At 46.2% G+C, this 57671-nt stretch carries 51 protein-coding genes, 1 tRNA gene and 1 pseudogene (1 of these 53 running past the window's edge); 34 read left to right on the forward strand and 19 right to left on the reverse strand.

The window, feature by feature from the left end; genetic code table 11:
- Positions 1–50: 50 nt before the first annotated feature.
- The 12 genes and pseudogenes from DXD78_RS16660 to DXD78_RS16715 form a co-directional block, all read left to right on the forward strand.
- Positions 51–815 (forward strand): annotated as a pseudogene (locus tag DXD78_RS16660) (helix-turn-helix domain-containing protein); the annotation flags it as partial.
- An 80-nt stretch (positions 816–895) separates the two neighbouring features.
- Positions 896–1519: a CatA-like O-acetyltransferase, family 2 gene (locus DXD78_RS16665; RefSeq protein WP_117652858.1), complete on the forward strand. Its 624-nt coding sequence runs from the start codon at positions 896–898 to the stop codon at positions 1517–1519.
- Between the two features lie 118 nt (positions 1520–1637).
- Positions 1638–2786: a GyrI-like domain-containing protein gene (locus DXD78_RS16670; protein WP_117652859.1), complete on the forward strand. Its 1149-nt coding sequence runs from the start codon at positions 1638–1640 to the stop codon at positions 2784–2786.
- Entirely contained in the window at positions 2783–3388 is a 606-nt protein-coding gene (locus tag DXD78_RS16675; RefSeq protein WP_117652860.1) for a hypothetical protein, read from the forward strand. The genes DXD78_RS16670 and DXD78_RS16675 overlap by 4 nt, the downstream gene beginning before the upstream one ends.
- A gap of 57 nt (positions 3389–3445) precedes the next feature.
- The gene (locus tag DXD78_RS16680) at positions 3446–4294 is read left to right on the forward strand and encodes an RteC domain-containing protein (RefSeq protein WP_117652861.1); all 849 of its coding nucleotides are present in this window, start codon (positions 3446–3448) and stop codon (positions 4292–4294) included.
- A 285-nt stretch (positions 4295–4579) separates the two neighbouring features.
- On the forward strand, positions 4580–5869 hold the full coding sequence (locus DXD78_RS16685) for an MATE family efflux transporter (protein WP_199600419.1): 1290 nt from the start codon (positions 4580–4582) through the stop codon (positions 5867–5869).
- A gap of 12 nt (positions 5870–5881) precedes the next feature.
- The gene (locus DXD78_RS16690; RefSeq protein WP_117652863.1) at positions 5882–6517 is read left to right on the forward strand and encodes a CatB-related O-acetyltransferase; all 636 of its coding nucleotides are present in this window, start codon (positions 5882–5884) and stop codon (positions 6515–6517) included.
- A 2-nt stretch (positions 6518–6519) separates the two neighbouring features.
- Positions 6520–7365 (forward strand): RteC domain-containing protein, encoded by an 846-nt coding sequence (locus DXD78_RS16695; RefSeq protein WP_117652864.1) that lies wholly within the window; start codon positions 6520–6522, stop codon positions 7363–7365.
- A gap of 215 nt (positions 7366–7580) precedes the next feature.
- Positions 7581–7940 carry a helix-turn-helix domain-containing protein gene (locus DXD78_RS16700; protein ID WP_022042900.1) on the forward strand — a complete coding sequence of 120 codons (360 nt, stop codon included), beginning with the start codon at positions 7581–7583 and terminating at the stop codon, positions 7938–7940.
- Positions 7903–9948, forward strand: coding sequence for a bifunctional DNA primase/helicase (locus DXD78_RS16705; RefSeq protein WP_117652865.1), 2046 nt, complete (start codon positions 7903–7905; stop codon positions 9946–9948). The genes DXD78_RS16700 and DXD78_RS16705 overlap by 38 nt, the downstream gene beginning before the upstream one ends.
- A 12-nt stretch (positions 9949–9960) precedes the next feature.
- Positions 9961–10239 carry a helix-turn-helix domain-containing protein gene (locus tag DXD78_RS16710; protein ID WP_016276694.1) on the forward strand — a complete coding sequence of 93 codons (279 nt, stop codon included), beginning with the start codon at positions 9961–9963 and terminating at the stop codon, positions 10237–10239.
- Positions 10240–10639: 400 nt separating this feature from the next.
- Positions 10640–11158, forward strand: a complete 519-nt coding sequence (locus DXD78_RS16715) for a dihydrofolate reductase family protein (RefSeq protein ID WP_117652866.1) — start codon at positions 10640–10642, stop codon at positions 11156–11158.
- 96 nt (positions 11159–11254) lie between these two features.
- Here the strand turns inward: DXD78_RS16715 and DXD78_RS16720 are convergent, their stop codons facing one another.
- The 3 genes from DXD78_RS16720 to DXD78_RS16730 are packed head-to-tail and all read right to left on the reverse strand — an operon-like array spanning position 11255 to position 14842.
- Positions 11255–13342 carry a type IA DNA topoisomerase gene (locus DXD78_RS16720; protein WP_117652867.1) on the reverse strand — a complete coding sequence of 696 codons (2088 nt, stop codon included), beginning with the start codon at positions 13340–13342 and terminating at the stop codon, positions 11255–11257.
- Positions 13339–13533, reverse strand: coding sequence for a hypothetical protein (locus DXD78_RS21390; protein WP_117652868.1), 195 nt, complete (start codon positions 13531–13533; stop codon positions 13339–13341). Before DXD78_RS21390 ends, DXD78_RS16720 begins: the two co-directional genes overlap by 4 nt.
- 4 nt (positions 13534–13537) lie before the next feature.
- Complete coding sequence (locus DXD78_RS16730; protein ID WP_117652869.1) at positions 13538–14842, reverse strand: DUF4099 domain-containing protein; 1305 nt, start codon at positions 14840–14842, stop codon at positions 13538–13540.
- Between the two features lie 248 nt (positions 14843–15090).
- On the opposite strand from DXD78_RS16730, the gene DXD78_RS16740 reads away from it, so the two are divergent.
- Positions 15091–15792, forward strand: a complete 702-nt coding sequence (locus DXD78_RS16740; protein ID WP_117652871.1) for a DUF6088 family protein — start codon at positions 15091–15093, stop codon at positions 15790–15792.
- Positions 15793–15801: 9 nt separating this feature from the next.
- On the forward strand, positions 15802–16818 hold the full coding sequence (locus DXD78_RS16745; RefSeq protein WP_117652872.1) for a nucleotidyl transferase AbiEii/AbiGii toxin family protein: 1017 nt from the start codon (positions 15802–15804) through the stop codon (positions 16816–16818).
- A gap of 47 nt (positions 16819–16865) precedes the next feature.
- Here DXD78_RS16745 and mobC read toward each other — a convergent pair whose 3' ends face one another.
- From mobC to mobA, 3 genes are read right to left on the reverse strand one after another with little or no spacing between them, the layout of a single operon-like run.
- Positions 16866–18875, reverse strand: a complete 2010-nt coding sequence (mobC, locus tag DXD78_RS16750) for a conjugal transfer protein MobC (RefSeq protein ID WP_117652873.1) — start codon at positions 18873–18875, stop codon at positions 16866–16868.
- Between the two features lie 18 nt (positions 18876–18893).
- Entirely contained in the window at positions 18894–20141 is a 1248-nt protein-coding gene (mobB, locus tag DXD78_RS16755) for a conjugal transfer protein MobB (RefSeq protein ID WP_117652874.1), read from the reverse strand.
- Positions 20126–20548 (reverse strand): conjugal transfer protein MobA, encoded by a 423-nt coding sequence (gene mobA, locus DXD78_RS16760; RefSeq protein ID WP_117652875.1) that lies wholly within the window; start codon positions 20546–20548, stop codon positions 20126–20128. The genes mobB and mobA overlap by 16 nt, the downstream gene beginning before the upstream one ends.
- Positions 20549–21105: 557 nt before the next feature.
- Between mobA and DXD78_RS16770 the strand changes: the two genes are divergently transcribed.
- The 16 genes from DXD78_RS16770 (at position 21106) to DXD78_RS16845 (ending at position 35766) form a co-directional block, all read left to right on the forward strand.
- Positions 21106–21888: a ParA family protein gene (locus DXD78_RS16770; protein ID WP_117652877.1), complete on the forward strand. Its 783-nt coding sequence runs from the start codon at positions 21106–21108 to the stop codon at positions 21886–21888.
- A gap of 1 nt (position 21889) precedes the next feature.
- Complete coding sequence (locus DXD78_RS16775) at positions 21890–22291, forward strand: DUF3408 domain-containing protein (protein ID WP_117652878.1); 402 nt, start codon at positions 21890–21892, stop codon at positions 22289–22291.
- A gap of 2 nt (positions 22292–22293) precedes the next feature.
- Positions 22294–22923, forward strand: coding sequence for a hypothetical protein (locus DXD78_RS16780; RefSeq protein ID WP_117652879.1), 630 nt, complete (start codon positions 22294–22296; stop codon positions 22921–22923).
- Positions 22924–23087: 164 nt separating this feature from the next.
- Positions 23088–23384: a DUF4134 domain-containing protein gene (locus tag DXD78_RS16785; RefSeq protein WP_100263229.1), complete on the forward strand. Its 297-nt coding sequence runs from the start codon at positions 23088–23090 to the stop codon at positions 23382–23384.
- A gap of 10 nt (positions 23385–23394) precedes the next feature.
- A complete protein-coding gene (locus DXD78_RS16790) occupies positions 23395–23730 on the forward strand; it encodes a DUF4133 domain-containing protein (RefSeq protein ID WP_034531223.1) in 336 nt (111 codons plus the stop codon).
- Complete coding sequence (locus tag DXD78_RS16795) at positions 23727–26240, forward strand: TraG family conjugative transposon ATPase (protein WP_117652880.1); 2514 nt, start codon at positions 23727–23729, stop codon at positions 26238–26240. Before DXD78_RS16790 ends, DXD78_RS16795 begins: the two co-directional genes overlap by 4 nt.
- 11 nt (positions 26241–26251) lie before the next feature.
- Complete coding sequence (locus tag DXD78_RS16800) at positions 26252–26878, forward strand: DUF4141 domain-containing protein (RefSeq protein ID WP_100263226.1); 627 nt, start codon at positions 26252–26254, stop codon at positions 26876–26878.
- A 19-nt stretch (positions 26879–26897) separates the two neighbouring features.
- Positions 26898–27893, forward strand: coding sequence for a conjugative transposon protein TraJ (gene traJ / locus DXD78_RS16805; protein WP_117652881.1), 996 nt, complete (start codon positions 26898–26900; stop codon positions 27891–27893).
- A gap of 20 nt (positions 27894–27913) precedes the next feature.
- Positions 27914–28537 (forward strand): conjugative transposon protein TraK, encoded by a 624-nt coding sequence (gene traK / locus DXD78_RS16810; protein ID WP_004309966.1) that lies wholly within the window; start codon positions 27914–27916, stop codon positions 28535–28537.
- 4 nt (positions 28538–28541) lie between these two features.
- A complete protein-coding gene (locus DXD78_RS16815; RefSeq protein ID WP_117652882.1) occupies positions 28542–28838 on the forward strand; it encodes a TraL conjugative transposon family protein in 297 nt (98 codons plus the stop codon).
- Positions 28816–30141 (forward strand): conjugative transposon protein TraM, encoded by a 1326-nt coding sequence (gene traM / locus DXD78_RS16820; protein ID WP_117652883.1) that lies wholly within the window; start codon positions 28816–28818, stop codon positions 30139–30141. Before DXD78_RS16815 ends, traM begins: the two co-directional genes overlap by 23 nt.
- 34 nt (positions 30142–30175) lie before the next feature.
- Entirely contained in the window at positions 30176–31111 is a 936-nt protein-coding gene (traN, locus tag DXD78_RS16825; RefSeq protein ID WP_117652884.1) for a conjugative transposon protein TraN, read from the forward strand.
- A gap of 3 nt (positions 31112–31114) precedes the next feature.
- Positions 31115–31699, forward strand: coding sequence for a conjugal transfer protein TraO (locus DXD78_RS16830; protein ID WP_117652885.1), 585 nt, complete (start codon positions 31115–31117; stop codon positions 31697–31699).
- Between the two features lie 13 nt (positions 31700–31712).
- On the forward strand, positions 31713–32153 hold the full coding sequence (locus DXD78_RS16835) for a DUF3872 domain-containing protein (RefSeq protein ID WP_117652886.1): 441 nt from the start codon (positions 31713–31715) through the stop codon (positions 32151–32153).
- Between the two features lie 110 nt (positions 32154–32263).
- Complete coding sequence (locus tag DXD78_RS16840) at positions 32264–33982, forward strand: ATP-dependent endonuclease (RefSeq protein ID WP_117652887.1); 1719 nt, start codon at positions 32264–32266, stop codon at positions 33980–33982.
- Entirely contained in the window at positions 33982–35766 is a 1785-nt protein-coding gene (locus tag DXD78_RS16845) for a UvrD-helicase domain-containing protein (protein WP_158560249.1), read from the forward strand. Before DXD78_RS16840 ends, DXD78_RS16845 begins: the two co-directional genes overlap by 1 nt.
- 157 nt (positions 35767–35923) lie before the next feature.
- Here DXD78_RS16845 and DXD78_RS16850 read toward each other — a convergent pair whose 3' ends face one another.
- The 8 genes from DXD78_RS16850 to DXD78_RS16895 form a co-directional block, all read right to left on the reverse strand.
- Positions 35924–36406: a hypothetical protein gene (locus DXD78_RS16850; protein WP_117652889.1), complete on the reverse strand. Its 483-nt coding sequence runs from the start codon at positions 36404–36406 to the stop codon at positions 35924–35926.
- 15 nt (positions 36407–36421) lie between these two features.
- Positions 36422–36640, reverse strand: coding sequence for a DUF3873 domain-containing protein (locus DXD78_RS16855; protein WP_117652890.1), 219 nt, complete (start codon positions 36638–36640; stop codon positions 36422–36424).
- A 20-nt stretch (positions 36641–36660) separates the two neighbouring features.
- Positions 36661–36873, reverse strand: a complete 213-nt coding sequence (locus DXD78_RS16860; protein WP_117652891.1) for a hypothetical protein — start codon at positions 36871–36873, stop codon at positions 36661–36663.
- 56 nt (positions 36874–36929) lie between these two features.
- Positions 36930–37463, reverse strand: a complete 534-nt coding sequence (locus DXD78_RS16865) for an antirestriction protein ArdA (protein WP_117652892.1) — start codon at positions 37461–37463, stop codon at positions 36930–36932.
- 637 nt (positions 37464–38100) lie between these two features.
- The gene (locus tag DXD78_RS16880; protein WP_117652903.1) at positions 38101–38673 is read right to left on the reverse strand and encodes a hypothetical protein; all 573 of its coding nucleotides are present in this window, start codon (positions 38671–38673) and stop codon (positions 38101–38103) included.
- A 119-nt stretch (positions 38674–38792) separates the two neighbouring features.
- Complete coding sequence (locus DXD78_RS16885) at positions 38793–39323, reverse strand: ORF6N domain-containing protein (RefSeq protein WP_117652894.1); 531 nt, start codon at positions 39321–39323, stop codon at positions 38793–38795.
- A gap of 84 nt (positions 39324–39407) precedes the next feature.
- Entirely contained in the window at positions 39408–40643 is a 1236-nt protein-coding gene (locus DXD78_RS16890) for a site-specific integrase (RefSeq protein WP_117652895.1), read from the reverse strand.
- Between the two features lie 272 nt (positions 40644–40915).
- Positions 40916–41000, reverse strand: a tRNA-Ser gene (locus tag DXD78_RS16895).
- Between the two features lie 554 nt (positions 41001–41554).
- On the opposite strand from DXD78_RS16895, the gene pflB reads away from it, so the two are divergent.
- Together pflB and pflA are read left to right on the forward strand one after the other, a co-directional pair.
- Positions 41555–43783 carry a formate C-acetyltransferase gene (pflB, locus tag DXD78_RS16900; protein WP_005831658.1) on the forward strand — a complete coding sequence of 743 codons (2229 nt, stop codon included), beginning with the start codon at positions 41555–41557 and terminating at the stop codon, positions 43781–43783.
- A gap of 1 nt (position 43784) precedes the next feature.
- Entirely contained in the window at positions 43785–44510 is a 726-nt protein-coding gene (pflA, locus tag DXD78_RS16905; protein ID WP_005831659.1) for a pyruvate formate-lyase-activating protein, read from the forward strand.
- Positions 44511–44578: 68 nt separating this feature from the next.
- Here pflA and bglX read toward each other — a convergent pair whose 3' ends face one another.
- The 4 genes from bglX to DXD78_RS16925 all read right to left on the reverse strand — a co-directional run bounded on the left by bglX (position 44579) and on the right by DXD78_RS16925 (position 51327).
- Positions 44579–46783, reverse strand: coding sequence for a beta-glucosidase BglX (gene bglX, locus DXD78_RS16910; RefSeq protein ID WP_005831660.1), 2205 nt, complete (start codon positions 46781–46783; stop codon positions 44579–44581).
- 30 nt (positions 46784–46813) lie between these two features.
- Positions 46814–49276, reverse strand: a complete 2463-nt coding sequence (locus DXD78_RS16915; protein WP_005832495.1) for a glycoside hydrolase family 3 protein — start codon at positions 49274–49276, stop codon at positions 46814–46816.
- Positions 49277–49452: 176 nt separating this feature from the next.
- A complete protein-coding gene (locus tag DXD78_RS16920; RefSeq protein WP_369739474.1) occupies positions 49453–50766 on the reverse strand; it encodes a porin family protein in 1314 nt (437 codons plus the stop codon).
- Positions 50767–50778: 12 nt separating this feature from the next.
- Complete coding sequence (locus DXD78_RS16925) at positions 50779–51327, reverse strand: RNA polymerase sigma factor (RefSeq protein WP_009038170.1); 549 nt, start codon at positions 51325–51327, stop codon at positions 50779–50781.
- Positions 51328–51508: 181 nt separating this feature from the next.
- On the opposite strand from DXD78_RS16925, the gene DXD78_RS16930 reads away from it, so the two are divergent.
- Positions 51509–52213, forward strand: a complete 705-nt coding sequence (locus DXD78_RS16930; RefSeq protein WP_005832500.1) for a NigD-like protein — start codon at positions 51509–51511, stop codon at positions 52211–52213.
- Between the two features lie 180 nt (positions 52214–52393).
- Positions 52394–55507 carry an ATP-binding protein gene (locus tag DXD78_RS16935; RefSeq protein WP_009038169.1) on the forward strand — a complete coding sequence of 1038 codons (3114 nt, stop codon included), beginning with the start codon at positions 52394–52396 and terminating at the stop codon, positions 55505–55507.
- A gap of 46 nt (positions 55508–55553) precedes the next feature.
- On the opposite strand, the gene DXD78_RS16940 is transcribed toward DXD78_RS16935, so the two are convergent.
- Positions 55554–57671: the 3' portion of a glycoside hydrolase family 2 protein gene (locus DXD78_RS16940; protein ID WP_009038168.1), read on the reverse strand. 420 nt of this gene lie beyond the right edge of the window; 2118 of the gene's 2538 nt are visible here — the last part of the coding sequence; the start codon falls outside the window, past its right edge — the gene reads right to left on this strand; its stop codon occupies positions 55554–55556.

A 57671-nucleotide genomic window follows, 5' to 3' on the forward strand; every position in this document is an offset into this window, starting at 1 on the left:
ATTGCTTATTATCCGCACCCAAAAAGTTGCATTTATAAGTTGAACTCAAGAGATATTATTGGGTATTCAAGAGCAATCGACCGCTGGATGCCTTTACTTATCCTATCGGTTGCCCTCAAATCATTTTCCATAAGCAAGCACCGTTATATATCCCTGAACTGAATGTTACACAAGACAAACTGACTATCAGCGGACAAGTTAATTTTTCATCCCATTTGTATGCTGACGGCAATACAGAAATGATAGTGGTTGTATTCCACCCTCACGCTATGAGTATGTTTCTGAACATACCGACTTCACTCTTTTATAATCAAGAAGTGTCCGGTTACAGCCTTGAAAACAAAAGTTTGAATGAACTGGCTACACGAATATTCGACTGTGAGAATAATTCTATTTGCATAAGCTATATAGAAAAATGGCTGGTGTCACAAATTGCCGATAATTTAGCTGATACCACATACAGAATTAAAAGAATAGATGCCGCCATACAGCGAATATATATCACTCCGCAAATCTCTGTAAACGAGTTATCTTCCATTGCCTGCCTGAGCAAAAAGCAGTTTGAGCGGTTGTTTCATTTATTTGTAGGCATCAATCCTAAAGAATATACCCGTATCGTCCGTTTCCAAAAGGCTTTGGCGCAGATGCAGCATCAAGCGGGCAAAGAAATCAATCAGGCACAAATAGCATACGCCAGCGGTTATGCCGACCAGTCGCACTTTATCCGGGAGTTCAAGAAGTTCTGCGGATATACGCCCATGTTTTTGCTGAAAGTATCAAATCCTTATTCCGATTTGTTCACCAATCCCGTATAAATGTCCCGTTTGTTCTATCCGGGGTCAAACGCTTCTCCTACTTTTGCTATCTGATTCATTAAATGAAAATAGCATTAAGTATGAAAGAAGTAAATCCCCAAGAAACCAGCCGGGCATACGCCTTTGAAATGTGGATGAACGCACCCATGCCAATGGTGACGTTCTTTAAGACACTCAACGTGTCACGCCTTGTGAAAATCAGCCGGAAATCGGGCATGAAGTTTAATATGTTGATGTGCTGGTGCATCGGCAAAGCCGCAAGGGACGTGAAAGAATTTTATACGCTGCCCGTTGGCGGTAAACTGATGCAGTACGATACCATTGCAGTAAACACCATTGTAGCTAACAGAAAAGGCGAGGTAAGTTCGTGTGATATTCCTTTCTGTGATGATGTATCTTTGTTTAACCAACACTATCTGCAACTTACCAAACAAGTGGCTGAAAGTTGCGTCAATCACGACTTGACGGAAAGCATGGTTATCGGAACTTCCGCATTGGCACAATATGAAATAGACGGTGCTGTCGGCATGTATAGCGGCATTTTTAATAATCCGTTTCTTATTTGGGGCAAATACAAACGTCGCCTGATGAAAACGACGCTCACCGTTTCTTTCCAGTTCCACCACACGCAAATGGACGGGGCGCACGCTTCCCGCTTTTTGGACGGGATTCAGAGAGCAATTGACAATTTGCAGTATAAGTAAGTTTGCTATAAATGATATACACAGGTTACGATTTTGCAGCTTATTTCAAAAATGACTATTTAGGGTAACTGATTTCGTAACAGATTGAGTAACTTTGCTCTCAATAATAGAAACAGCAATGGAAACAGACATAGAAACCAAATATTGCCAAAGTTGCGGTATGCCATTAGACATTGAGGATATTTCAGAATATGGAACAAATTCTGATGGTACACTCAATCAGGAATTTTGTTCTTGTTGTTTGAACTCCGGCAAATATCTTTTTAATTTCTCAATGGAGTACCTTATTTATCTTTGGGGACTTTTCCCCGATTCTTATAATCAAATTGCTGGTACGAATTACAAAAGCGAGGAATTGAGAAATGTGTTATCCGACAGGTTACCCAATCTAAAGCGGTGGAAGCAAAAGATAAACACTGCCCATATACACTATGACCTTATAATGAATGTTCAAGAATATATCAACAGGCATTTATTTGAGGACTTAAATTGTGACAATTTATCTCATGTAGCTTGTATGTCTATGTATCACTTCCGAAGAGTATTCAAAGATGTTGTTGGAGAGAATGTCGGTGATTATATTCAGCGGCTAAGGTTAGAATATATTGCTTTCAAACTTATTTCAACGAATACAAGGGTATCGGAACTACTTGAACAGATAAATTTTCAAAATAAACATACTTTATCAAGGGCATTTAAGAAGCATTTTCAGATGTCTATTCCTGCTTTCAGAAAAGCATATTCAAATGTTGCTTATGAAAACAAGATTATAAAACAACTGGAGTATTCAATAAAGAGGATTAAAGAAATTAAAGTTGCATATTTGAAATTTGAGCGAACACATAGAAATAAGCAAGCATATTCTACTTTATGGAAGCAAATAATGGAATTTGCCAAGAAATACAATCTGACAGATAAAGGCTTCAAATACGTTAGTATCAGTTTGGATAGCCTTGATATTACGGAAATAGATAAATGCCGATTTTTGATTGGTATAACTGTTCCCTATTCAATGGAAATTCCTAAAGGTTTCAGTGTTCTAAACATACAAACAGGTCTATATTCGGTATTCAATATAAAAGGAAGATACCATGAATTAAATAAAATTTATCGGGATATTTATCTTGATTGGTTGCCTAATAGCAAGTATCGTTTAAGAGAACAAATGACTTTTGAAATATATACCAATACTCCCGATAAAGCGAGCATGGAAGAATTGGTAACGGAAATCTATTTACCTATTGAAGTAAAACAAAAGATAAAATGAAAGACGAAATAATTCATTTTTTAAAAGAGAACATCATTGGTAAAACATTGCTTACTTGTGCAGTCTATAAATTAGAGAACGGAAATTTAGAAGGCGTATATAACGACAAAATGACATTCTCAAATTTGGTGACAACGGAAAACGGTTTCAAGTTCGACATGACAACTGTTACCCAAGAATTGGTTTACAATTTGGATGATAAAGGAGCAAGAACCACCATAGCCAAAGATTATACAGGAACGAGTGTGTTTTGCTATGAATTGGCAATGCGAAAAAGCACAAAGCAAATCACAGGTTATATGCGCTGTGTTTCAACAACAGTTCAAGATTCCACAATGGAAGCCGTAGTTTGTGGAATATTTGATGTGACTTTTGACGGGAAAGAACTGAAATGGCAAGAAAATCAGTTGTTATATAGAGATAATCCCATAGGAGAAGATAAATATAAACCTGTCGCTTTCAATTCTAAAGTTCGTTTTTATCTTGATAACGGGAAAGTCGTATTTGAATATTTGCCAACGCTTTGGGATATATCCCCTGACACATTGGAAAAAAGGTTGTCTAAAGATGATTATCCTCCTTATATATCAAAAGAACAGTGACTGAATGAAAAAGAAGTAAAATCGAATAATAGCATAATGAAATAAGCTACTTATACGATGAAAAAGGTAGTAGATAAGATATTAGAGCAAGTAGAGGCTGATATTTCTGAAATCGACCTCTACGGCTATGATATTATCGAAACCTCTCTTTCAATGGTACATAAGCTGCAAACGGTTCTTGATGAATTGAGGGGAAAAATACAAACCTATATATTTCCAACCAAAGAGGATGAAATCTTATTTTTCAAGACACAGAAACCGGAAATACTTGGTCGGTTGCTATTCTTCTATAAAATATATAAGATTGAAACACAATGCCCTAATGGTAGCGATGAAGTGATTAGAAATTATATCAATCGGGAACTGGATAATCTGACTTATTTCTTCAATCGTAATTTGGACTTTTACCAATATTACCGTTCACACTCCACTGTGTATGATGAATATTATTTTGTTCGTGGAAAAGCAGATTTGCGGTTATGTACCGATAGCGCACAGTTTGATAAAGACCCTAATTTCTCAACCGGATATGACTATAAAGTAGCAAAGATTATCGCCAATGAAATGCTGCGCATTTATTTGAATAAGCGATTGGTGAAACTGGTAACGAATAATCAGATAGAAGATAACCTACAAAGATGCTTCAAATACCCGTTTCGCTTCACAGGCAAAAAGTCATATCTTATCGAACTGGGATATTCTCTTGTATCTTCGGGTGACATAAACAATGGCAACGTGGAGATAAAAGAAATGATGAATTTCCTTAGCACGATATTCCACATTGATTTAGGGGATTATTACGCTTCATACATAGCCATGAAAGAGAGAAAAGACCGGACGGCATATCTTCATCATCTGATAGATAATCTTGTTAAGCGGATGAATGAGGATGATATGAAGTGTTAGTAAGAATTTAATTGATAATCCGATAGTATAAGTTCAGGGAAAAACGCTATCTTTGCAGAACTAACAGAAAAAGAAATAGTTGTTCAACAATATGAAATGGCAGTTGTGCATATAGCTACGCCCAACGAATAGCACTTCCAATTATTGCTATTCAGCAATAGACAGGCTTATGTTTTAAGTTTGCCTGTTATTGTCTTGTCATTATCATTATCCCTTATTATAATCTATAAGATTGTCGTGCTGCTTAAAGCGGCAGGATATATTGTATCATATTGGTTTGAACAAATGAATTATACCTATAAGAAAATCTGGCTCATCGTTTTTCCTGTAATGATGAGCATCCTTATCGAACAACTGATAAATATTACCGATGCTTTGTTTTTAGGGCATGTGGGTGATGTGGAACTGGGCGCATCTGCCCTTGCCGGAATATGGTTCTTGGCAATTTATATGCTCGGCTTCGGGTTCAGTTTGGGGTTGCAAGTGGTAATTGCCCGTCGTAACGGAGAACAGCGGTATGCAGAAACGGGAAAAACGTTCTTTCAGGGATTGCTTTTTTTGTTGATGCTGGCTGTACTCCTCTGTCTGCTGTCCAAGATATTTTCTCCCGTTCTGTTTAAACATCTGATAACTTCGGATGATGTTTATAATGCGGTTATCTGCTATTTGGATTGGCGTATTTGGGGATTGTTGTTCTCTTTCCCGTTCCTTGCCTTACGCTCGTTTTTGGTCGGTATCACACAGACAAAATCCCTGAACATGGCGGCTTTCACTGCCGTACTGGTGAATATTCCGCTGAACTGGCTCCTGATATTCGGCTTCGATATGGGTATATCGGGGGCGGCTATCGCATCTTCATTTGCCGAAATGTGTTCGCTGGCTGTATTGGCTGCATATATGTTTCGGCACATTGATAAAAAAGCGTATGGCTTATACTGGCGTATTGATATAACGATATTGAAAGAGGTATTTTCTATCTCGGTATGGAGTATGCTCCAGTTCTTTACAAGTGTAGCCATTTGGTTTCTGTTCTTCGTGGCTATCGAACGTTTGGGAGAAACGGAATTGGCTGTATCGAACATTGTAAGAAGTGTTTCCGCACTGTTTTCCGTTATCGTCAATGCATTGGCAGGTGTCACCGGTTCTTTGGTGAGTAATCTGATTGGAGCAGGTGAAAAGAAACAAGTTTTTCCGCTTTGCCATAAGATTATCCGTTTAGGATATGCGACAGGCATTCCATTAATTGCTTTTGCGTTGTTCTTTCACCAGCACATTATAGGGGCTTATACGGAAAATCCCGCTATCGTACAGCTTGCATGGCCGCCTTTTCTTGTCATGCTATTGAATTACTTCTTTGCACTACCCGGTTACGTCTATCTGAATGCAGCAACAGGAACGGGAGCAACACGGACGGTATTCATTTTTCAGGTGATAACTACGATTGCTTATCTGTTCTGCTTATGGGGATTAGATTATCGTAATGTCCCGTTAGCGGCATATTGGGCAGTGGAATACTTATATGTGATACTGCTTGGTACACAATCCGTCATTTATCTTAAATATAAACAATACTAAGAACTGAAAGTTATGATGAACAAGATATATCCCCGTAAAGGTGACACGCAAACCGTTTATTTGAACGCTGTCGTAAAAGACCCGTCTATCAAAATAGGCGACTATACCATTTACAATGATTTTGTTTCAGACCCGTGTCTGTTTGAGCAAAACAATGTGTTGTATCACTATCCGATTAACCACGAACGGCTGATAATCGGAAAGTTTTGTTCTATTGCCTGTGGAGCAAAATTTCTGTTCAACTGCGCCAATCATACCCTAAAATCTTTATCCACTTACACGTTTCCGCTATTTTATGAAGATTGGGAATTGGATAAGATAAATGTGGCTTCCGCTTGGGACAACAAAGGCGACATCGTAATAGGCAATGACGTATGGATAGGCTATGAAGCCGTTATTATGGCTGGTGTCCATATCGGTGACGGTGCTATTGTTGGTACAAGGGCGGTTGTGACGAAAGATGTTCCGCCCTATACCATTGTAGGTGGTATCCCCGCAAAGGAGATACGAAAACGGTTCAGTCCTGATATAATAGAACAGATGCAGACTTTGAAATGGTGGGACTGGTCGGTAGATAAGATACGAGAATTTTTACCTTATCTGATGAATGGCGATTTAGAAAAAATAGTGGCAATGAAAAATAGGTAGCTATGAGAACAATAGCGGAAGAAATGTTGTCCCGGATAAATGCTGAAATAAAATTGCTCAATTATGACAATGATATTACAGCAGATGATGCTTTGCACATGGTAAAGTTCATTACTCCGCTATACAGCCAATTAAGAAAACTTGTATCAGACTATGTATTTCCAACAAATGAAGACGAAATTCTCTTTTTCAAGGAAATCAAGCCTAATATCCTCGACAAATATCTGTATTTCAGTAAGGTTTACAGTATCGAAATGAAATGTCCCATTGGTAACAATGAGATTATCAAAGAATATTTGAACCAAGAATTAGAGGAATTAACTCGTTTCTTCCGTGACAATTTGGATTTTTACCAATACTATCGGTCAAAATCCACTTATATGGATAACTTGTATTTCGTTCGCAAGAAAACGGATATTCAGTTATTGCTTGACAGTTTCCAATATGACCGTGACCCGTTGTTTTCAACGGAATACGATTATAAGATTGCGAAGATATTATGTAACGAAATGTTGCGCATATATTTAAATCAACGGTTGGTAAAACTTGGGAATACGAATCAGTTAGAACACAAGCTGCAACAACTGGATAAGTATATTTTCCGCTTTACAGGCAAAAAGGCATATCTTATTGAATTGGGATATTCTCTTGTATCTTCGGGCGACATAAACAATGGCAATGTGGAGATAAAAGAAATGATGAATTTCCTTAGCACAATATTCCACATTGATTTAGGGGATTATTACGCTTCATATATAGCCATGAAAGAGAGAAAAGACCGGACGGCATACCTTCATCATCTGATAGAAAGCCTTGTTAAGCGGATGAATGAAAATGATATGAAATAAATTCCTGTATTCCAGTATGTAGAAGTACCATGTTCCCCCCAACATGGTACTTTCTTTTTATGGTGAAATCTACTTTGAAAAATGACATTTCGGGGAACTTTTACGCCAATATTCCCCTAAAATAGTCTGAAAAAAGTAATACCATGATAGATATAACCATGACTTTTAGGTTATTTCTTCTCCCGAACTTTGCGGCAAATCAATAAGTTAGCAATATGGAGATTATAACATTTGAGTCAAAAGCCTATAAGGAACTTGACAACAAGATTACCGCCATAGCAGACTACATTTTCAATCACTTGGACGAAAACAAGACTGATGAAGATGAAATTTGGGTGGATAGTTACGAAGTCTGCACGTTCCTGAAAATCAGTGACCGTACTTTACAACGCCTACGGGCGGCAGGAATGATTTCTTACTCCGACATCAAGGGGCATTACTTTTACAAGATTAAGGAAGTAAAGCGAATGTTGGAAGAACGCCTGATTAAGCGTGATAAGGAGTGTATAAATGAACTGATAAACAATCATCAGAAATATGTTAAGGAAAGAAGAAATTCTAAGCAGAACAAATAACGGTCTGCTTGTTTTCAAACATTACTTACCCGGTGACTGGCGTATTGGCAGGCACTTTCTTAATCCTCTTTATCAGGATAAGAAAGCATCCTGTAATATCTACTTCGACCGCCATAGCGGTATGTACAAGATGAAAGACTTCGGTAACGACAATTATAGCGGCGATTGTTTTTTCTTCGTGGGGCAGTTAAAGGGGCTGGACTGTAATCAGGCGGCTGACTTCGTGGAGATACTGGAAATCATCGACCGGGATTTGGGCTTGGGGCTGGCTTCCGGCACTCCGGTTTCCATGTCCCCGGCAACCGTCTGCCGGGGAGTGCCGGACAAAACCGAAGAAACACCCGAAAAGCCCGTCAAGCCCTATCAGTTCCGGGAACAGAAGTTTCCGCTTGCCGAACTGGTGTACTGGCAACAATATGGCATCACGTCCGAACTGCTGGAGCGTTACAAGGTCTGTTCGCTACGGGAGTACCACAGCGAAACGGCAGAGGGGAAACCGTACACCTACACTTCATCAATGGCAGAACCCATGTACGGCTATAAAGGCAAACAGCACATCAAGCTGTACCGCCCGTTCTCCACGCCCCGCTTCCTCTACGGCGGCAGTTTCGGCGAAAACTACTGTTTCGGACTGGAACAACTGCCCGCCAAAGGCGATACGCTCTTTATCACGGGTGGCGAGAAAGACGTACTTTCACTGGCGGCGCATGGTTTTCACGCTATCTGCTTCAACAGCGAAACGGTGACGATACCACCCACGCTGGTTTATAGGCTGACATTCCGCTTCAAACACATCGTCCTGCTCTTTGACATGGACAAGACGGGCAGGGAAAGCTCACGCAAGCAGGAAAAACTATTGGAAGAATTTGGCGTGAAACGCCTACTGCTCCCGCTTCCGGGAACGAAAGAGGAAAAGGACATATCCGACTACTTCAAAGCCGGGAACACCCGTGAAGATTTCCTGAAACTGTTTATCGAATTTTTAGACAACCTGTATAGCGACACATTGATTATGCTTAAATCGTGCGAGATAGATTTCAACAACCCGCCCGCCAAAGCGCAAGAGATTATTTCGGCGGGTGACGTTCCGTTAGGAACACAAGGCAACCTGTTCGGCATCACCGGGGGCGAGGGAACGGGAAAGAGCAATTATGTAGCCGCAATCGTGGCGGGCTGCATCTGCCCGACTGGTGCGGAAGTAGATACGCTGGGCATACAGATAACCGCCAACGGCAGGCACAAGGCGGTCTTGCTCTATGACACCGAACAGTCGGAAGTGCAACTGTTCAAGAATGTAAGCAACCTGCTGGCACGTGCCAAACAGCCGGACAAACCCGATGAACTGAAAGCGTTCTGCCTGACGGGTATGTCACGCAAGGAACGCCTGAACGCCATTGTGCAGAGCATGGACAAGTTCTACTACCAGTACGGCGGCATCCAGTTGGTCGTCATTGACGGCATCGCCGACCTTGTTAAGAGTGCCAACGATGAAGCGGAAAGCGTGGCGGTAATAGATGAACTTTATCGGCTGGCTGGCATCTACAACACCTGTATTCTTTGTGTGCTGCACTTCGTACCGAACGGTTTAAAGTTGCGGGGACATTTGGGCAGTGAGTTGCAGCGCAAGGCGGCTACTATTCTTTCGATAGAGAAAGACGAAGAACCTACCCAATCGGTCGTGAAAGCACTGAAAGTGCGTGACGGTAGCCCGCTGGACGTTCCTCTGATGCTCTTTGCATGGGACAAGAAAGCCGGGATGCACGTTTACAAGGGAGAGAAACCCCGTGAGGAAAAAGAGAAGCGCAAGGAAAGGGAACTGGTAGGCGTTGCCCGTGACATTTTCGGGCGACAGACACATATCACTTATATAGACCTTTGCGAACAGTTGCAGCAGGTCTTGGATGTCAAGGAACGCACCGCAAAGAGTTATATCCGCTTTATGCGTGAACGGGAGATTATCATTAAAGACCCGGTGAACCAAAGCTATTTTATGATAGGTCTTATTTAATCCGGTAGCCTTATGTATATAGATAAAGAAAATTTTGTGGCTTGGATGGAGCGTATCATGGATAGGCTCGATATGCAGGACAAAAAGATAGACCGTCTGTTAAGCGGTCACAATTACCTGAACGGTGAAAAACTCCTTGACAATCAGGATTTGTGCTTTATGCTGAAAGTGAGTACCAAAACCTTGCAACGTTACCGGAAGAAAGGAATACTGCCTTACTTGACGTTAGACGGAAAATATTTCTACCGTGCAAGTGACATACACAAGTTAATCCGTGAACGCATGGATTGAGTGATAATCAATATCATATATTTTCTTCTTTAAAATCCTGTCTTGTTATGATAATAAGGCAGGATTTCTATTATTTGCAAGGTTATTTCGGTGATTTTCGCTACTTTTGCAAAAGTAACATAAGAGAATAACGGCGATTGAACAGTTTCGGCTGCAATATCGTCATTATATATAACATATTCGTTCGCCGAATATCTCACTACGAAAACTGGCACTTTTCAAAAGAAACGGGATTTTCAGCGCAATGTCTATGCTATGCTTTGTCATAGCGTGGACTTGCCTGTTTCGTTTCTTTGGGTATGCCAGTACCTCGTAGTGGAGCAGTGTAAGTTCACGCTTCTTTTTTGAGGTATCAACGAATAGGTTGAAAAAGATTATCAACTGTTTAATACCTGATAGGATGAAACAAATTAAAGCGCATATCGCCGTATCTCTTGACGGACATACAGCCACCTTAGATAAGGAACTGGATTGGTTACCCGATGAAGTAAAAACTATCGTTGGCAAATACTATTTGGATGCAGATTGCCTGCTTATGGGGGCGAACACCTACAACTACATCTTTGAACACTGGGGCGGGTGGCCGCACAAAAGCAAACGGTCTTTTGTGGTGTCACACTACGACACCAACGTAACGCCGGACTGCGGCGTGGAGTTCCTGACCGAAGAACCGCTGCAAAGGGTCTATGAACTGAAACAGGAAACCGCCATGCTGGTGGTGGGCGGCGGCAAGCTGCTTACATCATTGATTAAAGCCGGGTTGCTGGACAGCCTGACAATATACACCGTCCCGGTCATGGCGGGCAAAGGCATCGGCTTTATCGGGGAAACATTCGGTTCACATTGGAAACTCTCGGAAAGCAGGGTGCTGGATAACGGGGTGGTCTGTTCGACCTACCTGTTTGGCGGGAGCGTATAAAAAATGCGCCCGGTTCCCGCCGGGCGCAACCACTAAAATTTCAATTATTATAAGTTGCAAAACCTATCACAATGAAATTTCAGCGGCAAAGATAGGCTATTTCTTCGGTTTCGCTTTCTTTTCGGGGAATGAAAAACCGACATTGAACTGTTCGTCCAGTACCAGCGAAGCATCGAAAGCCTTGCCGTTCTTGCCCTTGAAGCCCTTGATTAGCCCGGTCTTGCGTTTCGTCACCAGCTCGACAATCTGCTTGTCAGAAAGCTGCTTGTCGCACTTGTTGCGGAATATGGTTAGCGTGCAGTCCACGTTGGAACACTTCGCCACTTTCGGGTAGAACAGGATGCGCCCGTTATTGCATTTGGGGCAGGGACAGGTTTCACCAGTAGCGACAGATAGCTGCACCGATAGCAGTTCTGTGGTGATTTGCGTTGCGTACACCTCGATACCCTTTCGGAACGTGTCGGCATCCATACTGCCCGCTTCTATCTTGGAAAGGGCGGTTTCCCACATACCCGTCATTTCGACATCGGCAATCTTCTTGTCCCTGACTATCTTGTAAACGGCAAGCCCCTTGTCTGTAGGCACAAGGTTCTTCTTCTCACGCACGATGTACTGGCGGGTGAACAGCGTTTCGATAATCGCCGCACGGGTGGCGGGCGTGCCTATCCCGGCATCTTTCAGGCTGGCTTTCAGCTCGGCATCTTCCAGTTCCTTTCCGGCGTTCTCCATTGCGGCAAGCAGGCTGCTTTCAGTGTGCAGCGGTTTCGGCTTGGTCTGCTTCTCCAACAGTTCCACGTTGGAAATCGGCAGGCTTTCGCCCTCTTGAAGCGGCGGCAGGCTGGCGGCTTCTTCGTCCCCGCCCGTTTCCTGCTCGCCGAACACGGCACGCCAGCCTGCTACTTTCATCACAGACCCTTTCACCGTGAAGTCGGTATCTCCAGCCGACAATATGGCGGTGGTAACGTCTTTCACGCACTTGCCCGAAAAGGCTTCCAGCATACGCCCGGCTACCAGCTCGTAAACCGCCCGCTCGTCTTTGGAAAGTTCGCCGGGCAGGTTCTCGGTAACGATTAAGGCGTGGTGGTCGGTCACTTTGCCGTCATTCACGCTACGGCGGTTCAGGGGTGTGCCGTCCAGCCCGGCGGCATACCCGGCAAAGCGGGGGTATTGCCCTAACAGGGCGACACGCTCCGGCATTTCATCGAAAACGTCCTCCGATATATAGCGGCTTCCGGTTCTCGGATAGGACATCACTTTCTTTTCATACAGGCTTTGCGCTATGGAAAGCGTCTTGTCAGCCGAAAAGTTCAGTTTCGTGTTCGCTTCCTTTTGCAGCGTGGTAAGGTCGTACAGAAGCGGCGGTTCTTGGTTGGCTTCTTTCCTCTCAACGGATTTCACGGCAAGTTGTCCGGCATCCTTAACCCGTTGCAGGGCGGCTATGGCTTCGGGCTGCTGTTCCCACTTGGCGGTCGTTTGGGCGGTGAAACTTATTCCCCCGCTGGCGGTCGCCGCTTTGAGTTGCCAAAATTTGGCGGGTACGAAATGCTTGTTCTCCAAATAGCGGCTGCATATCATCATGAGCGTGGGTGTCTGTACCCTGCCCAGCGAGAACACGCCCTGCCCGGCGGCTACGCTCAACGCTTGGGTGGCGTTTATCCCTATCAGCCAGTCCGCTTCGCTGCGGGATTTGGCAGAGAGGTAGAGGTTATCGTAACATTCTCCCGGCTGCAAGTTATCCAGCCCCTCACGGATTGCCTTGTCGGTAAGGCTGCTTATCCACAGGCGCACAAATGGTTTTCGGCAGTTCAGGTAATGGAAGATGTAGCGGAAGATTAACTCACCCTCACGCCCGGCATCGGTGGCGACAATAATCCGGTCGCACTTGTCGAACACTTCCTTTATCACTTTCAACTGTTTCAGAACGCTGGGGTCTGCCTTATAACCTTTCTCTGCTTTCACCTGACGGGGGATTAATTGGAAATCGGGCGGCAGTATGGGCAGGCTCTCCCTGCGGAAGTTCGCCACGCCATAGGCTTCCGGCATGGCAAGCTGGATTAAGTGGCCGAACGCCCATGTCACCATATACCCGTTGCCGGAAAGATAACCGTCATTACGCTGGGTCGCACCGATGATGCGGGCGATGTCTTTTGCCACACTGGGCTTTTCTGCTATCAATGCAATCATATTGTTTCTTTTTTATGGTTTGTTATTGGCTTGATTTGCCGTAAAATTTTACGGTCATAATAAATATGGTAGCCGCCCACGTAATACTGGCGGTTGTGCCTGTCTATTTCTTTCCAATCAGTTTTTAAAGAAAGGACTATGAAGAAAATCAGGACGACAAGCGGAATAGCTATAATATAGATTAGCTGCATACCTTTATAATTTCATTCCTTTGGACTTCTTGGGCTTGTCCGCTTTCAGGCTATTGTCCTGCTTCTCTTTTTGCTTGGCGGTGGGCTTGTCCTGACCCTGTTTCAACGGTTCTTTGCCTTGTTTGGTGGCTTCGTTGGTCTTGCCCTCCGAATTGACCGCTACCTGCGTCCGGCTCTCGGCGGCGGGGGTAACGTCTTTCGGCTGTACCTTGTCGGGGGATTTGCCCTGTGCGCCAGGCTGCACATGACCGTTGAACTCAACGCCCTTGCCGTCCTTTAACCCGGCTACCTGCTGCGCTACGGGCTGTTGTCCCTGCTGCAAGAACTGGACGGCAGACCTCGGCAGGAACTCCAAGCCACGCTCCACCGCACTGACCTGTAAATAGGCACTGCGCTTCGTGCCGTCCCTGAATTGCAGGTTTTCCATTTTCACCGCTTGCCCGGTTTCAAAAGCGGCTTTCTGTTCCGGGCTGACTTGCACGTTACAGATTGTATCAGGGCATTTCCACTTGTCAGCCCGCATATACTCCAGTTCGTGCGTGTACCTGTCCCGACTGACGAACACGGGGATTTGCTCGCCGCTTTTCGGGTCTTTGATTTCAGCAATGCCGCCCAAGTTGCCCGTGCCTTGCAAGTTGCCCTGTTCCTGTTTGGTGAACTCGTGTTCATGGAAGGGACGTTGCAACAGTTTCTTGTCCTGTTGCACGCCGTGCAGCTTGGGTACTACCGTGCCGTCCTTAGCCTGATAGAAAGACAGCTTGACATCGGTAGGTTTGAGGTAAAAACCGCCCACCGTCCCCGAAACGGTGTAGGTGTTGCGGGACTTGTAGCCACGCATCACCCGGTCGAAGTCCTTTGTGTTTTTCAGTGTGTCGGCGGTAATACCGACTTTTTTCAGGTTCTCCCAGTCGATTTTTGCCGGGTCGAAGCGGTAGCCCTGCTTGAACTCGTGGAAGTCGGGCTTTGGAACTCGTAACATTTCAACCCGCTTGTCACCCTCCGGTGTAGGGTTGCGGTGGTTGTCCTCGATTGCCTTTGCGTTCTGCTCCACTTCGGAAGCCTTGACGTTGAAAAGGTCCAGCCCGGAAGTGTCCTGAAACTTGCGAAAGAAATTGGAAATGAAGTTGCTGAACACATCGCTGTTCTTGTCCACCTGCATGAACTCGCCGCCCTGTGTCGGCGGTACGGTCTGCAAATTGCCCTCCTTGTCGATACCCTTAACGGCACTCACCTTGCCCTGCTGTTTATCCAAGACCAGCAGCACGTCTTTTTCCTGCCCCTCTGCGGGCGGGGTCATTCTGTTTGCCATAAATAATTGGAATTTTAGTGGTTACGGGAATAGTCCCGCCCAAAGGTAGCGACTAAATATGCTATATTTGGACGGGCGACAAGGGCTGTCCGAATTTGTCCTGAACTGTCCCGATTTGTCCGGGTGGGATGAAAATATCCAACCAACAGTTGGAGAAATAAAAACATCTTCGGCAAAATATTTGTTATGTTTTTGCAGGTGATTACATAATATACTATCTTTGCAGTATAGAAACAAAGTACATAAATATGGCTTCATTCAGGAAAGAGATACTTGGGCAGATTGAACGGATAGATACCGGGCGTATATTCACGTTCCGGGATTTGTCGTTTGAAACGGAAAAGACCGCCAATGTTGCGGTGCTGCTCTCCGAACAGAGCCGCAAAGGGGTACTGGTACGGGTTGAAAAAGGTGCGTACTACCGCCCCAAGAAATCGGTCTTAGGATTGGGGAAGCTGCCCGTCTATCAGGATGAACAGTTTCGTTATCTTACCGAAAAACTGAACGGCTATATCACGGGGGCTTACGTCTATAATAAAATGGGGCTGACCGAACAGGTCGCCACAACCATAACGATAGCCACTCCAAAACCGGTTCGCCGTTTCCGTTTCAAGAACTTGGATATAGAGTGCGTGAAAGCCTACTGCATGGACTATCCGGATGAAAGCCTTGTCCCGTACTTGCGGCTGCTCGATGCGATAAAGGACATGAAGCGCATACCCGGAACAACCGGACAGGACATCTACAACCGGGTCAAAAGCCAATATTTCAACGGGTACAGCCTGCCGGAACTGGAAAAAATCGTATCTTTGGCGAAAAGTTACCCGCCACGTGTCAGAAAGGTGGTGGCAGACATACTGGGCGACATCAGACAAACCGTATTGCAAACGGAAATGGCAAAGACCATTCTTCCCACGACACGGTTCAACTTGGATTATAAAACGGCATAGGACAGAAATATGAATTTACATTCGGACAAGGAAGCGTTCAAGGAAATCATCGCACTGGCGGCTGAACATTTCGGCTACGAGCAGTCGCACGTGGAAAAGGATTACTGGGTATCGAAGATACTGCGGGATATTTCCATGTCCGAATATGCGGATAAGACCTACTTCAAAGGCGGAACTTCACTTTCCAAAGCCTACGGGCTGATAGAACGTTTCTCGGAAGATTTGGACTTGTTCGTGTTTACGGGTGACAAAGGTGCGTCCAAGCAGGCGGAAAAGACATTGAACAAGAAACTTTCCAAACACATAGCCGAACTCAATAGTGACATATACAAAGAAGATTTGTCGGAAACAGGCGGTAATTACCGCAAACTGTATTTCTCGTATGACAATGTATTTCAAGGCGTTGGGCTTAAAGAGCATTTGGAAGTAGAGATAAAATCTTGTGACCTGCCGGACAAAAAACTGATGTTCTATCCGGCGGACAAACGGGTTATCAAACCAATTGTGACCTCCTTTCTTGAAAGCATCGGGCAAGATGAACTGATAAGCACCTACGGGCTGGAAAGTTTTGAAACGCAGTGTATCAATCCCCGAAAGACTATCTGCGACAAGGTTTCAAGGCTGGTAAAGCTGTCTTACAATGAGGATGCAACCGCACTATTGGCAAAGCATATCCGTGATGTTTACGACTTGTCGGCACTCTACCACAATCAGGAATATAACGATTACCTACATTCGGAAGATTTCTTGGATGCCATGTACCGGGTGACGATAGAGGACGGACTAAATAAAAATTCCCGTTCGCACTTGTCGCTGGCTGATGCACCGATATTCAAGGATTCCGAAACGGTCATGGCGTTGCCCGAAGTAACTACGGCGTACACTACCGATTTGAAGAAACTGACTTTCGACAAAAGCAAGATGCCGCCGATAGGCAAGGCTGTGGAAGCATTGAAGAAGCTGCACGAAATATTAGTGCGTTTTGAAGCCTACCGCACCAAAAAGCAGAATGAAGAACAACCGTAAAGCTACATCGGCTGTTCTTCACTCCATACATTATTTATTATATACAGCTATTCTTCCTCCTTAATCAAGTGGCATAGCTCCGGGTCGTTCTTAATCCGGGTTATCTCGTCCTCGACAATCTGCCGGACTTCCTGACGGATGCGGTCATAGTTGGCTTGTATCTCCTCCTGCATCCGGTCGTTGCCGTCCATGTCGGTAAAGTCGATTATCTGCGGCAACTTCACGTAACGGGCGGTTTCCCGCTTCACCTTTTCATTGTCCACCACGATTTCACAGTGGAAAATCTTCTGCTCTATCCGTTCATCGAAGTTGTCCGCCACAGCACCCACGAACATACCTTGCGTGAGGTTGGATATTTTGCTGGCGGGTATCAGGCTGTCCATTTGGGTGCTTATCGAGGTGGATTTTTCCCGTTGGTTTATCGTCATGCTCTGCCGTTTCTGCAACACCTTACCGAAACGCTCGGAAAGGATTTTCGCCGTTTCACCGACCACCTGACCGCTGAACACGTTACCCACCGTATTTTGGATAACCCGGCTTTCCTTGTCCCCGTAATCACGGGTAAGCTGGCTGTAATCCTGAAAGCCTAACAGAACCGCAACCTTGTTGCTTCGGGCGGTGGCAATCAAATTATCCAACCCACGAAAATATATGGTCGGTAATTCATCTATTATCACCGAACTTTTAAGCTGTCCTTTCTTGTTTATCAGCTTCACGATACGGGAATTATATAGTCCCAGTGCCGCCGAGTAGATATTCTGACGGTCGGGATTGTTGCCGACAACCAGTATTTTAGGTTCTTTCGGGTTGTTGATGTCCAGCGAGAAATCATCGCCCGTCATTACCCAGTAAAGGGCGGGTGAAATCATCCTTGAAAGCGGGATTTTCGCACTGGCAATCTGCCCCTGCAACTGCTCTTGTGCATCTGATTCCCAAGCATCTACGAACGGTGAAAGGTAGTTTTCCAGTTCGGGATAGCTGCGCAAAATCGTGAACACATCGGCGTATTTCTTGTTCAACAGTTCTATGGCATGGGGGAACGTGCAATACCTGCCGCCTTGATAGATACGGAGATACCAAATTATAGCTGCCAAAAGAATAATCGGGCTTTCCACGAAGAAATCGCCCTGCTTGCTTATCCAAGAGCGATTGAGGTTAAGCATTATCGTGTAGCTGGCTTCATAGGCATCCGCAATGTCCGACATGAAGCTGGCGTTTATAGGGTTGCATCGGTGGCTCTTGCGGGGGTCGTCAAAATTGATAATGTAGAATTTAGGTTTTACCTTGTAACCGTCCAAGTTGGTAAGCAGATGATTATAAGCGATTTCCGACAAATCGGGGAACTTATAATCATAGCAGTAGAGCGCAAAGCCTTTCTCGATTTGCTGTTTTATGTAACTGTTTACCACTGCATACGACTTACCGCTGCCCGGCGTTCCCAATACAAGGCTGGCACGGAACGGGTTTACAACATTTATCCAGCCATTATTCCATTTCTTCTTATAGTAGAAACGGGTAGGCAGATTTACGGAATACTCGTTCTCGATAAGCCTTGTTTCCTGCTGGAAACTTTCGTTCTCCGTGTTAAAGACATCATCCATGAGGTTGTTCTTCAACAGCCGGGACATCCACGTACCCGCCATGAGCATACAGATATAGCCCGCTGACAACGTGGCGATATAAAACACGGCATCCGCCGTGTGTGGCAGCGGAAGTTCCAGCAGCCACCAGTTCAGGAAAAACAACACGACACCCGCCGCAAGGCTGCAATGTATCTTCGTCCACGTTATCTTTTCCTCTTTCACGCCCTTAGTGCCGATGCACGACAGGGCGAGGAACACCACCGCAAAAAGTTTCGTCCAAAGGACGGACGAGAACAGCCCGGTGGTGCGCTGGAAGTTCCACAGTATCTTGTCTATCACCTCAAACGTCACTCCCCATTCTTTCAGGGTGGAGTAACAGAACCAGTACACGTTTATTCCCACGAATAGAATACTGATTGCCCGCATAAAGTCCATGACCCTTGCAAGCCCTCTCAAATCATCTTCCTGTTGCATGATTGTAATGTTTTTTAGTTAGTCGATGCGCCTTGTGCGCTTCTTTTTCTTCTTTCTCTTTTGGCGGGCGGTGTCCTGCGGCTCGTCACCGCCTGATGCACCGCCGCCCAGCAAACCGCCGAAAGCTCCCAGCACGGAAGCCACACCCGGAACGATATCGGATTTCGGCGTAAAGCCCGGTTGTTCCTGATACGTGGATTGTTCCTGCCGTATATCCGCTTTTCTTTCATCGGAATACAAATCGTTGAACACGTTCGCCGAATACTCCTTGCCCAAGCGTGAACCGTTCAGCACCACCCGGCTGTCGTGGTCGATGAAAGTAACGCCATAGATGCGCCCGCTATCGTTCTGACGGAATACCACGTCAATGCCCTGTTTTCTTAGCTGCTGTTCCAGTTCCTTGCGGCTGCGGGCGGTCTGCATGGCAGTGGCGACAATCTTCCGGGTACGCTCTTTCAGCTTGCCGTTCTTGATTGCTTCGCCCGATTTTTCCATTCTGCGCTGCACCGCTTCATAACCTACCGACTTGCCGATGCGGGAAGCCTTTACCGGGTTGCCCGCCTTTTCGCCCTTGTCGTTCATGGCGGAATAGACTATGCCCTGATAGGGCTTGCCGTTTATCTCCCCTTTGACTTCCTCGGCGCACACGTTGTAAGCGGCAAGCAAAGCCTTGTACTCTCCGAACGACTGGAAGCGGTAGCCATAACAAGCCGCTTTCACGGTGTTGCCGACTTGGTGCTTCACGTCCCCGGCGGCATAGTCCACCTTTTTCAGTTCCGGACGTTCTGCACGTTCCTTTCGCTCTGCCGGGCGTAGCCCGTATTTCTTTTCCAGTTCACGGGTGATTTGCTTGCTGCGCCGATGCTCGAACCTGTCATTCAGCGGTCTGCCGTTCTCGTCCACCCGCAACCCCACGATGTGGATATGGTAGCGGTCGATGTCGGTATGCTTGTACACCAAATAAGGCTGGTCGCCATAGCCCAACTTCCGCATATACTCTTTGGCAATGTCGGAAAGCTGCTGGTCGGTCAGCACGTCTTCCGGGTGCGGGTTTATGGAAATATGAAGTATCGGCTTCTTGGTGGATAGCTGGACGGGCATCTGCATTTCAAAGCTGCGCATACACTCGCCGATAGAGAAATTTCCGTCCTCGCCCAACAGCATCCGGTTGGAGAAAAGCACCTTTGCTTCTTCGCTGTCCACCTTGTTTTGGTTGTAAGCCACTGCGCCGAACATATTGCTGCCCGTGCTTATTTTGGCAACCATAGTTCTTTACATTCATTAGTTAATGCTATAACTTGGCGGTTCAATGCCGACAATTCAGTAGTCGCTTTCTCCAGTTTATAGAGAAAAGCCAGTGCCTTTTTCTCCGAAAAGTTACTATTCAGAGCCTTTACCACTTGGTTGTAATTGACCGCTACCGCCCGGAACTGAGCATAAAATTCGGTCAGCCGGGCGCAATACTCGACCGCCGACTTGTCCACTTTCACTACCCGGAACGGCTCGCCGAACAGCCGGGCGGCGATGAACCGGGACTTGCTCGTAACGCCCGACTGCTCCCATTGCGAGAGGAAGCGGGCGTTCTCCCGATCGTTCAGGTAAAGGACATGGCGATGTTTCGCCGGGTCTGCGAGGGCGGGGCGACCGCCCTTGTTTGTTTTTCTTGTTTCCATGCTTCTTTGGATTAAAAAAATTACGACTTCGGAGTGATTTTTACCCCCGCAAGGGGCAAGGCGTTTTCAGGCACGGAAAACGGTTCTATGTGCCATAGAACACACCTTGCTATTTTCTGACGAAAATAGAAATCCGTCACGGACGGATTGGGGTTAGCGTGGAACGGTAAGCCCTGCGTTCACCAGCCCGGTTTTACACCTCTGCCCCCTGCGGTTCGTTACTCCGCTGCAAAGTAACGGTGATTTATAATGCTGTAAAATAGGCGGTTGGTGGACAAAACGGGACAGCACAGGACAAATCGGGACACATCTGAAAACGGACGTTTTTTCTCCTTTTATTTGCATCGGATTTCAAGATTGAAAGCAAGATTGAAAGAAATATTCCAACCAGGAAAGAATGATTGAAAGCATGATTTCAAGAAAACGTGATTGCAGGATTTCAATATTTCAAGAAAGGATGAAAGCAGGAAAACAAGATTGAAATAAAACAGTCTTTCAATATTTCAAGATTGCAATATAGAAAGGATGAAAGCAATAAATAAATCTATCAACCAATAATGAAAGAAAGCAATATGGAAAACGAGAAAACACCCCTTTATGTCGCCTTTTCCACCCAAAAGGGCGGGGTCGGCAAAACCACCTTTACCGTGCTGGCGGCAAGTTACCTCTATTACCTCAAAGGCTACGATGTGGCGGTGGTCGATTGCGACTACCCGCAACACTCCATTGCCGGGATGCGAAAGCGGGATGCCGAACAGGTCGGGGCTGATGAAGATTACAAGCGCATGGCGTATGAACAGTTTACCCGGTTGGGGAAGAAAGCCTACCCGGTATTGTGTAGTTCGCCTGAAAAGGCGATTGCAACGGCTGACGAATATATAGCCACCGGGCACGTGCCGGATATCGTGTTTTTCGACCTGCCCGGCACGGTGAACAGCGAGGGCGTGATAAACTCCCTTGCGGGCATGGACTACATCTTCACCCCCATTTCAGCCGACAAGGTGGTGCTGGAAAGCAGCCTGTCGTTTGCGGTGACTATCCAAAAGCTATTAGTGAAGAATGAAACTTGCCGACTTGCCGGGCTGTACCTCTTTTGGAACATGGTGGACGGGCGGGAGAAAACAGACCTTTACACCGCCTACGACAAGACGATTAAGGAACTGGAACTACCGCTGATGAAAACCTTTATCCCCGATACCAAACGCTACAAAAAGGAACTGGTAGCGGATAAAAAGGCGGTGTTCCGCTCCACGCTCTTTCCCGCCAGCCGCCTGCTGGTGAGGGGAAGCAACTTGGAAGAACTGATAACCGAAATAACGTACTACATCAAATTACAATGATATGGCAAAGCAAAGCGGCGGGATGCCGAAGATAGACGAGGATTTCATGAAAGAACTTATCTCGCAAGGTGTCCCCAGTAAACAAGATAATAATAAGACGAATGATGTACCGCAAGAAACACAAACAGAAACGGTGCAAGTAGAGAAACCGACACCCCGCAAGCGCAAGGGCGGTTCGGGTGACTACCGGGAAACCTATTTTCAGAAAGTGGAACTGGCAGACCGACAGCCCTTGTACGTGAGCCGTTCCACGCACGAGAAGCTGATGCGTATCGTGACGGTGATAGGCGGGCGCAAGGTAACGGTAAGCAGCTACGTGGAAAACATTCTGCTGCGCCACTTCGAGCAGTACCAAGACGAGATAAACACACTGTACGAAAGCAACTTCCAAAAGCCCTTTTAGCTATGGTAGTCTATTGCATATTAACCGGGCTTTTGGTGTACTACATCGCCCTGTGGCTGTGGTATCGCTACACGGACAGCCGGACATCACCGGGCAGAACGGATGATGCGCCGCTTCCACGAAACGGGGTTTCAGGCTACACGCTGATAGGTGAAAGCCGATACAAGGGCGGACTAATCGGGACAGCGCAGGACAAATCGGGACACCTCCCGAAAGCGGCTGAAAATGATACTATTTTTGCGCCGCAGGCTGACGGACTGTCGGAAGAAACACCCGGTTACGAGAATGACGAACCCGACTACGAGGACGAGGAAATAGCCGGGTACATGGACGGTGACGATGATACCGGGCGAGCTACGGGCGTGAGCTTTGACGAACTGGGCGAAGCGGTACGCACGGCGAACGCCGACAACTCCACCGAAGCTGAACAGCGGCAAGCCGCCGGGACACTGGCAAGCATTGAGGGAACGAACCTCTACGATGCGGTGGTGGAGAACATCAACGGGGGGCTGGCAAAGGTGGCTGAACTGCTGGGACGCAACGAAGCGGAACTGGCTACAGCTGCTGTTCCTGCCGAAGCTGGCGGTACAAGCAAGGAACATGAAGCGTTCGACATGAACGATTTCCTATAATATGATAATGTGTAACAATATGAAGCAACGTGACTACGGTTGATTGGCAACCTGAAAACCAAACAGACAAACGGGACTGCTCCCGACCACTAAAATTTCAAATTATTCACCAGCCGGGAAAGGCGGACTTCCCACCCGCCACCCGGCATTAAAAACAAATCACAATGAGAAAGAGAATCTTTTTGTCGGCGGCTATCCTTGCCGCTGCGGTAAGTGCCTACGCACAGGGCAACGGGCAGGCGGGCATCACCGAAGCCACGAACCTAATCACAGGGTATTTCGACCCCGGAACAAAACTGGTGTACGCAATCGGGGCGGTCTGCGGCTTGATTGGCGGGGTAAAAGTGTATAACAAATTTTCGAGCGGCGACCCCGACACCTCAAAGACCGCCGCCAGTTGGTTCGGGGCGTGCATCTTCCTGATTGTCGCCGCCACTATCCTGCGGTCGTTCTTCCTCTAAACCAGCGGCTATGTCTGAATATCCGGTAAACAGGGGTATCGGGAAGCCGGTGGAGTTCAAGGGGTTGAAAAGCCAGTACCTCTTTATCTTTTGCGGCGGCTTGCTTGCCGTCTTCGTGGTGTTCATCGTCCTGTTCATGGCAGGCGTGAACCAGTGGATATGTATCGGTTTCATCGTGTCGGCTTCGCTGCTGCTCGTGTGGCAGACGTTCCGGCTCAACGCACGGTACGGCACGCACGGGCTGATGAAAGCAGCCGCACGCAAAAGACACCCACGCTTCATTATCAGCCGAAAGGCGATACCCCGGCTGTTCAACTACAAAAGAAGAAAGGAAGAAAGAACATGAGGAATACATTAAAGGCTACCACGCTGGAAAGGAAATTTCCACTTTTGGCGGTGGAGAACGGCTGCATCATTTCAAAGGATGCGGACATAACGGTGGCTTTCAGGGTGGAACTGCCCGAACTGTTCACCGTCACCAGTGCCGAGTACGAAGCCATACATTCGGCGTGGTACAAGGCAATCAAGGTGCTGCCCGACTACTCCATAGTACACAAGCAGGACTTCTTCATCAAAGAGAACTACCAGCCCGACACGGAAAGGGACGAACTTAGTTTTTTAAGCCGCTCCTTTGAACGGCACTTCAATGAACGCCCGTTCCTGAACCATTACTGTTACCTGTTCCTGACGAAAACGACAAGGGAGAGAAGCCGCCGACAGAGCGACTTCTCCACCCTCTGCCGGGGCAGGATTCTCCCTCGGGAGATAGCCGACAAGGAAGCGGCGGCAAAGTTCATCGAAGCGGTCGGGCAGTTTGAAAGGATTATGAACGACAGCGGCTTTGTCACGCTTACCCGGCTGGCGGCATCGGAAATCACCGGGCAGGACGGAAAGGCGGGCATCATCGAGAAATACTTCTCGCTCTCGCAAACCGACACTACTTGCCTGAAAGACATCGGGCTGTACCCGGAAGAAATGCGTGTCGGGGACGACATACTGTGCCTGCACACGCTCTCGGACGTGGAAGATTTGCCCGGAAAGGTCGGGACGGACTGCCGATTTGAGAAGCTGTCCACTGACCGGAGCGACTGCCGACTGTCATTCGCCGCCCCGGTGGGCGTGCTGTTGTCGTGTAACCACGTCTATAACCAGTTCATCTTCATAGACGACCACGCCGAAAACCTGAAGAACTTCGAGCAGACCGCCCGGAATATGCAATCGCTCTCCCGCTATTCTCGTGCCAACCAAGTGAACAAGGAGTGGATAGACGAGTACCTGAACGAAGCCCACAGCAAGGGGCTTATCTCGGTGCGCTGCCACTGCAACGTCATGGCATGGAGTGACGACAGGGACGAACTCAAACGCATACGCAACGATGTGGGAAGCCAGCTTGCACTAATGGAGTGCAAGCCACGCCACAACACCACCGACACGCCCACGCTCTTTTGGGCGGGCATACCCGGCAACGAAGCCGACTTCCCCGCAGAGGAAAGTTTCTACACGTTCTTGGGGCAGGCTCTCTGCCTGTTCGTGGAAGAAACGAACTACAAGAGTTCGCTTTCCCCGTTCGGCATTAAAATGGTGGACAGGGTAAGCGGTCGCCCGCTGCACATCGACATATCGGATTTGCCCATGAAGAAAGGCATCACCACAAACCGCAACAAGTTCATACTTGGGCCGAGTGGTAGCGGGAAGTCTTTCTTCACCAACCACATGGTGCGCCAGTATTACGAGCAGGGGGCGCACGTGCTGCTGGTAGATACGGGTAACAGTTACTTGGGGCTGTCCCAGCTTATCCACAACCGCACGCACGGCGAGGACGGGATTTATTTCACCTATACCAACGAGAACCCGATAGCGTTCAACCCGTTCTATGTCGAAGACGGGGTATTTGACATAGAGAAGAAAGAGAGTATCAAGACGCTTATCCTTACTTTATGGAAGCGGGACGATGAAGCCCCGAAGCGGTCGGAAGAAGTGGCGTTGTCCAATGCGGTAAGTGCCTATATCGAACGTATCACGGGCGACAGGTCGGTAACGCCCTGTTTCAACACGTTCTACGAGTTTGTCCGGGATGATTACCGCCGACAGCTTGAACAGAAGAACGTCAGGGAAAAGGATTTTGACATCGACAACTTCCTGAACGTGCTTGAACCGTACTATCGTGGTGGTGAGTACGACTACCTGCTGAACTCCGACAAGGAGCTGGATTTGCTGCATAAACGCTTCATAGTCTTTGAGTTGGATAACATCAAAGACCACAAGATTTTGTTCCCGATAACGACTATCATTATTATGGAAGCCTTTATAAACAAGATGCGCAAGTTAAAGGGGATAAGGAAGTTAATACTAATCGAGGAAGCGTGGAAAGCGATTGCGTCAGCGAACATGGCGGACTACATAAAATATTTGTACAAAACTGTCCGAAAGTATTTTGGGGAAGCGATTGTGGTAACGCAGGAAGTGGAAGATATTATTTCCTCGCCCATAGTGAAAGAGAGTATCATCAATAACTCGGACTGCAAGATTTTGTTAGACCAGCGAAAATATCTCAACAAGTTTGACAGCATACAAAACCTGCTCGGACTGACCGACAAGGAGCGTTCGCAGATATTGTCTATCAACATGGCGAACCACCCCGGACGGAAGTACAAGGAAGTTTTCTTCTCGCTGGGCGGCACGCAGTCGGCGGTGTACGCCACAGAAGTTTCGTTGGACGAATACTACACGTACACTACAGAGGAAAGCGAGAAAATGGAACTGTTCGCCCTCGCCGAGAAGCTGGGCGGCAACCTTGAACTGGCTATCAAGCGGCTTGCGGAAAGCAAACGCAATCCCCAATCATCAACAACTTAAAAATTAGGAACATGAAGAAAACAATTCTCCTTATGGCGGTGTGCCTTTGCTTCATCGGCAACGCATCCGCACAGTGGGTGGTGTCAGACCCCGGCAACTTGGCACAGGGTATCATCAACACCACTAAGCAGATAGTGCAGACTTCCACCACAGCCAAGAACACGCTGGACGGCTTCATGGAAGCGCAGAAGATTTTCCAGCAGGGTAAAAAATATTACGATGCGCTCAAAGCGGTGCATGACGTGGTTAAGGGCGGTGTCAAGGTGAAGAAGTCCATTGAACTGGTGGCGGAAATATCCGAAATCTACGTGCGCAACTTCCAAAGTATGCTGGCAGACCCGAATTTCACGCCTGACGAACTGTCGGCAATATCGTTCGGCTATGCCAAACTGATGTCGGAAAGCTCGGACGTGTTGCAGGACTTGAAGAATGTAGTGAACATCACGGGTATGTCGCTGACGGATGCCGAACGGCTGGCAATCATCGACAACGCTTATCGAAGCCTGCTCAACTACCGCAACCTCGTGAACTACTACACCCGCAAGAACATATCCGTGTCCTACCTGCGGGCAAAGAAGAAGAACGACACCGACCGGGTGCTGGCTCTCTACGGCTCGGCGGATGAACGCTACTGGTAACATATAAATCGGTATGCCTATGTTATTAGCAGCGGTGGATTTTGACAACCTGCACCAAGTGTTGCGGGTGCTTTACGATGAAATGATGCCCTTGTGCAGCAACATGACGGGGGTAGCGAAAGGTATTGCCGGGCTGGGTGCGCTGTTCTATGTAGCCGCCAAAGTGTGGCAGTCGCTCGCACGTGCCGAACCCATAGACGTGTACCCGCTCCTGCGTCCCTTTGCGCTGGGGCTGTGCATCATGTTCTTTCCCACGTTCGTGCTGGGGACTATCAACACGGTGCTGTCGCCAGTGGTGAAAGGGTGCTACCAGCTTATGGAAACGCAGACTTTCGACATGAACGAGTACCGGGCGCAAAAAGACCGACTGGAATATGAAGCCCTGATGCGAAGCCCCGAAACGGCTTACCTCGCATCGGACGAGGAATTTGACAGACAACTGGAAGAACTGGGCTGGTCGCCCTCCGACATGGTGACTGTGACGGGTATGTACATGGACAGGGCGGCGTACAATATAAAGAAGTCCGTCCGGGACTGGTTCAGGGAACTGTTGGAAATGCTCTTTCAGGCGGCGGGGCTGATTATAGACACGCTGCGCACGTTCTTCCTGATTGTGCTTTCGATACTGGGTCCGCTGGCGTTTGCGATTTCCGTCTATGACGGTTTCCAAAGCACGCTGACCCAGTGGATTTCACGCTATATCTCCATTTACCTGTGGTTGCCCGTGTCCGACTTGTTCAGCAGCGTGCTGGCACGCATACAAACGCTGATGCTCCAAAAGGACATTCAGGAACTTTCAGACCCGAATTTCATCCCGGACGGGAGCAGCACCGTGTATGTAATCTTTATGATTATCGGTATCGTGGGCTACTTCACCATTCCTACGGTGGCAAGCTGGATTGTCTCGGCTGGCGGCACGTCTGCCTATAACCGCAACGTGGCACGGGCTGGGTCAATCGCCGGGGCTGCGGTCGGTGCGGCAAGCGGGAAAGTAACCGGGAAACTACTCAAATAACCAACATCAAAATTTAGTATATGGAATTTAAATCATTAACGAACATCGAAACGAGTTTCCGGCAAATCCGGCTCTTTGCGCTGGTATTCATCTGCCTGTGCGCACTGGTGACGGGCTTTGCCGTGTGGAACTCGTACAGCTTCGCCGAAAAGCAGCGGCAGAAGATTTACGTCCTCGACAACGGCAAAAGCCTGATGCTGGCACTCTCGCAGGACATGGCACAGAACAGACCCGTGGAAGCCAAATCGCACGTGCGGCGTTTCCACGAGCTTTTCTTCACGCTCTCGCCCGACAAGGGGGCTATCGAAAGCAACATCAAACGCTCGCTGTTCCTCGCCGACAAGACCGCTTTCAACTATTACAAGGACTTGGCGGAAAAGGGCTACTACAACCGGGTGATTTCCGGAAACGTCACGCAGACGGTGGAGATTGACAGCGTGAAATGCGACTTCGACCAGTACCCCTACAAGGTGAACACGTATGCCCGCCAGTTGATTGTCCGGGAAAGCAGCCTGACGGTGCGAAGCCTTGTGACCTCGTGCCGCCTGCTCAACGCCACACGGAGCGACAACAACCCGCACGGCTTCATCATCGAAGCGTTCACCATTACCGAGAACAAGGATTTGCAAACCGTTAAAAGATAGCCGTATGGAAAGGAAACGAAACTATATCGAAAAGGTGCAGGACTGGGCGGACGACCGCCTGCGCCGAATGTGCGGACGGATTACGCCGGGCAAAAGGCTGGCGGTTATCCTCGTGATGTTCTTCTTTTTCGGCGGCTTGTCTATCTACATCACCGTTTCATCAATCTACAATATCGGGAAACGGGACGGCAGGCGGCTGCAAATAGAACATATCAAACAACTGCCATTGCAGGGCAATGACACAATCAACAGTATCAACCCCTTAAACAGACCGGAATATGGAAGAAGTACAGAAGAATGAGAACGGCACGACCGTACCGCAGGCGGACGGGAAGCCGAAAAAGGAAGATAAACCCAAACGGGAACTTACCCCGCAGCAGGTGCAGCAGCGCAGGAAAATGATAGTCTTCCCGCTGATGTTCCTTGCCTTTGCCGGGTGTATGTACCTGATATTCGCCCCCTCCGGCAAAGAGGACGTGAACATGGAGAGCGTGGGCGGCTTCAATGCCGACATCCCCCTCCCCGCAGAGGACGGGATTATAGCCGACAAGCAAAAGGCTTACGAACAAGCGATGCTGAACCGCAAACAGCAGGACAAGATACAATCCTTGCAGGACTTCGGTTTCACGGGGGACGATGAAACGGAAGAACCGCAAGCGGAAATCGACCTGATGCCGGAAGAAGATGTGCAGCCCCAAAGGGGCGGCGGTGCTTCTTATTCGGCAAACGCTTACCGGGACATCAACCGCCAGTTAAGCACGTTCTACGAAACCCCGGCGGTGGACGAGGAAAAAGAGGACTTGAAGCGGCAGGTGGAGGAACTGACTGACAGACTGCAACAGCAGCAGAACGCCACGCCTACCACTGACGACCAAATGGCACTCTTGGAAAAGTCCTACGAGCTGGCGGCAAAGTACATGAATGACGGCGGGCAGTACGGACAAACGGCACAAGTGCCTGTTGCCGGGACTGTCGCCCAAAAGCCGCAAGCCCAGCCCGTGCAGGCAATCCGGGAAACAACCGTATCGGGATTACAGCAGCCCATGAGCGATGCCGACTTCATCCGGGCTTACAGCCAGCCACGAAACTACGGCTTCAACACGGCGGTAGGCACGGGCTACGCTATGGGCAGGAACACGATAGCCGCCTGCATCCACCAAGACCAAACGCTGACGGACGGGCAGGCGGTGAAACTACGGCTGCTTGAACCCATGCAGGCGGGGAACATAGTCGTACCGAAGAATACCCTTGTGGCGGGTACGGCAAAGGTGCAGGGCGAACGGCTCGACATACTGGTGTCTTCGATTGAGTACGCTGGCAACATCATCCCGGTGGAGCTTGCCGTGTTCGACACGGACGGGCAAAAGGGATTATCTGTGCCGTCCTCTATGGAGCAGGAAGCGTTCAATGAGGCTATGGCGAATATCGGCAGCGGGCTGGGTACAAGCATTTCCTTTGCACGGAGTGCCGGGCAGCAGGTGGCTATGGACATGACAAGGGGATTGCTGCAAGGAACGTCCGGCTACCTCGCCAAGAAGTTCCGAACCGTGAAAGTAAAGCTGAAAGCCGGGTACAAGGTGATGCTTTACGCCAAACAGCAATAATCATTTGACAAACCACTAAAATTTCCAATTAACAATGAAACAGATTTTTGTAATGTGCGCCCTCCTGCTGGGCGTGTGTGCGGCAAACGCACAGGAAACCGACACGGTGAAGTATGCGGCAGGCAACGACTTGTACCGGGGTATCACCCGAAAGCTGCCTTACCGACAAATGGTAACGCCCTACGGCGTGGAAGTGACTTTCGCCAAGACGGTGCATATCATTTTCCCCTCCGCCGTCCACTATGTAGATTTGGGGAGCAACCACATCATAGCGGGCAAGGCTGACGGTGCGGAAAACGTAATCAGGGTGAAAGCCACGACAGAGGGCTTTCCGGGAGAAACGAACTTCTCCGTCATCTGTGAGGACGGTAGCTTCTATTCATTCAACGCCAAGTATGCCCGTGAGCCGGAAATGCTCAACATCGAAATGAAGGACTTCTTGGAAAATGAAGATACGTCCGACTTTTCGCATACCCGCATGAACATCTATTTCCGGGAACTGGGAAATGAAAGCCCGCTGCTGGTAAAACTGATAATGCAGAGCATTTACAAGAACAATGACCGTAAAGTGCGACACTTGGGCAGCAAGCGTTTCGGCATACAGTTCTTAATCAAGGGGATTTACACCTATAACGGGATGCTTTACGTGCATACGCAGACGAAGAACAGTTCCAACGTGCCTTTCGATACGGACTTCATCAAGTTTAAGATTGTCGATAAGAAAGTGCCCAAACGCACGGCTATTCAGGAAACGGTACTGGATGCGGTACGCAGCTACAACGAGGTGATAGAGATTGCCGGGAAAAGCAACGTCCGAACGGTGTACGCCCTGCCGAAGTTCACCATCCCGGACGACAAGCTGCTGCTGGTGGAGCTTTACGAGAAGAACGGCGGTCGGCATCAGACCATACGGGTGGAGAATGCCGACATCGTGAACGCCGAAGTGATAAACGAACTGAAAATAAAGTAGGGAATGAAGAAACACATCTTTTTTATAATGACACTCTTTGCGCTGTGCCTGAATTTGAACCAGGCACACGCGCAAAGATACCTTCCGGGCATGAAAGCCTTGCAGGTAACGGCGGGCATGGCGGACGGGGTACATTGGAACTCCGACACGGATTTTGCCTGCCATTTCGGGGCGGCATACAGCGTCTATACCAAGAACGCCAACCGCTGGGTGATTGGCGGGGAATACCTGCATAAGAAGTATGACTACAAAGATATGCAGATACCTGTCGAACAGTTCACCGCAGAGGGCGGCTATTACCTGAAATTCCTATCGGACAGGCGTAAGACCTTTTTCCTGTCGCTGGGACTGTCGGCACTCGCCGGGTATGAAGTGAGCAACCGAAGCGAAAAGCTGTTGCCGGACGGCTCTACTTTGCTGGATAAGGACTGCTTCGTTTACGGCGGGGCTTTAACGCTGGAACTGGAAGCCTACCTGACCGACCGGGTGGCTCTGCTACTGAACGCAAGGGAACGGGCGTTGTTCGGCTCGGACATAGGCAAGTTCCACACGCAGGTATCTGTGGGACTGAAATTCATTATCAACTGACCGCTATATAATAATGTATATGAAGAATGTAATGTATAAAATCATCATGGGCTGCTACATCGTGGCCGCCCTCGTGCTTGTCACTGCCTGTAATGACAACTTGGATATTCAGCAGGCATACCCGTTCAGCATCGAAACGCTGCCAGTACCCAAAAGGCTGAAAGTCGGGGAAACCGCCGAAATACGCTGCCAACTGGTGCGTGGCGGCTATTACCAGCCGACTACCTATCAAATCAGGTACTTCCAGCCGGACGGCAAAGGGAAGCTGGAAATGGATAACGGCACGGTGTTCCTGCCCAATGACCTATACCCGCTGGAGAAAGAAACGTTCAGGCTCTACTACACCTCGGCATCGACAGACCAGCAGACGATTGACATTTACGTGATTGACAGCTTCGGACAGGTGCAGCAACTTTCGTTTAGTTTCAATAATGACAGCAGCGAAGAAGAATAAATCTTTTGGAATTAGTATGTTGATAAACACCCAGTGTTTTATTGCTGGGTGTTTATTTTGTGATTACCTTTGTTCCTTGTAAATAGCTTATAAAAAAATAACAGCACATTATGAGAATAAAGGATATTTCCGTTGAAAATTATCGAAATTTAAATTCTGCAACAATTACATTTGACGAATCGTGCAATTTTATTGTTGGAGAAAATAATTTAGGGAAATCAAATATATTAAACCTGTTAAATATCATTTTCACACGAAGAGGATTTGTTTATGATGATTTTAATGATGCAAATTTACCAATAACAGTTAATATACGAATAAAACTCACAAATGATGAAATAGGGCATTTTGAAGACTTGTTTGATATAGATGATTACACCTATATCAATATTATCTGTAAACAAGTATCACCTGATGATAATATGGAATTTTATCATTTAGAAACAGAAACATACATATCTCCAACCCTTATTAAATGCTTAAACTTTATATACTATGATTCTTTGAGAAATCCCATTTCTGAAATTAATTTTGACAGCAGTAAAGGCGTAGGGCGTTTTTTATCAAGAATGATTAAGGATTACGTATCGAATAAAGATATAAATACTAATAATTTAGTTGATATTGAATTTACAAATGATTTACTAACTAATGTAAATACTAAATTAGAAAAAATAAAATCTTTTAAAGATCACACAATTAAAGCTGTTTTGGAGGGGGATATTTCATTGTTATTCCCAAAGTTAATCTCTTTACAAGATGCCAGAGGAGGGGCATTGTCAAAATGTGGATATGGAATTCAATTTTTATTACTAGTTACTTTATCTATTTTGAATAAACTTCAAGCAATTTCCGACCAACGTGGAGAAACAGGAGTATTTGTTAATGAGGATACAGGAGAAAGGTCTATTTCTGTTGTATTAGGACTTGACGAGCCAGAGATACATTTACATCCTTATATGCAACGTTCTCTTATTAAATATCTCAATAAAGTTATCAATAATGAAGATTCTGACTTGAAATTATTAATAAAAGAATTATTTGGAATTGATAAATTGGATGGTCAAATCATCATCGCAACACATTCACCAAGTATTATTCTTAATGATTTTAAGCAGATTATTCGACTTTATAAAAAAGGAACAAGCACTAAAATAGTTTCAGGAACAAATCTATCTCTCGGCGAACAACTTGAAAAACATCTTTTACTTCATTTTCCTTTTATCAAAGAAGCATTCTTTGCTCGCTGTGCTATTTTTGTCGAAGGGGATTCTGAATATGGAAGTTTTCCCTTGTTTGCCAAAAAATGTGACATAGATTTAGATGATTGCGGAATATGTGTCATTCAAGCAGGTGGAGATTCCGTTCTACAACTGATACAGTTAGCAGAAAAATTTGGTATACCTTGTATTGGGATTAGAGATAGTGATGGAGATAATACCCCGACAAGTATTCCTAATTTATGGAAAACAACAGAACGGGATTTTGAGGCTGAATTAATGAAATTGATTGATATAGGAAGAGAGGAAGTATTATGCGATATACTTTGTGAATATGATTCGGAAAAGCAAGAGCGAATTCTGAATGCACAAGCATTAAATAAACGAGCGTATAAAAAATATGGCTATTTAACAGCACCTATCAGTACAGACCTCAAATTATCAGATATAGACAAAACAAATATCACAAACCTAAAAGCCTATTATTCTACATGGTTTGGAATCAATAAGTCTCAACCATTGGGACTTTTAATAGGAATGAAACTATCTAAAAGCGAAATCCCTCAAATATATGTCAATCTAATTGAACATGCTAAAAGTTTATGCTGATGTATCAAAACGAAATAGAAATTATAAAATCTCGGATTGAGAACAAACACCAAGGGGATGAAAAACAATTAGAAATTATTTTTTCTCCCAACAAACGATTATTAGTTGAAGCACCTGCTGGCTATGGTAAAACACATACAATGGTAAGCCGGATAGCCTATTTAATATCTATCGGCAAGCTACCTGTTCCAAAAAAACTTTTAGCATTAACTTTTAGCGTAAATGCTGCATATAAAATTAAAAAAGATGTAAGTAAGAATATTCCGGAACTATTGCAGGATTTAGGCAAGCAAATTAATATTAAAGAAAAAATATATGTATCTAATTATCATGGTTTCTGTCGAAGCATTTTAAAAAAATACGGTCATAGACTACATCCTGCATTGTCGAATTTAGATACTCTACAATCCGTTGATGATAGCCGAAGTGATAGTATAATGCGAATATTTAATAATATTTCAATAGATGAAGCGAATGTTTTATCAGAATTCAACGCCGGAGTTAAAAACATAAAAGGAAAGTATTTAAAAGAAAATATTGATAAATATAATTCTATTGTCATCTCCAAACTATTAATAAAGAATGCCATTCCATATAATGCAATTATTACTTTAACAATTAAATTGTTTAAAGAACAATTTGGAATATTAGAATTTTACCGAAATTATTATACATCAATTCTCGTAGATGAATTTCAAGATACCAATCTACTAAGTTATTGGCTATTGAATTTCTTAATTACAGATAAAACAAATATATTGCTATTAGGAGATTCGTTACAGCGAATTTATGGATTTATAGGAGCCGTACCCAATTTACTTTCACATGCACAAAATACATTCAATTTACAGCTTATTTCATTGGAGAAGAATTATCGTTTTGCATCCAATGAGAATATGCTTCAATTGGATAAAATAATACGGCAAAATGCTATTACTCCTTTTGATAATCCTAATAACTTAAAATCTAAGGTGGAATTTAATATCTATGATAACCAAGAAGAAGAAGCTTTACAAGTTGTAATTAAGTCACAAAAAATATTACAAAACGATTCCTTTGCTAAAGTTGCCATACTTGCAAAGCAAAGAGGACCTAATATTGAGCATATTATAAAAACTTTCAATCACAATAAGATACCATTCTTTTATGGATTATTTACAGATGAAGACGCTGAATATATAATATTCAACAGAAAATGTCTGTATGAATTTATTGAATTACTAAAATCAAATTCAAAGATTACTAAAAAGATAGGGAAAAAACATATTGATAAAATACGAGAAATATATATTAACAATGATTCCGTACTTGTTAAAGCTCTTTTAGAATTACTCGAAATTTTTTGGGTTCGGCTTTTTGTCGATTATTCGTTTTTATCTAATGAAGATAAAATTAATCTAATTAAAGATACCTTTGAACATAATGGTATAAAACAATATATGGAATTCTTAAATACGTCTATAATAATCTCTACGGTACATGCAGCAAAAGGTTTAGAATGGGATTATGTAATACTTCCTGATATGGAAAAAGATTCATTTCCTAACTGGTATGGATTATGCGGTAAATGTAAAAATGGGAATGACTGTAATTTTGTGATGACTAAAGATATAGAAAAATCATTCTTTGAGGAATTAAGTGTATTTTATGTAGCAGTTACTCGGGCTAAAAAGCAAGTTTTTTTTACGGCAAGTCATAAACAACTCACCAATAGGGGCATTTTTGAAAAAAATTATAGTTGTTTTATGAAATTGCCAGGTATTGAATATATACAAACAGTATAGAGAGACAGAAAGTATTATTGGCTAATCAACAGCTAGTCAGAAGGCATTGGTTGCTAATAATTTTTTGGGGAATATAGGCGGGCTTCTTTGTTACTTTCTTCACCCGCTGGCAGGCTCACGGAAGAAAGTAACGGCGGCAAACAGCCGCCGTTCTCTATCAACTGGTTTTAAGGCTTTTTATGGACGTGTATTTTTCTAACCACACCTTTACCTGTTCCATATTGTATTCGCCCGTAATGATTGCCGTATGGTCGTTTATGGCTACAAACCGGACACTTTCATAACTGTTTACCCAGCCTTGCAGGGAACAGACACCCCACGTTTCCACATCTTCAAAAACACTGCGGTCTATCCGGCTGATTGGCTCGCTGAAAACTACCGTCATTATTTGAAAGTCCGGTTTATCCACCAGCAGGTGCAAATGATGCAGCGTGCCGAACTCGTCAATTTTGCGCCCCCACGCCCACACATCATTATACAAATCATCGCCCCACTGGTGCGGGTGGTCGAAACGGACTTTGACCGCTGCCGAATGTTCGCTGTCCTCTATATCCTCGATAACGCCCGTTACCATTAAACCCGTAAAAATACACTCGCAACGCTTGCCGATAAGCTCCTTGTTTACTTCTGTCGTTTTCATATCCCTAAATTTTACTTATTTATTACTCCGTTCTTTTTTCGCTATCCACTCGTCACGCCTACGGCGGCACTCGTCCAGCGTTTTGGCTACCGTGCTGAATAGTTCGCCGTCCGTGTGGCGGTAGTCATATTGAAAATAAGCCTGTCCCCTGAAAGCCCCTAAACAGCATTTCACGAACTTTTCTTCTCCCGGTGTTTGGGTGATGCTTACCCCGTTTTTGTTAAGTGACTGCATGATGTTCTATTTTTTTATGGTTATAATATCAGTAAGAAAAGCAACGACAGGAAAAGCAGAGCCACGCCCAGCGCATAAACGGCTGAAAGGCAGACACGGAGCAGGAAACAGGTGACACGAAATACGATATACGCCGTTATCGCCGTGCCCGCTCCGGCTACGCTGGTGAACCGCCATGCAAGGCAGAGCAGCAACGCCCGCCAAAGGATTTTATAAATGCTTTTCCGTTTCATCGCTTGGTTGTTTTTAGCGGGCAGGGCTTTGACACCCCGCCCGGATTGGTATTTGGTTATGCCGCACGAAACACAAAACCGTCATCAAACCAGTAATCGCACATAAACAGGTCACGGGCGAACTTTTCATAATCGAAATAGGTCTTTGCGAACTCCGGCAGGTCGTAACATTCTTCTATGATTTCATAGGCGAAATCTTCTTCATCGTCATATTGACCCCGATACTCGTCCCGGAAATCACGTATAAGGTCGTCCGCATCTTCCTCGCTCAAATCATGGCTTTTGTAGTTGCACCACACGAAAAAGGCTTCCTGTTCGGTGTCGTCCAAATCCTCCACCGCATCACGCAAGGAAAAGAAGTTTTCAGAAATCCAGCTTTCGGAAATCAGGGCTTCCGGGATATTCTCGTAATCCTGAAACATATATTCCGCATCTTCCTCGTCCTTGTGAAGTTCCCGGCAGGCTTCGTAAAATTCTTCCTTGTCCGAATAGTCCGAAAGGTCAAGCCATGCGCCGGACAATGAACCGTTGTTATACTTGCCGTAAGTGCCTACATAAACTTTTGCTTCCGATAATACCTTTGCTTCCATATTGCTGTAATTTTTAAGTTTTTGATTTTATGCGGATTTGAGAGGTGAGGGAGTTGAAGTTTCACTGAACTTTTTTCCTGTTTCCCGTAAATCCGACTTTTTTTTTATGCGTCTTCCGGTCGGGTCGGTCGTTTTCGTTTCACATAGGCTCAAAAGGGTAGTGTTTAGAGTTTGCAAGGTTTTGGACAAAAAATACCTCGCAAGGCAGGGAAGATTTTTTCGCCAAACCGGAACGGCTCGACCTTGCAAAATCGTGAAGAACACGTAACTACCTTTGCCTATTGAAATGATAAAAACGACTGTCCCGGTTGGGGGACTGCGTAAGAGGAAGATTTACAGATAAGGAAACTGGGGAAAAGTGCCTGTTCTCTTTCGTCTTTTAGGGAACACTCCATGCGGGCGGGAAAGGCAAGGGTATGGCAAGTTTACCTTGCGGTACGCTTGTGCAGGTTTCCAACGGCTCTTTTCACGGAATACAGTCAGCCATGCCACGCACGGTTGGCGTTTCGGGGAATGTGCCAGTTCGAAAAGGATATAAAAATGCGGGTAGTCGGTGGACTGCCCGCAAGGTGATAGAATACACTTTGGTAGAATATAGCTTTTTAGAATGTTATATAGATAAAATCCATTATACAGATTACCTGTCTTTTAAGAATTTAAATAAATTATTTAGATTGATACCAATACCTCCCACATTGGGTTCAAGAATTAATGTATCATTGAGAATTTTACCAGCACCACCTTTTAATTCTTTCTTTACTTTGAAATCCTGAATAGCCTTCTTTTCTTTAATATCTTGAAAAATCTTTTCAAGAAGAACTACAACATCTTGAGGTCGCTGACAGATTTTGCGTATTTCTAAAAACACAAATTTATCTTTGGGAATATTCTTTCCTTTTAGTTGCTTATTATTTCCGTCTATAAAGTATTTCGGATGAAGGGTAGTTATCATTAATGCTGGTAATAAATCTAATGGGTCTATGCCATTTATAGACTCCCAAGACATTAATTCCGAATAAAAATGACTACCTGCCATTCCCTGTATAACCACAGAATTATTATTAGCTGCAAATTCTGCTATTTTATCAAAATTTTCTCTTAAAGTGTTACCTATAGGTTCATCCCAATTATAATAATCCAAAATGTACAAATAATAATTTTTAGAAACGCTATCAGGTATTTCTGCTAATGTATGAATTTTCAATCCCATATTGTTACTTGCTTTTAGAGTACAAAGATATGCTTTATTTATCAATAGCTTACTTGCATTTAAGATTATCTTCGAAATCACTAAATTATTATGTGTCATTTCGTTACCGAAATCGTTACCTATTTGTTACCTGAACGGTCATAGGTAACGAAACCTATCGGACGGCGTTCTTTTTGCTGCTGCGACTGGCTTAGAAGCTGGGTAAGGGCTTGGTACAGTTCGTTGAACTGCGCATCGGTGCTTACCTCCAGTTCCTCGATTCGCTTTAATAGTTCCTCGTAGCCGATTACCATTTGGCGCATGAGGACAAAAGCCCGCATGATTGAAATGTTCACCTCTATGGCTATTTTGGAACGGAGAACCGAAGAAAGCATGGCTACGCCCTGTTCGGTGAAAGCCATAGGCATGGCTACACCGAAGTTATAATCAGGAGGTATCACATTTTGTGATACCCCTATGGACAACAATAAGTTAGCTTCCTCTTTGGTGAGAACAAACATAAAATCACTGGGAAAACGCTCGATATTGCGCTTGACCGCCTGCTTCAAGGCTCGTGTTTCCACTTGGTAGAGTTCTGCCAAATGATAATCGAGCATCACTCGGCAACCTCTGACTTCAAAAATTTTGTTTTGGATAATCTGTAAGTCCATAATCGTATATTTTAGGAGATTTAGTAATGTTGGAATAATAGTAAGGACTGGTCACAATTTGTGACCAGTTCCCAACAATCAAGATTACATAGCGACTTCCTTGTAAATCTTCTCGATGCCGATAAACTTCTTGTCAAGCCCCTGCATGTCACTACCTATCTTGCTGTTAGTGATGCGGGCATAGATTTGGGTCGTTTCAATGTTCGTGTGTCCCAACATTTTAGACACCGTTTCAATGGGTACGCCCTTTGACAGCGTGGTAGTCGTTGCGAACGTGTGGCGAGCAAGGTGAAATGTCAAGTTCTTTTTAATACCGCATACATCGGCAATCTCTTTCAAGTAGGCGTTTAGCTTCTGATTGCTGATTACGGGAAGTATCTTACCATTCGGTAACTTGCCCTTGTACTTCTTCAAAATCATCTTGGGAATATCCAGCAGAGGAACATTAACATCCGTATTCGTCTTTTGCCGCTTTGTCATTATCCAAAGGTTGCCGTCAAAGGATTTGCGAATGTTGTCTTGCGTAAGCCCGGCTACATCTATATAGGCAAGCCCGGTGAAGCAGGCAAAGATGAACAAGTCCCTGACGTGTTCCAACCGCTCGGAAACCATTTTCTTTTTGAGGATGATTTTAATCTCGTCCTCTGTCAGATACCCCCTGTCCACTTTCTCCAGCCGGATTTTGTAACTGGCGAAAGGGTCGTTCACCAGTATGCCGTTGTTGCGGGCAATGATGATGATACGCTTGAAGAACTGCATGAACTTGGCGGTAGTGTTGTAGCCGCACTTGCAGGCTGTACGCAAATACAACTCAAAATCGGTAATGAACATAGGGGTAATCTCCTTAATAGATATGTCCGATACGTTGTACTTGCTTTGGATAAATTCGGCAAGGTGGCGGCGGGTGACTTCATACTTTCGGTAGGTCGCTATCGTCTTGGATATGCCGACCAACTGCTTCACATCGTCATTGTGCTTTTGGAACAGGGTAAGGATTGTTTCGTGGCTCTCGCTATGACCTAAAAACTCGTTCTTCACTTTCTCGGCGGTCACGTAATTGTCACGCCGTTGCATTTCGTGGTAAATGGTGTTCAAGGATGCGTTTATATCATCCAGCATACGGTTTATGCGGCTGGCTTCCGAAGTACGTCCGGTAGCCTTGCCCATTTTGCCGTCCCAAATAGAGGGCAACACGTCCAGCTTGGTGTTAAAACGGCTTGCCACGCCGTCCACTGTGATACGGGCGAAAAGGGGGTACGCACCGTTGGCTTTCTGCTTGTCTTTCTTTGCGTAAAAGCAAATGTTGAATGTCGATTTCATAACTCACTTTTTAAGTTGCAAAACTATTGTAATTCTCTAAAAATGAGTTCCATGCAGACAAGCCAAATAGCGACAAGACTTCGCCAATTTCGGACAATCTGTACCCCCTTTCCGTTTTTGTTTGTCGGGGGTACGAGTTAGGTTACGAACTTTGTCTTTTAGGGGCGAAAAGGTGTACTTTAAGACAGACACAAGGGAATAAAAAAGTCCCACAAATCATTGAATTTGTGAGACTTGTCTGCTTACTGTCCGGTATTGTCCGGTTAGTTCAGCGGAGAGACAGGGATTCGAACCCCGGGTGCCTCGCAGCACAACGGTTTTCAAGACCGCCGCAATCGACCACTCTGCCACCTCTCCAAAACTTCTTTTTCAGAAGTGCTTTTCTTTTAAAGCGGTGCAAAGATACAAATCATTTTTTATTCTACAAACTTTTCTGCACAAAAACAGAGCAATTATACCAAAATTCTTGTTTATACCCACTACGGAACGAACATAACGGCATTTAGGCTATTTGTTGAAATTTATCAAGGGCAAGACAGAGTTTTATAACTTACTGGCTATCAGTATATTTACAAAGAGCCACATTCAGTATACGATTGAACCCTATTCAGTATACGACTGAATGGCATTCACTATACGACTGAATTAGGTTCAGAATACGACTGTTCCTTAAACCTACATCATTTGTAAATAATGCAGATTATTATTCGGTTCTTGTTTCAATTCATAAACCACATATAAAGAAAGTATTAACATCTCTACTCCCCCGGACATTCACTACCTAATAATAGTTATTTTATGCTGTTCAACATAAAAAGAGAAGTATCTCTTATAAAATTACGGAATTTATTCAGTATTTTTGCGCGCTCTAAAGGATAACATTATCTAACCTACTAACAAAAACAAATTTTATGGAATTGAACAAAACCTTTACCAATGGGCTTTGGAATAAAGAAATCAATGTCAGTGATTTCGTCAGTAAAAACATCGCACCCTATACCGGAGATGCATCTTTCCTGCAGGGACCTACCGAACGTACCAAACGTATCTGGGACATCTGTCTGAAGGCTCTCGAAGAAGAAAGGAACAACAATGGCGTCCGTTCACTGGACAATACCACCGTATCTACCATCACTTCTCATAAAGCCGGGTATATTGATAAGGACAATGAACTTATTGTCGGTTTGCAGACTGATGAACTGTTGAAACGATCCATCAAACCTTTCGGAGGCATCAACGTGGTAGCAAAAGCATGCCGTGAAAACGGAGTGGAAGTGGACGATAAAGTAAAAGACATCTTCACCCATTACCGCAAAACACATAACGACGGCGTATTCGATGTATATACCGAAGAAATCCGTTCCTTCCGCTCACTGGGATTCCTTACCGGATTGCCCGACAACTATGCCCGCGGACGTATCATCGGCGACTACCGCCGATTGGCTCTCTACGGCATCGACCGTCTGATTGAAGCCAAGCAGGAGGACTTGCGCAACCTCACCGGCCCGATGACCGAAGCACGCATCCGTCTACGCGAAGAAGTGGCAGAACAAATCAAAGCTTTGAAGGACATCAAGGTTATGGGCGAATATTACGGACTCGACCTCAGCCATCCGGCTACATCAGCTCAAGAGGCCGTGCAATGGGTATACATGGCATATCTTGCTGCCATCAAAGAGCAGGACGGAGCAGCCATGTCACTGGGTAACGTATCTTCGTTCCTCGATATATTCATTGAATACGATCTGGCTCACGGAAAAATCAATGAGACGTTTGCACAGGAACTGATAGACCAGTTCGTCATCAAGCTGCGCATGGTACGCCATCTGCGTATGCAATCATACAATGATATCTTTGCCGGTGACCCGACTTGGGTGACCGAAGCCATCGGAGGACGCTTCAATGACGGACGCGTGAAGGTCACCAAGACTTCTTTCCGCTTTTTGCAGACGCTATACAACCTCGGTCCTTCTCCGGAACCGAACTTGACCGTATTGTGGAGTCCCGAACTGCCGGAAGGCTTCAAGGATTTCTGCGCCAAAGTTTCTGTAGATACCAGCTCCATCCAGTACGAAAACGACAACCTGATGCGTGAAGTGCGCAACTGCGACGACTACGGCATCGCCTGCTGTGTATCCTACCAAGCCATCGGCAAACAAATCCAGTTCTTCGGCGCACGTGCCAACCTTGCCAAGGCCCTGCTGCTCGCCATCAACGGTGGACGTTGCGAAAATACCGGAACTGTCATGGTGAAAGGTATTCCCGTATTGACCGGTGAGACATTGAAGTTTGAGGAAGTTATGGCCAACTACAAGAAGGTACTGACTGAAATAGCCCGTGTCTACAACGAGGCCATGAATATCATCCACTACATGCATGATAAGTATTATTATGAGAAAGCCCAGATGGCATTCATCGATACCGACCCACGCATCAATCTGGCATACGGTGTTGCCGGCCTTTCCATCGCCATAGACTCACTGTCTGCCATCAAATACGCCAAAGTCACTGCACGCCGCAACGAAATCGGCCTGACCGAAGGTTTCGACACTGAAGGTTCATTCCCCTGCTTCGGCAATAATGACGACCGTGTGGACCACCTGGGAGTAGACCTCGTTTACTATTTCAGCGAAGAACTGAAAAAGCTGCCTGTCTACAAGAATGCCCGTCCCACCCTTTCCTTGCTGACTATCACCTCCAACGTGATGTACGGCAAGAAGACCGGTGCCACTCCGGACGGACGCGCCAAAGGTGTTGCCTTTGCTCCGGGTGCCAACCCAATGCACGGACGTGACAAGAACGGTGCCATCGCTTCCTTGAGCTCCGTAGCCAAATTGCGCTACCGCGACTCGCAGGACGGCATCAGCAATACGTTCTCCATTGTTCCCAAATCACTGGGCCCGACACCGGAAGAACGTGTAGAGAACCTGGTAACCATGATGGACGGCTACTTCACCAAAGGTGCCCACCACTTGAACGTAAACGTACTGAACCGCGAAATGCTGGAAGATGCCATGGAACATCCTGAAAAGTATCCGCAACTCACCATCCGCGTTTCCGGCTATGCCGTGAACTTCGTGAAGTTGAGCCGCGAGCATCAGTTGGAAGTCATCAGCCGTTCATTCCACGAAAGAATGTAATATGATAAATGTACACTCCTACGAAAGTATGGGAACATTCGACGGGCCGGGTCTCCGGCTCGTCGTTTTCCTGCAAGGATGTCCGTTCCGTTGTCTGTATTGTGCCAATCCGGATACGATTGATGTAAAAGGAGGCACTCCCACCACTCCGGAAGAGATTCTGCAAATGGCTATCAGCCAAAAGGCATTCTTCGGGAAGAAAGGAGGTATTACTTTCTCCGGCGGTGAGCCTACCCTGCAAGCAGAAGCGCTGATTCCTCTTTTCAAGGAGCTGAAGGCGAACGGCATCCATATCTGTCTGGACAGTAACGGAGGCATCTGGAATGAAAAGGTGGAAGAGCTCTTTAGCCTGACTGACCTCGTGCTGCTGGACATCAAGCAATTCAATCCCGAACGCCACCGTACGCTGACGGGACGAAGCAACGAACAGACACTCCGCACCGCTGCCTGGCTCGAAGAACATGAACACCCCTTCTGGCTGCGCTATGTACTGGTCCCCGGTTACAGCGATTCGGAAGAAGACACCCGCCTGCTGGGTGAAAGTCTTGGCAAATACCAGCAGATACAACGGGTGGAAATACTTCCTTATCACCGTCTGGGCGTTCACAAATACGAAGCCATGGGATGGGATTACAAATTGAAAGAAGTGAAGGAAAATACTCCGGAACAACTGGAACGGGCAGAAAAACTGTTCAAAGAGTATTTCACGAATGTGATAACCAACTAAAACAGAAAAGCAAGGCTGTCCGGATATGATTCCAGACAGCCTTGCTTTTCATTTATAGGGTAAGAATCCTATTCTTTCAAGTTATAGGTAATCTGCTGTACATCATCACTACTGCCACCCACCATAAAGACGAAATCACCAGGTTCTACCATATAATTCATCTCATTGTCATAGAATCCCAGTGCATCGTCAGTTATCTGAAAAGCTACAGTTTTGCTTTCACCCACATTCAGATGAATTTTCCTGAAGCCCTTCAATTCCTTTATCGGACGCGTAACAGAGGCTACCTTATCCTGCACATACAATTGAACTACTTCCTCTCCTGCACACTTACCGGTATTAGTCACTTTTACCGACACCTCCGTATGGACGCCTGCAGCCTTGCCCGGCAGCAGTTTCAAATCAGAATATCCAAAATCCGTGTACGAAAGCCCATATCCGAAAGGATAGGCAGGCTCAGTGGAAGCATCGATATAAGATGCCTTATAGGTCTGTTTCAATGCGGTAGGGCGGCCGGTGCTCTTATTCTGATAATAAATGGGAATCTGTCCTACGTGTGCAGGAAATGTCATGGGCAATTTAGCCGAAGGATTATACTCTCCCCACAACACATTGCATATGGCATTGCCGGCCTCACTTCCCAGCCACCAAGTACACAGTACCGCATCAGCATGTTCCCTTATCTCATTGAAGATTACCGGACGCCCACACATGACAAGAGCAATGACAGGTTTTCCAGTCTTTGCCAGTTCCGACACCAGTTTCTGCTGCCCCTCGGGTATGGCTATATTCACTTTGGAAGCCTTCTCGCCACTCTGACCGAATCTCTCGCCTACCGCCACAACAATGACATCCGAAGCCTCAGCAGCCTGTAATGCTTCCTGCAATCCGGTCAACTGATTGCTCTTCATATCATAGCCTTCAGCATAGCTCACCTCCAGTCCTTTCCGGACCAATGCATCATATAAGGTCACCACTTTGTTCCGGTCCGTAGTGGCAGCCCAAGCACCTGCCATATCGTACTGGGATTTTGAGAGTCCTCCTATCAAGGCTATCTTCCTCGTCTGTGCCGTCAACGGAAGCACAGATTCCCTATTCTCCAGCAATACAACGGAACGCTCGGCCATACGGAGCGAAGCATTACGGACTTCGGGCGCATTGAGTATTCTGGCCGCTCTTTCCGGATTACAGTAGCGAAAAGGGTCCTCAAACAATCCCAACTCATATTTCTTCTCCAATATACGCCGTACTGCATCATCAAGCACACTCTCCTTTACTTTCCCTTCTTGAACAAGCTCCTTCAGATAAGTCAAGTAGCAGGTACTTACCATCTCCATGTCCAGACCAGCATTCAGCGCTTTGGCTGCGGCATCTTTCTTGTCAACAGCATAACGGTGGTTCACCAATTCCTCTACCGAATTATAATCGGACACAACAAATCCCTTAAATCCCCACTGCTCTCTCAATAGCCGGTTGAGCAAGAAATCATTGGCAGTACAAGGAATATTATTAAAATCATTGAAAGCACTCATCACGGTAGCTGCTCCTACCTTTATGGCCGCCTTATAGGGAGGCATATAAAAATTGGCAAAGTGGCCCATTGACATATCCACACTATTATACTCCTTTCCTGCTATCGGTGCACCATATCCGGCAAAATGTTTCATACATGCCATGACAGTCGTCGTGTCTGCCAAATCGTCTCCTTGCAAGCCTCTGACACGCGCCTCCGCTACCCGAGAACCATAATAAGGGTCCTCACCGGCCCCTTCCATGACGCGTCCCCAACGTGCGTCCCACGAAATATCCACCATCGGGGCAAAAACCCAGTTCAAACCATCGGCGGCACTTTCCAAAGCATTGTAGCGTGCAGCTTCCTCAATCATGGCCAAATCGAAACTTGCAGCCTCGGCAAGCGGAAGCGGAAATCCGGTACGATAGCCGTGGATAACATCCAGTCCGAAAATTAAAGGAATGCGCAAACGCGATTGCAAAGCAAGCTCTTGATAACGGCGTATATCCTTTACTCCTATCACATTCAGCATAGAGCCTATTCTGCCTTGCCGGACATACTCTTCTTTAGGAATATTTCCACCGTCGGGTCCGGTAAAATTCCCTCGGTAGGTGCATTGTGCAAGCTGGCCTATCTTTTCATCCAGCGTCATCTGCTTCATCAAGCTTGAGATGAATTTCTCCTTCTCCGTAGTTTGTGCCGAGGTAAAGGTGTTACCAAGTCCCCACAGACAAACCATCAGTATTATTATCTTTTTCATACTGCCATTCTTGTTTTGATATTTATTTTATCATAAAACAACAGTTGCCTTCAATGGTAAATCAGCTGAAGAAGGACCTGCCAGAATCTCAAAAGTCCCCTTTTCCACTACAAACCGATGTGATTCCACATCATAGTAGGCAAAGGCTTCCTCATCCAGCAATATCCGAACGCGCTTGGTTTCACCCTTCTTCAAGTAAACCTTATCGTAGCCTTTCAACTCCTTCAATGGACGCGGAACAGAACATTCCACATCCCGCACATATACCTGAGCCGCTTCCGCAGCATCCATCTTTCCGGTATTCTTGATGTCAAAGCTTACCGTAACCCGGCTTCCCCCCGTCTTCTCAACACTCAGATTACTATATTCAAAACTACTGTATGACAGTCCATACCCGAAAGGATAGAGCGGCTGCTTTCCGTTCCGGTCATATCCCCTATAACCTACGAAAACACCTTCGGCATACTGCACCCGTTTATGAGGTACATTGCGATTGTCATAATAATTACCATATACCGGATTATCTTCCCATTTTTCCTCGATGCTGACTGGTAGTTTGCCACTTGGCGAAAGCTTGCCCGTAATGATTTCGGCAAGGGCCTTTCCACCCTCCTGCCCCGGATACCATGCCATCAAAATAGCTTGTACACTCTGCCCCCAATTGCGGAAATCTATTCCACCTCCGGCATTCACCACCACAGCCACATTATCATGAAGTGAAGCCACTTTATTAATGAGATATTCCTGCCCGTATGACAATGCAAACGGACGGTCGAACCCTTCACCTTCTGTACTGCTGTTGAACCCGGCACATACAATAACATTCCTGGCATGCTTCAGTGAAGAGGCCAAACGCTCCTCATCCATCATTCCTGCCTGGAAACTGACAGTCGCCTCACCCACATTATCAAAATATTCAATACGCAACCGGTATATCTCCCCTGCACTGACCTGCATAAATGCACTGCGGGTACTGAATGAATGGTTCCCCCAATCTCCGGTAATCAGCTTATCGTTTACAAACAGACGGTATCCGTCATCGCCAGCCAGCTGGAACTTGACAGTTCCATCCTTGTCAGCCTTGTAAACTCCCGTCCAACGGGCAGAAAACTGATCTACCGGCATGCCGTCGAACGGTGCACCGTATTTCCAGGCATGGTCTATGGCAGGCTCTATGGCAGCTTGAAAGAGTTCTCCGGTAAGATTACGAGTATTATAATATTCGCCCTTAAAACCGTTTTGCGTAAAACTGCCATCCGTATAAATCTGTTGGGACATATCCTTATAAAGAATGCTGTCAGACAGCAGCTCTATCTGTCTGCCGCCCTTCAACTGAACCATACCGTCATAGAGTGACACTACCGAATAAGGGGTGACAAATCCGCTTCCTCCTCCTGTGGGAATAATATCGGCATTAGGCCCGATTACCAATGTTCTACCGTTCCGGTAAGGCAACGTACCGTTATCATTTTTCAATAAGACTACTCCTTCTCTCGCCAAGTCAAGTGCAATTTCCTTAGACTGTGCATTGTCTTTATCGATAGATTTATCTTCTCTCGGAGTATCAAGTGCTCCAAAAGCAATCAATGTCTGGAGTATATGCCGGACTTTGGCGTCAATGGTCTCTTCCTTCACGATACCATTCTCTATTGCCGGAATAAGAATTTCCCTGGTCATGAATTTACCGACGGGCATTTCCAAATCCAACCCTCCATTAGCGGCTCCCACACCGGAATATACAGATGTCCAGTCAGACATCAGGATACCTTTAAATCCCCACTGCTTGCGTAATACATCAATGTTCAGCCAGCTGTTTTCGGTGGCATGTACCCCGTTCAGCGGATTATAGCTATCCATGACCGCCCCTACTCCTGCTTCCTGCACAGCTTTTCGGAACGCGGGAAAATAAATTTCCTGCAGCGTGCGTTCATCCACATCTGAGCTGGCATGATGTCTGCTCCACTCCTGGTTATTGGCCGCAAAATGCTTCACCGTAGCCATAACTCCCTCTTCCTGCACTCCCAAGATATATTCTTTAGCAGTTTCGCCCGTCAAATAAGGGTCTTCACCAAAATACTCATAGTTTCGCCCGCATAGAGGAGAGCGGTAGATATTGACTCCAGGCCCCAACAGAATACTTACCCCACGGGCCTTTGCATCCCGGGCCAAACCATGTCCCAGCTCTCTAGCCAACTTACGGTTCCATGTCGAAGCCGACAAGATGCCACAAGGATACAAGGTACTTTGAGTATTGTTACGTATGCCTTGCGGACCATCGGCCATCCTGATTTCGGGTATGCCAAGCCGGGGTACAGCCCGGATATAAAAAGATTTGGGACCGGAAATGTAATCGATTTTTTCTTCCAGCGTCATTTGAGAAACCAACTCCCTGGCACGCTGCTCCACCTGGGGAGTAATACACACTTGTGCTTTTGCCGTGATTGCACAACAAAGCAATAGCCCGCTTAAGGCTACTTTCTTTTTAATCTTCATTTTGTCTATTTTACTACGTGTTTGTTATATTGCCGGGCATGTCCCGACCTACTTTCTTTCTTCTCAATCAATAAAAAACCGTGTCCCTTCATCCACCAACGAAGAAACACGGCCGAAAGTTATTAAGAAAATTCTGAATCTACAAGAAAGTGGACAAAAACATGTCTGTCCTGCTATCAATAAGTAAGACGTATACCGGCCTGCAACGTAAAGTTACACGGGTTCTCCTTGCGTATAGTCTGTATCGACGAACCGTCATCAAAGAAATAAGATACTCCCGGTTCCACATACAGGCCCACCCTATTGCTTATGTTATACTGGGCACCGACAGCACCCATGACAGAAAGCTGTACCGGTTTCACAGTCTCACTCTCAGTACCAATCTTGCCATACACACATTTTTCAATGGCACCCCCCGCCGAAACGTACATCGTAAAGTTCTTTGCATCCACAAAGTTCCAGTTGGCCCGTACCGGAATGCCAATATAATGCAGCTTCTGGCTTATCTTTTCCGAGCTGCCCTCATACCTTACGTCAGAAGCAAGATAGGTATACGTCAGCCCGCTTTCCACAGAGAAACCCTTCGCCAAGTTTTTCCGCACCGAAACACCGAAACTGAGCGGTTGTTTATGGTCTATATCCGCAATTTTCTTTTCGCGTCTTTGCAGATAGGGCATACCATCCTTAAAAACCAGTTCCTGCCCGTCGGGAATAGTAACAATGCCATTGGCCGTAGAGGATAAATCTACGTTACCGCCATAAATAGGACTTCCAGGCATGTAGTCCGACATCACATTCGCTTCCCCTTCATTCGCCAATGAAAAACCTCCCGTATTTCCTACGGACAAGCCAACCGCCCATCCTTTAGCATCCCTACCAGAACTGTTTTTTTCCGGAAGATGCAGTTTGTCCCGGCCTGACGGACGATAGCGGTCTTCCCTTGTCTCCGGTTCCTCGGTCTGCATTGTAGTTTCATGGTCCGTATCTTCCACTACCGGTTCTTCCGCCTGCTGTCCAATACCGACAACCTCATCTGCAGTTTCAACCGGCAGCATTTCCTCCTGCTGTTCTTCGCCAACCGATATTCTGATATGTTGTGCAACCAAAGGGTGACTTGCCTCCTTATTGGGCGCCGATGCATTTCCATGTGCCCGATAAGCAGGCTCTATGGAATTAGTCCGTATGGCAGGTACTGTCTGTTCCGGCAAGACGTCCGGAGCCACAGCCAAAGCGGGCACTGACGTATGCCGCATTTCATTCCCTACCGGACTCTGCAACAGCCACAGACTGACGGACGAAACCGCCACCAGCAACACAGCTGCCGCGGCCACCGCCCAGCGACGGAAAGGTATCATCCTATGCGGTCCGGTTATCGGAGCTCCGGAAACGGACAATTCCTTCTCCAACCGCTCCCATCCGGCAACCGGCAGCGGTTCGGAATAGTCTTCCAGCTTGTCCTTTATCTTTTTCAACCACAATTCATCTTCCATACGTTCCTTCATTTAATCATTTCTTTTCATCCACTCACGTACTTTTGCCGCTAAAGTCGCTTTAGCACGCGTCAACTGCGAGGCAGAGGATTTTTCATTAATTCCCAATAGTCGAGCAATCTCCTTATGGGATTTCTCTTCAAAAATATATAAGTTGAATACGGTACGATAGCCGGCAGGCAATTCACTGATAAACTGCATCAGTACCTTTTGAGGAATGACATCTATTGACGAACCTTCCGGTTCCTCATAAGCTTCGGGTGCATTCTCCAAGGCCGATGACTGATTCATCACATCATTTTTCCGCAAATACTGCAACACCGTATTCACCATTACGCGTTCCATCCATGCCCGCAGAGAACCCTCTCCCCGCCAAGTGAACTTATCGAAAGAATCAAAAAGTTTCAGAAAACCGTCATGCATCAGGTCTTGGGCAGTCTCCTGGTCACCTGCATAACGGAGGCATACGCTGAGCATGCGTCCCGCATAGCGCTCATACAGTTCTTTGCGGGCAAGATTGTCTCCTTGCCTACAGCGTTCTGCCAATTCCTGTTCTTCCATTCTCTCTTTTAACACGTGTTTACCCTATAAATGCAATCGGCGCAAAAATACTGCATCAGGCAGAGAAGAAAATCATACTTTCATTTCTTTAACAGTATACTACGCAGTATTTAGCTTTTCACCGCATTTTTTGAATACAAAAATAAGTTTTAAACAGAAAAAGAGCTAAAACCTACCACTTATGAAGAAACTGAGAATGACATTGGCAGCATCCATGCTTTTATTCCTGACTGCCATTGTATTGCAATCATGCCTGGACGATTGGGATGACAAATATGACACTTTGTTCGCCGTAGGTACGGTAAAGGTCATCGAAGGAAAAGACTACTATTTCTCACTGGACGAAGGCAGTAAACTATATCCCAGTGACACAACCTATGTTCACGACTATGCCGTAATAGACGGCCAGAGGGCTTTCATCTACTTCCGCGAACTGGAAGAGAAACTTCCAGGCTACGAATATAATGCCCAAATAAAGCACATCGAAAACATTCTGACCAAAGACATCTACTCCATGCCTGCCGAAAAGGCAGACAGTATCGGAGACGACAACATCAACGCCACGGATTTATGGATTACGGGCGAGTATCTGAACATCAAATATCAATTCTACCACAGCAACAACGAAGATAAGAAGCACATGCTGAACCTGGTCATCAATGAAGCATCCACCGGCGAAAACGACAAACCGGATTACGTCAATCTCGAATTCCGCCACAATGCCTACAATGACAGCCAGCTCACGCTGGGCACCGGACTGGCCTCCTTCAAGCTGGACAATATAGCGGAACAACTGAAAGAGAAAAAAGGGCTGAACATCCGTGTCAAAAGTCTATATGACGGTGAACGGTTCATGACCATAGACATTAAAAAAGAAAACAACTAAATCTCCTGAAAACACATCTTTCAACATCTCAATGAGAAGCGGAGTGACATTTCAATATGTTGCTCCGCTTTATTTTTCCATATCCCGCTTAAATTCATCTTTTTCTTTGTCTATCCACCGGGAAACCCCTACATTTGTAAGAATTTTCACAATAGCAAACATTAAAACGGTCCAAAGGATATGAAATACATACTGGGAACAGTAATTGCAATACTCTGCTCGTTCACCTGCACAGACACCCTATATGGAAAATCTCCCGCAACAGACGTCGACGATATTCTGATAATCAACACTTATACAGAAGCCAATCCCTGGAGTAATGATTTCATCACCTCCATTGTGAACATGGCATCACAGAACAGCCACATCGGAGTATACACCGCACACATGAAAATGCTGACACTTGACGAGGAAAATAAACTGAAGACATTCAAAGAGAGCTTGTTCAAGAGTTACAAGAACCCTAAACTTATCGTGCTTATCGGATGCGGAAGTTTCATCATGTGCGATGAACTGAACCGGCAGTGGCCCGATATCCCCATGATATTATGTGGTGAGAGGGATTATACCGGTCCTAAGGAAACAATGATACGCGAGCACGCCCTGCCCCGCACAGAGCGTATTCCCATCAGTGACCTACAGAAGAAGTACAATCTGACCTTAATGCAATCCAGTGTATACCTGAACGAGAACCTGCAACTCATGAAGCAACTCATCCCCAAAATGGATAAGGTCATGTATATAGGGGATGAAACATACATCTGCCAGCAGAACGACTATGACTTGTCCGAGATTATCCGTGAAAAGTATCCGGAGTTGGATTACCAGTTCCTTAGTGCGAAGGACATCCGAACGGACAGCCTTTTCAATATACTGAACCACGTGAATCCCCATACTACCGGAGTCATCTTTTCATCCTGGCTGTACAAGAGCTCTCCCCATGACAATATCATGAGGAGTAATTCCCACCGGGTCATCTCTACCGCCCCCATCCCTTTGTTTTCGCTAAGGGCCATCGGTATTGAAGAAGAAGGGGGGATTGTAGGCGGCTACATTTACAACAAAGAGAAATATAATGCCCGGCTACTGGAAACCATCCACAAGATATTGGATGGTACCCCGGCACGCAACATCCCGTTATACTATCCCGACGACGGAGCCCCCGTATTCAACTATAAATCCCTTCTGCAGCGTGACCTGAATCCGAAGCTATGCCCCAAGGGTACCATATTCTACAACATGCCTCCCACCTTCTGGGAGAAGTACGAATATGTCATTATCAGTATCACTGCCGCAATCATAACTCTGCTGTTCTTTTTCCAATATCTCCGCCTACAGTCACTGAGTAGAATCAAAAGATTACAGCAGCAACAACTGGACAGCAATCTCAAATACCGAAATCTGATAAACAACATGCCCATCCTATACATGTATGAGAAACTTATAAAAGATGAAAAAGGGCGCATTACTGACACCTTATATATAGATGTCAACAATTTCTTCGAAGACAGATTTATCATGCGCAAAGAGGCTGTCGGCAAGCGGGGAAGCGAATTATTTCCCGAATCCATGAACGAGTTCCTCCATTTCATGAATATCGCATTGAAGGAGAAACGTTCCGTAACTTTCCCCTATTATTACAAGAAGATAGACACTTTCTACGACATTGTAGTCAAGGCAAGCGACAATGGCGAATACATGCACGTCTTCTGCGTTGACAGCACCGAGTTGCACCACACCCAAATACAGTTGAGGTCGACAAACCGGAAACTTTCCATGGCACTCGACGTTGCCAACATCGTACCATGGAAATGGAACCTCCGGACACACACCATACTCTGCGATGTCAACAAGCCGATAGAGCTCAGCAATAATGCCGGTATCATGGACGATGAACAGCTGTCCGTACCCGACAGCCAGTATTTCTCCAAAATACACAAGGAAGACCTGGAAAAAGTGAAACAAGCCTATACAGACCTGATTGAGGGACGTATCCAGAAAGTCAAGGAGGAATACCGCGTCATCAATCATGCCGACGGACACAAACACTTCGACTGGGTGGAGGCCCAGGCCGCCGTAGAAACCTACGACGAGAACAATAAGCCGCTGACCCTGGTGGGCTCTTCGCTGGTTATCACCGAACGGAAAAAGATGGAGACGGAACTGGTTTCCGCCAAGAACCGTGCGGAAGAGTCGAATAAACTGAAATCCGCATTCCTCGCCAACATGAGCCATGAAATCCGTACGCCGCTCAATGCCATTGTGGGATTCTCCGGAATATTGGCTTCCACCGAAGAGGAGGAAGAAAAACAAGAATACGTCAGCATCATTGAGAACAACAATACTTTGCTGCTGCAACTCATCAGTGACATTCTGGACTTGTCAAAGATAGAAGCAGGCACAATGGAATTCATTGATACGGATTTTGAATTGAACAAAGTGATGAGAGAGCTGGAAAGTTTGCTCTGCCTGAAGCTATCGCCCGAAAAGAATGTCACCCTCTCCTTTGAGCCCGGACTGCCCGAATGCCACATTCATTCCGAGCGTAACCGCTTGTCTCAACTCGTCATCAATCTGGTGACCAATGCCATCAAGTTTACCCAAGAAGGCAGTATCCGTTTTGGCTACAAGCTGCAAGACGACAAGATGCTTTATTTCTACGTATCCGATACGGGATGCGGTATCCCCGAAGACAAACAAGAGAGCATATTCGGCCGCTTTGTCAAGCTCAACAATTTTGCCCAAGGCACCGGACTGGGATTATCCATCTGCCAGATGTTGGTACAGCACATGGGAGGCAATATCGGACTGACTTCCAAGCCCGGCGAAGGCTCTACCTTCTGGTTCACCCTCCCCTATGTGCCGACAAGCCGCATCTGGCAGGCAGAAAGCAAGACCGAACCTATAAAAGTAAAAAAGCAGAAAATCACCGTCTTGGTTGCCGAAGACCATGACAGCAACTTCCGGTTGATTGAGTCCATCCTACGAAAAGACTACAATCTGATACATGCATGGAATGGGCAGGAAGCCGTGAGTATGTTCAGGGAATACGACCCGCAGCTTATTTTGATGGACATCAACATGCCGGTGATGAATGGTTACGAAGCGACCAGGGAAATACGCAAATACTCTACACAAGTCCCCATCATAGCCGTCACCGCATTTGCCTATGCTTCTGATGAACAGCAGGTCATGGAAAACGGCTTCGACGCATATATGGCTAAACCTATCAATGCCAATCAGCTGAGGACACAAATATCAGCTATACTGAAGCAGCATATTATCTTTATGTAAAAAACATCCGGACGGAAGAAGCATGCCAACGTCCGGATGGCGAGTATCAGAATTCATTGTTCAGGCAAGTCAGCCTCAACGAACCGTTGAACGCTTCGGCAGACAATCGCGTCCTGACCTGCACCTGCACGCTGCCCTTCGGCTGGACATCAAAATAATTGTCGCTATACACACTTTCATTGTCGGCAACGGACAAGCATACGGCACGGGCAAACTTGTCTGCCGAAACCATCACTTCATATCCACCTTCAATGGAACGGACTTCAGTCTGCAAATCCACCTTCGGATAATCCATATCCTTCTGCTTGCCCAGATAGTAGTTGTTATGGTACACCCTGCCCGATTTGTCCGTATAGTCTACGCGGACATATACCGTTCCTCTATCTGCCCCCTCCAGCAACTTGGCAAGCGGTGCGGAAAAACAGACACGGCTGTCATTACCGGAGATGCCGACAGACTTGTCCCAGTGATGAACCACGGTTCCGTCGAACTGGCAGACCTGGAGCTGCAGCCGGCCGGAAGTATTCTCCAAGCGGTCGGACACTGCATATACTTTCAAATCATCCCCCTCCACTACCGAAGAAATCAGGATGTCATCATAGGCCTTGCGGACATAATAGTGCTGCGCCTTCCAGCGTCCGTAATAGTCACGGCTCGCCCAGGAAGCTACGGGCCAACAGTCGTTGTGCTGCCAGAAAAGCGTCCCCATATTATACGGCATCTGGCGGCGGTGCGACTCGATGGCCGTCTTGATGGCATCTCCCTGCAGCACATGGTTCATATAAAGAAATGCCCGGAAATCACGCGGTTTTTTATATTCATTCAACAGGTAAGTCTCAATCAGCCCGTTGGCATGGTCGCCACCACGCTGATGGGACATCATCACCTCGGAACGTATATCCCAGTCTTCGGGGTAAGGAGCATAGCGCTTGACGGACTCGAACTCTGGAAAAGACTGAAAACCGTACTCGCTGAAAAAGCGGGATTTCTCGCTGTCATAATCAGAAATGGGTGCTTTACCATGCCAGACACTCCAATAGTGACGGTCCCCGTCAGTAGTACCGGACATCTCTCCCTCGAATGCGAACGGAGAAGAAGGCCAATAGAAGGTTCCGGGTGCATACTCCCTGACCACCCCGGGTAAGGTGACATGATACTGCTGCCGGTACTGTGCCCAAATCTTGTCGGCATATTCCTTGTTCTGCCGTTCTATCTCGCACTTCCAGCCCCAGCCCAGCCAGGCATCCTGGCATTCATTATTTCCACACCACAAAGCAATGCAGGCATGATTGCGCAAACGTTTCACATTGTCCACCGCCTCCTGGTGGATATTATCGAGTAGGGCGCCTTCTGCCGGATACATGCTGCAGGCAAACATGAAGTCCTGCCAAATCATGATCCCATACTCATCACACAAATCATAGAAGACATCGTTCTCATAGATACCTCCACCCCAGACGCGCAACATATTCATGTTTACACCGGCGGCATCGAGAATCGTCCTTTTATAATTCTCGGGAGTGACGCGCGGCAGGAAGTTATCCGAAGGGATGTAATTGGCTCCTTTGGCAAAAACCGGACGCCCGTTCAACTCTATATAGAAAGTATGCCCGTCCTTATCCGGCTGATGCACCACCTTCAAAGAGCGTATGCCCACCCTTTCGGTTTTAGAGTCCAACAATTCCCCACCTGCAATGATATCCGTACGGAAACGATAAAGAAAAGGCTCCCCCAGTCCATTACTCCACCACAGCTTCGGCTTGTGAAGGACAAAATCAACGGTCACCCGATTGGTGCCTCGCTTCAAATCCGCTTGCCACTCGCCAAGCACTCTTCCAGTAACCTCATCCGTTATCGTGACCAACACTCCATTCATATCCTTATCGGCATCCAGCTCCACATGTCCGGCAATCACGGCCCTGCCTGCACCGACTTCCTTCTGCTCGATAAACACATCGTTGATTCTCAAATCGCTCCAAGCCCTGATATACACCGGACGCCAGATGCCGGAGGTAACCAGACGTGGGCCCCAGTCCCAGCCATAATGATAACCCGCCTTACGGGCAAAAATGCTTATCTTCTTGTTGAACAAGCCCCCGTTTTCAGACTGGTCATTGGATGCCGGATACTGGTAGGGAAGTGCATCCCATTTGGGGACGTCTAT

It is taken from the genome of Bacteroides sp. D20 (genome assembly GCF_003436255.1).
In the GTDB taxonomy this organism is placed as follows: domain Bacteria; phylum Bacteroidota; class Bacteroidia; order Bacteroidales; family Bacteroidaceae; genus Bacteroides; species Bacteroides uniformis.

Excerpts from the sequence above, each read along its gene's own strand:
- DXD78_RS16715 (WP_117652866.1), top strand. The coding sequence starts at position 10,640 with ATGAAACAAATTAAAGCGCATATCGCCGTATCTCTTGACGGACATACA.
- traM (WP_117652883.1), top strand. The coding sequence starts at position 28,816 with ATGGAAGAAGTACAGAAGAATGAGAACGGCACGACCGTACCGCAGGCG.
- DXD78_RS16685 (WP_199600419.1), top strand. The coding sequence starts at position 4,580 with ATGAATTATACCTATAAGAAAATCTGGCTCATCGTTTTTCCTGTAATG.
- DXD78_RS16795 (WP_117652880.1), top strand. The coding sequence starts at position 23,727 with ATGAGGAATACATTAAAGGCTACCACGCTGGAAAGGAAATTTCCACTT.
- DXD78_RS16890 (WP_117652895.1), bottom strand. The coding sequence starts at position 40,643 with ATGAAATCGACATTCAACATTTGCTTTTACGCAAAGAAAGACAAGCAG.
- mobB (WP_117652874.1), bottom strand. The coding sequence starts at position 20,141 with ATGGTTGCCAAAATAAGCACGGGCAGCAATATGTTCGGCGCAGTGGCT.
- DXD78_RS16720 (WP_117652867.1), bottom strand. The coding sequence starts at position 13,342 with ATGATTGCATTGATAGCAGAAAAGCCCAGTGTGGCAAAAGACATCGCC.
- DXD78_RS16780 (WP_117652879.1), top strand. The coding sequence starts at position 22,294 with ATGGTAGTCTATTGCATATTAACCGGGCTTTTGGTGTACTACATCGCC.
- DXD78_RS16830 (WP_117652885.1), top strand. The coding sequence starts at position 31,115 with ATGAAGAAACACATCTTTTTTATAATGACACTCTTTGCGCTGTGCCTG.
- DXD78_RS16675 (WP_117652860.1), top strand. The coding sequence starts at position 2,783 with ATGAAAGACGAAATAATTCATTTTTTAAAAGAGAACATCATTGGTAAA.
- DXD78_RS16695 (WP_117652864.1), top strand. The coding sequence starts at position 6,520 with ATGAGAACAATAGCGGAAGAAATGTTGTCCCGGATAAATGCTGAAATA.
- mobC (WP_117652873.1), bottom strand. The coding sequence starts at position 18,875 with ATGCAACAGGAAGATGATTTGAGAGGGCTTGCAAGGGTCATGGACTTT.
- DXD78_RS16700 (WP_022042900.1), top strand. The coding sequence starts at position 7,581 with ATGGAGATTATAACATTTGAGTCAAAAGCCTATAAGGAACTTGACAAC.
- DXD78_RS16770 (WP_117652877.1), top strand. The coding sequence starts at position 21,106 with ATGAAAGAAAGCAATATGGAAAACGAGAAAACACCCCTTTATGTCGCC.
- DXD78_RS16835 (WP_117652886.1), top strand. The coding sequence starts at position 31,713 with ATGTATATGAAGAATGTAATGTATAAAATCATCATGGGCTGCTACATC.
- DXD78_RS16800 (WP_100263226.1), top strand. The coding sequence starts at position 26,252 with ATGAAGAAAACAATTCTCCTTATGGCGGTGTGCCTTTGCTTCATCGGC.
- DXD78_RS16705 (WP_117652865.1), top strand. The coding sequence starts at position 7,903 with ATGTTAAGGAAAGAAGAAATTCTAAGCAGAACAAATAACGGTCTGCTT.
- DXD78_RS16840 (WP_117652887.1), top strand. The coding sequence starts at position 32,264 with ATGAGAATAAAGGATATTTCCGTTGAAAATTATCGAAATTTAAATTCT.
- DXD78_RS16920 (WP_369739474.1), bottom strand. The coding sequence starts at position 50,766 with ATGGAAGATGAATTGTGGTTGAAAAAGATAAAGGACAAGCTGGAAGAC.
- DXD78_RS16925 (WP_009038170.1), bottom strand. The coding sequence starts at position 51,327 with ATGGAAGAACAGGAATTGGCAGAACGCTGTAGGCAAGGAGACAATCTT.
- DXD78_RS16730 (WP_117652869.1), bottom strand. The coding sequence starts at position 14,842 with ATGGCAAACAGAATGACCCCGCCCGCAGAGGGGCAGGAAAAAGACGTG.
- pflA (WP_005831659.1), top strand. The coding sequence starts at position 43,785 with ATGATAAATGTACACTCCTACGAAAGTATGGGAACATTCGACGGGCCG.
- DXD78_RS16865 (WP_117652892.1), bottom strand. The coding sequence starts at position 37,463 with ATGGAAGCAAAGGTATTATCGGAAGCAAAAGTTTATGTAGGCACTTAC.
- DXD78_RS16935 (WP_009038169.1), top strand. The coding sequence starts at position 52,394 with ATGAAATACATACTGGGAACAGTAATTGCAATACTCTGCTCGTTCACC.
- pflB (WP_005831658.1), top strand. The coding sequence starts at position 41,555 with ATGGAATTGAACAAAACCTTTACCAATGGGCTTTGGAATAAAGAAATC.
- traK (WP_004309966.1), top strand. The coding sequence starts at position 27,914 with ATGGAATTTAAATCATTAACGAACATCGAAACGAGTTTCCGGCAAATC.
- traN (WP_117652884.1), top strand. The coding sequence starts at position 30,176 with ATGAAACAGATTTTTGTAATGTGCGCCCTCCTGCTGGGCGTGTGTGCG.
- DXD78_RS16785 (WP_100263229.1), top strand. The coding sequence starts at position 23,088 with ATGAGAAAGAGAATCTTTTTGTCGGCGGCTATCCTTGCCGCTGCGGTA.
- DXD78_RS16775 (WP_117652878.1), top strand. The coding sequence starts at position 21,890 with ATGGCAAAGCAAAGCGGCGGGATGCCGAAGATAGACGAGGATTTCATG.
- DXD78_RS16670 (WP_117652859.1), top strand. The coding sequence starts at position 1,638 with ATGGAAACAGACATAGAAACCAAATATTGCCAAAGTTGCGGTATGCCA.
- DXD78_RS16880 (WP_117652903.1), bottom strand. The coding sequence starts at position 38,673 with ATGGGATTGAAAATTCATACATTAGCAGAAATACCTGATAGCGTTTCT.
- DXD78_RS16885 (WP_117652894.1), bottom strand. The coding sequence starts at position 39,323 with ATGGACTTACAGATTATCCAAAACAAAATTTTTGAAGTCAGAGGTTGC.
- DXD78_RS21390 (WP_117652868.1), bottom strand. The coding sequence starts at position 13,533 with ATGCAGCTAATCTATATTATAGCTATTCCGCTTGTCGTCCTGATTTTC.
- DXD78_RS16845 (WP_158560249.1), top strand. The coding sequence starts at position 33,982 with ATGTATCAAAACGAAATAGAAATTATAAAATCTCGGATTGAGAACAAA.
- DXD78_RS16710 (WP_016276694.1), top strand. The coding sequence starts at position 9,961 with ATGTATATAGATAAAGAAAATTTTGTGGCTTGGATGGAGCGTATCATG.
- DXD78_RS16740 (WP_117652871.1), top strand. The coding sequence starts at position 15,091 with ATGGCTTCATTCAGGAAAGAGATACTTGGGCAGATTGAACGGATAGAT.
- DXD78_RS16745 (WP_117652872.1), top strand. The coding sequence starts at position 15,802 with ATGAATTTACATTCGGACAAGGAAGCGTTCAAGGAAATCATCGCACTG.
- bglX (WP_005831660.1), bottom strand. The coding sequence starts at position 46,783 with ATGAAAAAGATAATAATACTGATGGTTTGTCTGTGGGGACTTGGTAAC.
- DXD78_RS16850 (WP_117652889.1), bottom strand. The coding sequence starts at position 36,406 with ATGAAAACGACAGAAGTAAACAAGGAGCTTATCGGCAAGCGTTGCGAG.
- DXD78_RS16855 (WP_117652890.1), bottom strand. The coding sequence starts at position 36,640 with ATGCAGTCACTTAACAAAAACGGGGTAAGCATCACCCAAACACCGGGA.
- DXD78_RS16930 (WP_005832500.1), top strand. The coding sequence starts at position 51,509 with ATGAAGAAACTGAGAATGACATTGGCAGCATCCATGCTTTTATTCCTG.
- DXD78_RS16860 (WP_117652891.1), bottom strand. The coding sequence starts at position 36,873 with ATGAAACGGAAAAGCATTTATAAAATCCTTTGGCGGGCGTTGCTGCTC.
- mobA (WP_117652875.1), bottom strand. The coding sequence starts at position 20,548 with ATGGAAACAAGAAAAACAAACAAGGGCGGTCGCCCCGCCCTCGCAGAC.
- DXD78_RS16680 (WP_117652861.1), top strand. The coding sequence starts at position 3,446 with ATGAAAAAGGTAGTAGATAAGATATTAGAGCAAGTAGAGGCTGATATT.
- DXD78_RS16915 (WP_005832495.1), bottom strand. The coding sequence starts at position 49,276 with ATGAAGATTAAAAAGAAAGTAGCCTTAAGCGGGCTATTGCTTTGTTGT.
- DXD78_RS16815 (WP_117652882.1), top strand. The coding sequence starts at position 28,542 with ATGGAAAGGAAACGAAACTATATCGAAAAGGTGCAGGACTGGGCGGAC.
- DXD78_RS16690 (WP_117652863.1), top strand. The coding sequence starts at position 5,882 with ATGATGAACAAGATATATCCCCGTAAAGGTGACACGCAAACCGTTTAT.
- traJ (WP_117652881.1), top strand. The coding sequence starts at position 26,898 with ATGTTATTAGCAGCGGTGGATTTTGACAACCTGCACCAAGTGTTGCGG.
- DXD78_RS16790 (WP_034531223.1), top strand. The coding sequence starts at position 23,395 with ATGTCTGAATATCCGGTAAACAGGGGTATCGGGAAGCCGGTGGAGTTC.
- DXD78_RS16665 (WP_117652858.1), top strand. The coding sequence starts at position 896 with ATGAAAGAAGTAAATCCCCAAGAAACCAGCCGGGCATACGCCTTTGAA.